The sequence below is a fragment of the Marinobacter sp. SS8-8 genome (assembly GCF_030540945.1).
In the GTDB taxonomy this organism is placed as follows: Bacteria; Pseudomonadota; Gammaproteobacteria; order Pseudomonadales; family Oleiphilaceae; genus Marinobacter.
The window spans coordinates 1-56,931 of the sequence record NZ_JASSVN010000014.1 but is presented as its reverse complement, the minus strand read 5'-3'; the positions used below and the strand labels follow the sequence as shown (position 1 = coordinate 56,931).

Genomic DNA, 56,931 nt, shown 5'->3' with positions numbered 1-56,931 from the left:
AGATCCAATCGAATTCCAAACATTCACCACCTCAATTCCCAGCACCACCATGGGCAGGACCGGCGTATTCAACATCCGGAACAGGCGGCTCTGCTCTGCGCTGTCCAGCTTCGACTGGTGCTGTTCCATGGCCTGTTCCGTGGCCCGAATGGCAGCGGCTACGGTCGTGGCCCGTCCGCCAAGGGAATCCAGTTCGTCGCCAATACCGGCAAACCGCTGCTGCGCCGCTGCCAGCCGTTCCTGCGCCTCGGCGCTGTTGGCAGTGGCCTGTTCGACGGCCTTTTGTGCCAGAATCAGTTCGTTCTGGGCTTCGCTTAGGCGGCTAAGGGCTTGTGTGGTCGGCCGGTCGCGGTCCAGTACCCAGACGCGGGTTTGGCCGGTATTCTCGGTGTCGGGACGGACCCGTTCCCCGTCAGCCGACAAATCTTCCAGCCCCAGGATGTATTTGCCCTGTTGGATGGCGTTGGCCAGGGTCATCAGGCGCAGCCCTGGTAACAGGGTGGGCATGGACTGCCGGATGGCTTCCAGCGGGTGACTCATCGTGGCCAGCCGCTGGGCCATCAGCCGTTCGTTGATGGCGGCCTGGGTTTGAGCCAACTGGGCCTCGGTTCGGGTTTGAACTTTGTCCAGTTGTGCCTGTGCGCGGCGCGCTTCTTTTAGAGCCGCCCGATAAGCGTCATTGCCTGCCTTCAAGGCCTGTTGGGCTTGCTGTTCATGCTGCTGGCGCAGATCGGCGCGTTCTTTTTCCAGTTGGCGATAAGCCGCTTTGAGCTGCTGGCGTTCACTGTCGTTGTTTTCCAGTGCGGTCAGGGCGCTGCGTATGGCGCTGTGGACTTCATTGTGAGCAGCATTCAAAGCACTGGTGCCCTGACTGAAACCGGCGAACATCAGCGTGGTCAGCGCACCAGCACGAATCTGCTCGGCCAGGCGCAGACCTTCGAGGGTCAAAATGCCATCTGAATCGTCGGGCAATTCAGCGGTTTCCAGTTGCGCCAGAGCCTGACCCCGGAAGACGCCATCGCCGGGGTTGGGTGGTGCGTCTTTGGGCACCTGAAACGGTGCCTCTTGCTGGCCCGGTTCGGCCTGCGGCCAGAGCATCCGGGCCAGTGATACGTCGCCCCGGCTTTGGCTGATGGCTTCGTGTTCGATACAGAGTTCCCGCAGCCATTGCTTACCGGGCGTGTCGGTGCCGGGTTGGCCCTGTTCCGGGTGCAAGGGGTCCTGTTTAATCGGGGATTCCAGTACCAGGCTGATGAGCTGCCCGGTGAATTGAAAGGCGGCGGCGTAGTCAAAGCCCTCACTGCTGAACACATCCCCCAGCACCTGTTGGTAAGGCTGGCGGCGCAGGCATTGCAGAAGTTCGTCCTGGGCACGTTCCAGATATTCCCGCCCCAGCGCACGTTCGTCGCTCATCAGGAGGCGGTCAATTCGATGACGGCCCTCGTCCGGTAAGGCACTGGCGTGTTCGTACAAGGGGTTGGGTTCGCCCTGAAGCCTGGAAGGAAGGATAAGTTGGCTAACCAGTTTGGCACTGTCCAGATGCGGACTCTGGCTTGCCCGCTCACCGCACAGGGCCAGCAGGGTTTGCGCGGTGCGTACCCGGTGAGCCTGGTGGCGCAACTCGTACAGCCGGTCGTCAATCTTCAGTCCACACACGCCGCGTTGGCGCAAGGGTTCCAGCACGTCCTTTGCGGAGGGGTGGCGCTGCCAGTCTTCGTTGGCAAAGAAGCGGTTTTTCTGATTGTTGCCCTCTTCATCGCATCGCTGTTGGATGCACAGGACCAGGGCACCAGGTTCGGGCTTTTCAAACTCCTGGAGCGGCCCGGAACGCTCGCCCGCCTCAAACTGTTCGTACAACTCCCCGGCCATCCGATAGGCCTTGTTCGCATGGCTGCCGGGCAGATTTTCCAGATACAGCCAGGGGCGCTCGAATTGCCACTCGGTGGCCGGTTTTCTTGGGCGTTGGGGCTTTGCCTCATCCAGATAGAACACCGGGCGGTCATTCGGTGTAACGCCCATCATGGCACCGTCGAACGCAATCGGATGCGGCAGCAGTCGTTTGATCTGCTGGCAGCGGTAATAGCGGAGGTTGAAGTCACTTTGCAGCCGGTTGATGCGAGCTGCCGGGAGGGGCGATTCGGCAAACGCCACTTCCAGTTCCTGATCTTTACCGTTCAGTCGGAACGGCACCCAGATGTCCGATAGCGCGACACCCACCGGAGGCCGTTGATCGGCGGTGATCTGTCCGTCTTCGTTGCGGTAGTCGCCCAGCCGTACATCGTAAAACTGAAGCTCGCTGCCTTCCCAGACCACGCGAAGTTCGCGCCACAACCGGTCATGGCGAAACAGATACAGGTAACCGGTGCGGGCCAGCACCGGCCAGTAGGGAGACGGCCCTATATTGTAGCCACGCAGATAGTCGAACGGGACAACCGGAAGAATGACGTGATGCTGGCCACTGTCGCCATCCTGCCACTGGGTATCGGTGACGGTCTCGACCAGGGGCAGGTCGATAGGTGGGCCTTCCTGGGTATCCACCCGCATCATCAGACGGCTCTCCGGCTGATCCAGCCAGGGCCAGACCTGAAGGGTCGATGAACGCTTGTTCAGCCCGGTGTGGTCCAGCTCACCGTCTGGCAAACGGGGATTGGCGTTCTCAGTGCCTTCGGCACCGGCCTTTTCCCAGACCACCAGCGATTGGGTGGTGGGGTGGCCCTTGCCATGAACTTCAACCATCAGATCGTGCCAGACGCAGGGTGGCTTACCGCCCAGACAACTGTGTTCGAGTCGTCCTGTTGCGCGGTGCCTGCCTTGAGGGCTTGAAGGGGCTGGCCGGGGGGACGTTGGATGCACCATCCGATGACACTCCTTGTGCCTCTTTGATTCCATCGCCAAGGAGCCTCCTGCTCCTGGCTGTTTTCTGAGTGAATGCTACCGCATTCACGCTTGGGAGTCATTCGGTGTTTCTGTCACACCGCATCTCTCAACGTTCGCCTTCCTGCTTTCGGCGACGAATCTCCGCGTTGATCGCCGCCAACTGGCGTTTCATCAACTGGTCGTATTTCTGGTAACTGAGGAGTAACTATTCAGCTGCCTCCCCCATCGCACGACTTTTTCAGGCCGAATTTTCCCTCCTGGGCAGGTTTGTGCGCGACTTTCCCTGTTGGCTGGCCCACGATGTTCCGGTAGCATCTCAAGTGTGTGCGGAGGCATACAGAACTTTAACTCAGAAGGGTTTTGCCCAAAGGGATTTGCATGGATTCAAGTGATAGAGAATACGTATCTATAGTCATTAATTATTTCTGGGGCGAAGGGACAGCTCAAACCCATTCGGTGAATGAGAATGCAGCGGCAGTGGTCTACGAAGCTCTTGAAGAAGCTCAAGCGTGCTCAGCTTCAATGGACTTGGTTCCGCGCCCTACCTACGGTCTTCCCGGTATTAGTTACATTGTCAAGCAAGTAGCGAAAATTGGCATAAGGATAGCGTCCGGTGATACCAAAATTTATGAAGCATGCCGGAAGCAAGTTGCCAACCGATTCAGAATAAAAATAGATATGGCTCTTCAGGAACTTTAAAATGATGAAAGCACTTGTTTTTCTTATAACCATTATTTTTTCCAGCTATGCAGCTTCAGGGGGCAGTAGCCAATATATAAAAATAATTTACTCGGGATTCACGCTAAATATACCAGCAGCCCCGTTCGTTGTTGGCCATTTAGGAGGCGACGCAGATTCCCTTGTATTCAAATATAGTGAAGAATCAGGTGGTAGATACATCGGGTTCGCTAATGATAGCGATTTATACACTGGTAACTGTACGTCAGAGGTATTTTTTCAGAAAGTTATGGGCGAAACCAACACAAGTGACTGTGATGGTGCTGTTACGGCCTTTCAAAAAGTGTTCTCAAAAAATAGTGAGTCTGGCACATGGTCTAGTTCCAAGCATAAATTTTATTATTTTATAGATAATAAACGCTCCTCGTTTCTGTTTCTGGTTGCAGGCGATGGAGCAGTTGCAAAGATGGAGTCTGACTTTCTCAAAAAATCTGATTTCAGAGAGGCCCTATCCAGCTATTTGTAAGCTTGGAAAAGTTATAACAAGACGCTGTTGTCGGACAATTTTGACACCGCTTTGCGGCGTCAAAATTGCCGCAAAGCTTCGCGTGTGTGCCAGGCATGGCACCAGACTTGTCGGGTGAAAGTCCCGATACCAGGTATTCGCAGAGCCGAAGGTTAGCGAAAGGGCAAGGGCAAACCCGCGAGGGAATGTCTGGAGGAAGCCCAACGCAAAATTGCGGGATGACGAACAGGAACTGGATAAGAGGTGTGACGTCGGTGGGGCCAGTGGGCACGTGACCATCAAGCCCTCCATCTGCATACGGCTGACGTTTTATAAATCCAGCATCTACGTAATGAAAGTCTGGTGTCTTACCCTGGGAGATCTCCTGCTGCTGCGCTGGGACGCTGCGTGCAGCCGAAAACCGCTGGGGGCTGAGTGATTGCCTCGACCGCACAGGAGAAGACAGGTAATTGCTCCTGCATTGCCTGCATACATGCCGTCCCTGGCAATATCAGCAGAGGGCATAGTACCGCGGATTACTCGGCAGGTGAGACCTGAAGTGAATGTCAGCGGGAAGGCCCGAACGGTGCCAGGCAAGCGCAGGGATAGACGGCATGACCGTTGACGACCTGTCCGCCTTTGTTCAACAGCACTGCTGCTGACAGTTAGTCGCCCCTGGGAGCGAGTGTTCCTGGGGTTCACGTTTACCCGTCGAGGTCGTGAGAAGCGGCGTAAGGTGAGTGACGATGCGATCAAGCAGTTCAAGTATCGCGTTCGGTGCATCACCCGGCGAACGCGGGGTGAGTTTAAGGCAGGCCTTGCCGAGGCAGTACTTTGCGTCGCTAGGGCTTCCGGATCTTGTTGAACGTTGAACAACTCAATCAACCGAACCGCTGTGGTACGTGATCCGTATGCCCGGTGGTGTGGGGGGAGGGGTGCTGTGAGGTGCCTCCCTATGTCGATTAACTCTTTCCAAAAATTTTGCAAAACTCCGTCAATGACGTATATTTGTCATCATGTTCACCATCATCGAAACCCCTACATTTGAAGCGGATGCCAGAAAAATTTGGACTGAGGAAGAGCGAAGCGCTTTCTTTGCTTGGCTGGCAGCCAGTCCAGAAATTGGCGATCCCATTCCAGGTAGCGGCGGGTGTAAGAAAGGTTCGTTGGTCGGTAGCGGGTTCGGGGAAGCGTGGTGGGGTGCGAGTTATTTACTTCACCAAGCTGGCAAATGGCGAGACCTGGTTGTTGGTGATCTACCAAAAGGCCGTCAGGGGCAACATACCCGCTCATATCCTGAAGTCGATTCGTGAGGTATTGGAAAATGAGTAACGAGATTCTGAATGCTGAGGAGCTTGGCAACAGGCTACTCCAATCCGTCAAAGAAATGAAAGCAGGCAAAGCCGCACGAACCAGCCGTGTAGAGCCTAATGAGGTGGCAGAAGCACGAGGTAAAACAGGCCTGACCCAGATAGAGTTTGCTGAGGTACTGCATATTTCTGCGCGTACTTTGCAGGAATGGGAGCAAGGTCGACGTAAACCCTCTGGTCCTGCGAAAGCACTCATCGAGATTGCTTTTCGCCACCCCGAAGTCATTCGGGAAGACCTCGAACTCCGGGGTTGACAAGCGGCTGTTGTCGGACGCGCTACACTGTAAGCAATGGGATGGACTCCTCCTCACCGGCATCTACGTGCCAAAATGGTGCGTGATAGTCAACCATCATGAAGATGAGGAGAAGGCCAGATGCGCATTCGATCTGATTGCGCAGCAGGGGCGAAACGATGATGGTTGGCCCCAGTCCTCGATCCCGGAAGATTTTGGTGCTGATAAAGTAGACTGAACTTTTACCCCGGCCTGTACGCTGGGCCACTAGCAGTTTTCGCCGTTGATTGACGATGGCATCGATGGCTTCCCGCTGGCCTTCGCGGAAGGTAGCGTTGGGTCTTCCTAAGATACTGTAAATGATTAGCTTTCTTGAATCTGGTGGTATTTGGATTGCGTGGCTACAGCAGGGGAACTGTCGGCAGGAAACAATATCTTCAGCAACGTGGATATAGGTATGGGTAAATTTGCATGATTTGGAGGGCCATTCAAGAAGAATGGTGCCGAGGAGAGGACTTGAACCTCCACGGGGTTGCCCCCACTAGCACCTGAAGCTAGCGTGTCTACCAATTTCACCACCTCGGCAGGTGATTTGCAGAACTGCCGTTAGCTTATTGAAAACCCGACGTTTCTGCCAGCGTTGAGGCGTGTCCCTCAACCGATGGCGCGTACTTTAATAATTCCCGCCGGGGCTGTCAAACGTTTTTTTGCAAAAAGAATGTCAGGTATTTATGCCTATTCCGGGCAGGTTGATAGGCAGGAGCTACATCCCAACGTTATACTCCATTGCAAACGAATCTAAACTGTGCCGCGTTGGTGCAGCCTCAGGACAAGGATCCGAATGGTTTCCAGGAAGAAAAACGACCGGGATCCTCACGCCAGCCGTGAGGCCCAAAAATACGATAATCCTATTCAAAGCCGGGAATTTATCCTCTCGCACCTCAAGGATCGCGGGGCTCCCGCAACACATGAAACATTGTGTTCCGAGCTTGGTCAGTCTTCGGAGGAGGGTATTGAAGCCCTTCGGCGGCGTTTGATCGCCATGTGCCGGGATGGACAACTGATCTGCAATCGCCGTGGCGCCTACCTGCCCATTGAAGAAGCGGACCTGGTTACCGGTCGGGTGATCGGTCACAAGGACGGTTTCGGCTTTCTGGTGCCGGACGACGGCGGTTCCGACCTGTTTCTCACGGCCCGCCAGATGCGCCAGGTGTTTCACGGTGACCGGGTGGCAGCACGGGTTGATCGTGTTGACGACCGCGGTCGGCGTGAGGGTGTGATTGTAGATGTTCTGGAATACCGGACCAGTCAGACCGTGGGGCGATTTTTCCAGGAGAGTGGCATCAGCTTCGTTGTTCCGGAGAATGCGCGCATCAATCACGAGGTGCTGATTCCCCAGGAGAATTGCGGCAATGCCCGCCACGGCCAGTATGTTGTCGTGGATATTGTCCGTCAGCCTACCGTGCGCACCCAGCCATTGGGCAAGGTCGTTGAGGTCCTTGGAGAACACATGGCGCCAGGAATGGAGATCGACGTTGCCATCCGTTCCTACGATATTCCCCATAGCTGGCCACCCGCTGTCGGTCAGCAGACGGCCGAAATTCCGGAAGAGGTCGCAGAAAAAGACAAGGCCAACCGGAAGGATATCCGAAACCTCCGTCTGGTAACCATCGACGACGAAACGGCCCGTGATTTCGATGACGCCGTGTATTGCGAACCAAGGCCCCGTGGCGGCTATCGTCTGCTGGTGGCAATTGCCGACGTTTCCCACTATGTCCGCCCCGGAACGCCGCTGGACGAAGAGGCGGTCAATCGCAGTACTTCGGTTTATTTTCCGGACCATGTGGTGCCGATGCTGCCGGAAAAGCTGTCCAATGGCCTTTGCTCGCTGAACCCGGGGGTAGACCGCCTCTGCATGGTGGCCGATATGACCATCAGCGCCGCCGGCAACATCAGCAGTTACAGCTTCTATCAGGCGGTGATGTTCAGTCATGCGCGGCTTACCTATAACAAGGTAAGCACTATGCTGGAACACCCGGACACCGAGCAGGGCTACAAGCTGTCTGAGCAATACGCCAATGTCCTCCCGCAGTTACACAATCTTTATGGGCTCTACCAGTTGCTGCGCAAGGCCCGCACCGAGCGTGGTGCGATCGATTTCGAAACCACCGAAACCAAGATCGTGTTTGACGCCGACCGGAAGATAGAAGAGATTGTGCCGGTGCAGCGCAACGATGCCCACAAGATCATCGAGGAATGCATGCTGTGCGCGAATGTCGCAACGGCGCGATTCCTGAAAAAACACAAACTCCCGGCACTCTACCGGGTGCATGATGGCCCCTCGGAAGAGCGGCTCAATGCGGTTCGACTGTTCCTGGGTGAGCTGGGCCTGCAATTGGGTGGGGGCGATAACCCCACGTCTGCGGACTACCAGGAACTGCTGAACAGTATTAAGGACCGCTCGGATGCCAATGTGATCCAGACGGTCATGCTGCGTTCACTGAGTCAGGCCGTTTACAGTCCTGAAGAGAGTGGCCATTTTGGACTTGGCTATACGGGTTATGCTCACTTCACGTCGCCGATCCGGCGTTACCCGGACCTTATCAATCACCGGGCCATCAAATCGGTTATTCACGGTGGGCAGTCGTCCAAGGATGTGGTTCCGCCTCCGAAACCGGACCCCGAGCTTGCCGTGTATCCTTACGATATGGCCCGGATGGAGCAGTTGGGTGAGCACACTTCAATGGCGGAACGGCGTGCCGACGATGCCACCCGCGATGTCATGGCCTGGCTGAAGTGTGAGTACCTGAGTGACCATGTCGGCGAGGAATTCGACGGCGTCATTGCGTCAGTGGTGCCCTTCGGCTTCTTTGTTGAGCTCTCGGGCGTTTATATAGAGGGACTGGTGCATGTTTCGACGCTGAGTGGCGACTTTTTTCACCACGATTCAGCCAAACACCGCCTTATTGGTGAGCGCACGGCCATGAGTTTCCGGCTTGGTGATGAGGTTCGTGTGAAGGTTGTTCGGGTTGGCATGGAAGACCGGAAAATAGACCTGGAGCTGATCAGCGAGCCGGTCCACCGCCAGGCAGACCGCGACGCGCTCAAGGTCCCTGATAGAGGGGAGCGAGGCAAGGGCAAGCGGGGTGCTGGTAAGGGCGGTAAATCAGCCGGCAGGGCGAAATCTGGCCAGAAAGGCGCGTCACCCGCGGAGCCTGGCCCGAAGCGTCCAAGGAAGCGTCCGGCTTCGGCGTCACCGAAAAAGCCGGGCCCTGAGGTCTTTGATGACGATGAAACTCCTTCTGCCAGGGATGAGCTGGTTGCGCGCGCTGCACAACTTGTCCTGAAGAAAGGGAAGAAGGGCGGCGGCGCTGGCAAAGACGACAAGAAAGCCAAGCCGCGAAAATCCGGCAAGTAACGGGAAGTGTAAACGGTGTCCGGAGAATTTGTGTTTGGCTGGCACGCGGTTGAGGCTGTTCTCAAGCGCGAGCCTGAACGTTTGCAGCAGGTCTGGATTCAGACCGGCAGGCAGGATAAGCGGGTCAGGAGCATTACCGATGCGCTGGATGCGCTGGGTGTGCGCTGGAAAGTAGTGCACCGCAAGGAGCTCGACGAGCGGGTGTCCGGGGTGCATCAGGGTATTGTCGCGGCCGTCAGTGAAAACCGGGAGTGGACGGAAGACGATCTGCTGGCGCAGTTGGCGGGCAGTGACACGCCTCCGTTCCTTTTGGTGCTTGATGGTGTCACCGATCCTCACAATCTGGGCGCTTGCATGCGCACCGCCGATGCCGTGGGTATTCAGGCAGTGGTTGTGCCCAAGGACAAGTCTGCTTCGCTGACACCGGTAGCCCGTAAGGTCGCCTGCGGTGCCGCAGAGACGGTGCCCTTTGTGCGGGTCACCAATCTCGCCCGTTTCCTTCGGGGCCTTCAGGACCAGGGCGTCTGGCTGATTGGCACCGCTGGTGAAGCCGGTGCAACGCTTTACCAGGCCGATTTCAGGGGGCCGGTGGCGCTGGTAATGGGTGCCGAAGGGAAGGGGATGCGTCGCTTAACCCGGGAGCACTGTGATCAACTGATCAATATCCCGATGCTGGGGCACGTGGATAGCCTGAACGTGTCCGTGGCTACGGGTGTCTGCCTGTACGAGGCGTTACGCCAGCGGCTTGGTTAACCCTTGCACACGGCGGCTTACCCGCCTAGAATACCTCACCCCTTTACTAAGGGGCGGTTTTGTATTGCCTGAATGTTGGTAATGCAAAGTCTCGCTTTTGATCAAGCCTTTCTCGCAAAGCGTTATTGATAAAGCAAAAAGAAACTGGCAGCCCAGGCTGTCAACTCCTTGCTTTCATGTTTGCCGGTCGCGAATTTTTCAATCTGGCCGGTAAAAAGAAAGCTGTTTAAACCGTAGGGAGAACTCATGCGTCACTACGAAATCGTTTTTATGGTACATCCGGATCAGAGCGAGCAGGTGCCCGCGATGATCGAGCGTTATACCAGCGTCATCACCGAAGATGGCGGTAAGGTACATCGCCTGGAAGATTGGGGCCGTCGTCACCTGGCTTACCCGATCAACAAGATTCACAAGGCTCACTACGTACTGATGAACGTTGAATGTTCACAGGCGGCGATGGACGAGCTGACTCACAACTTCCGTTTCAACGATGCCATCATCCGCGACATGATCCTGCGCCGTGATGGTGCTGACACAGACCTGTCCCCGATGAAAGCTTCCGAGTCCCGTGAAGACCGTCGTGGCGGCGATGATCGCCCGCGTCGTTCAGCCGAAGCTGACGAGCCACGTCAGCGTGCTGAAACCCAGGACGAAGAAGAGTAATTAACCGGAGTTGAGGAGTTAAGTTATGGCTCGTTTTTTCAGGCGTCGCAAGTTTTGCCGCTTCACGGCAGAGGGTGTCAAGGAGATCGATTACAAGGATCTGGACACCCTGAAAGGCTACATCACTGAAACCGGCAAAATCGTGCCCAGCCGCATCACCGGCACCAAGGCACGTTATCAGCGTCAGCTGGCTACCGCTATCAAGCGTGCCCGCTACCTGGCACTGCTGCCGTACTCGGACAGCCACGATAACTAAGTAACAGAAACACAGGACTTGGGGCCATGCGTGCACTTGCACAGTATGTAATGCGCGGTCCCCTGCAGGCGGGCGGGGTAGCAGCAGTAACCACTGCCATACCCCTGCTGTTCTGGATTGGCGCAGCCGTTGTCGGCCTGGTTATTCTCAGGCTCGGCATCAGTCAGGGGCTCGGTATCGGGCTCTGGGCATTGCTACCGGCGCTTGGCTGGAGCATTTTCGGGCAGGACCCGACGGCTCTGGCGGTACTGCTTCAGGTAATGCTGATGGCGGCGCTTATCCGAACCACGCAGTCCTGGGAGAAGGCCCTTCTCGGGGGGAGTTTTCTCGGAATCGTCACAGGCCTGATGTTGCCTGTGATCTATCCCGGCCTGCTGGATGACCTGGTCCAGACCGGGGTGAGCTTTTACCAACAGTACAACGCCGAAATTGCAAAGAGTCTCGGGGATGACCTTGAGGGAGTGATTCGGGACACCATGAACGCGAGCATGGCAGGCACCTATCTGACAACAGGTGTGGGCATGACCATGCTGGCGCGGTCCTGGCAGGCGGGGCTTTATAACCCCGATGGATTCCGCAGGGAATTCCATGGTCTGAGGCTGTCTCCGCCGGTTGCGGTCGTGTGTGCGGTAACTGTGATGGTGGGTCCGTTTCTCGGGCTGAACGCCATGCTGCTGGCCTGGGCCGCGGGAACACCGCTGTTTTTGGCGAGCCTGGCGCTGGTTCACGGCATAGTTGGTTTGAAAAAGCTCAGTGGGCAGTGGCTGGCGCTGTTTTATATAGTGCTGGTCCTGTTGGGTCCAAGCCTGATGATTCTGTTAGTGGTTCTGGCTTTTGTGGATAGCTGGCTGGATATCCGGGGGCGCATGAAGCCTGCCGGACCGGCTGAATAAAGCATGAAGAGGTTAACGAGATGGAAGTTATTCTGCTCGAGAAAGTTGCAAACCTTGGCTCCCTGGGTGACAAGGTAAAGGTCAAGGCCGGTTACGGTCGTAATTTCCTGCTTCCGTATGGCAAGGCTGTACCTGCCTCCGAAGCAAACCTGAAGGCGTTCGAGGAGCGTCGTGCCGAGCTTGAGAAAGCAGCTGCCGAGAAGCTGTCTGCTGCACAGGCCCGTGCCGAGGCTCTGGAAGGCGCTTCCTTCACCATAAGCTCCAAGGCTGGTGAAGAAGGCAAGCTGTTCGGCTCTGTCGGTGTGCGTGACATTGCCGATGCAATCACTGCCGGTGGCACCGACGTTGAGAAGAGTGAAGTTCGTTTGCCGGAAGGCCCACTGCGTGTGACCGGTGAATACGAGATTGAGCTTCAGTTGCATTCAGACGTCGAAGTCACTATCAAGCTGGCGGTTGTTGCCGAGTAACCCGTTTTCCCCGGAAAACGGAGCCGGGGTTTCCCGGCCTTGGTAATAAGCTGGTGGCCGGCGCTGTCGTTTCGAAGGCATCGACCGGCCAGCCCAACAGGCCCGAACCGCATCTTGCGGCTTTCGGGCCTGTTTCTTTCTGGTATGCTGTTACGGTCTGGTAACCCTCTCAAAATTGCAGCGGCAGGTCGCTTAAACTGTCGTGGTTTTGACGTCCAACTGAAGATGTTTTCATGGCCAAGCCCAATCTGAAGCCCGCGAGTACCGATCTCGAAACCAGTCGTATCAAGGTTCCTCCCCACTCTGTTGAGGCAGAGCAGGCGGTATTGGGTGGCCTGATGCTCGACAACCGTCGATTTGACGAGATCTCCGAGGTTATTTCGGCCGCCGATTTCTATCGACAGGACCACCGCCTGATCTTTGGCGCCGTGGAGCGCCTGGCCAGTGAAAGCGAGCCACTGGATGTGGTGACCCTCGCCGAATTTCTGGAACGGGCCGGGGATATTGAAGATGCGGGGGGGCTGTCCTATCTGGCCGAGCTGGCGGAAAAGACGCCGGGAGCGGCCAACATCCAGGCTTACGCCAATATTGTTCGAGAACGCTCTGTCCTGCGCCAGCTGGTGGAGGTGTCCGGCAAAATCTCCGATTCCGCATTCAACCCTCAGGGCCGGAACAGTAGTGAAATTCTGGATGAGGCCGAACGGAACGTGTTCCAGATTGCCGAAGCGCGGGTCAAGGAAGGGTCCGGGCCCCAGGCCATCAACCCGATTCTGGCCAAGACCCTGAGCCGGATCGAGGAGCTGTTTGAGTCCGGTGAGCAAACCACCGGTTTGACCACCGGGTTCAAGGATCTGGATGAGCGGACCTCGGGCATGCAGCCCTCGGATCTGATCATCGTGGCCGGTCGTCCTTCGATGGGTAAGACCACCTTTGCCATGAACATTGTTGAAAATGCCCTGATCAGCACCGGTACGCCGGTGCTGGTGTTCAGTATGGAGATGCCGGCAGATGCGCTGGCCATGCGCATGCTCTCCTCACTCGGGCGTATCGACCAGACCAAGGTCCGGGGCGGCAAACTGGAAGAAGACGACTGGCCCCGCCTGACGTCCGCGGTCAGCCTGCTTAAGGACAAACCGCTTTATATTGATGATACCCCGGGCCTCAGCCCCACTGAGCTGCGCTCCCGGGCCCGGCGTATCGCCCGCGAGAACGGCGGCAAGATTGGCCTGATCATGGTCGACTACCTGCAACTGATGCGGGTGCCTGGTAACACCGAGGGCCGGACCGCGGAAATTTCAGAAATATCCCGGTCCCTGAAGGGGATTGCAAAGGAACTGAGCTGCCCTGTGGTTGCCCTGTCCCAGCTCAACCGGAGTCTTGAGCAGCGGCCCAACAAACGCCCGGTTAACTCGGATCTGCGTGAATCCGGCGCGATTGAGCAGGATGCCGACGTGATCATGTTCGTATACCGGGATGAAGTGTACAACGAGGATACCTCGGACAAGGGTATCGCCGAGATCATCATCGGCAAGCAGCGGAACGGCCCCATAGGCACCATTCGCCTGGCGTTTATCGGCAAGTACACCAAATTCGAGGACCTGGCCCATGGCGATTACAGCGATTACGGCGGAGAGTATTAATGCCAAGGAGCACTGTCGCCCGGATTGACCTTGAGGCGCTTCGCCGGAATTACCAGACCGCCTGCCGGTGTGCCGGTGGCGCGCAGGTGATGGCCGTGGTAAAGGCTGACGGCTATGGTCATGGCATTGGTCCGGTGGTGTCGGCCCTGAATAGCCTGGTACCGAAATTCGCGGTAGCCTGTCTGAAAGAGGCTTTGGCCATTCGAGCGAATGGGCTGGAACAGCCGGTTGTGCTGCTTCAGGGTGTCCACGCCGGTGAGGACTTGGCCGAATGTGCACAGCAGGATTTCGAGCCGGTACTTCACAGTGTCCAGCAACTGGAATGGCTGGAGCTATCAGATCAACTGCCGGCGTTCTGGCTGAAGGTTAACACCGGTATGAACCGGCTAGGGTTTCATCCAGGCGAACTGGCCGGGGTGATGATTCGGCTGGAAGCCATGAAGGCCAGTGAAAGGCTGCTGGGTTTTGTGACCCATTTTGCCTGCGCCGACGATGCCGAAAACACCATGACGGCCGATCAAACGTCGGTCTTTGAGCAGGCAACTGCTTCCTGGCCCGGATTAATGAAAAGCGTTGGTAACTCGGCTGCTCATTTTCTTGCCGACCAGCCCCTGTATGACTGGAGCCGCCCCGGCATCATGCTTTATGGCGGCTCTCCGGTGATTGGCAAGACCGGCCCGGAGCTTGGCCTTGAACCGGCCATGTCGCTGGAAGCGCCGTTAATCAGCACTCGTGTTGTGCGTGCCGGGGAATCCGTCGGCTATGGTGCCGGCTGGGTGGCTGACCGGGACACCCGGATGGGTATGGTGGCCATCGGTTATGGAGATGGCTACCCAAGACATGCCGGGACAAATACCCCCGCTGCCATCAATGGCCGGCGAATCCGGCTCATTGGCCGGGTGTCCATGGACATGCTCGCTGTCGATCTGACCGGAGCACCGGAGGCCAGAGAAGGGGACAGTGTGGAGCTTTGGGGCAGAACGGTGGGAGTTGATGAGGTGGCTGCCTGCGCAGGTACCATATCCTACGAGCTTCTGACCGGTATCACCGCACGAGTTGCGCGACAATACCGGTGATTTTGCCGGGCTGGCCGTCAGGCCTGCTCCGGCTCGTGAATAATTTCCTCGATGAAGTCGAGAATGGCAGCCAGGCTTCGGGCGTCGAGCTTTTTCAGAACCTTGTGAACAACCATCTTGCTTCCCTTGAGCATGCTGCTGATCCCTATTTTTGCCATGCCCATCATCATGCTGCTGGCGTGCAGTCGCCGAAGCGGCTCAAGGAAAAAGAAATCCAGACCTTCTCCGGTCAGCTCCACGATCAGGTTGAAGAGTGTGTCAATCGCTTCCTTGTCGGCCCTGCCGTGTTCGCGAAGTTCGCCGACGGTATACAGGGCACGGGTTCGCAGCTCATCGGGAATGGGCGCCACAATGTGGCTCTGTTGCTTCAGCATGACAGTTCCTGTTGTTGTATGCTCTTGAAAGGGATGGCAATGAATTAAATTCAGACTGCACTAGTGTAGGGACCGGAAAGACTAAGCCATTGGCCAGACCGGTTCGGGACTACCGTCACATCAGTGATATCCGGAGGCATTGAACCCGCGTGCATGTACTTGTTGTTCACGATTACGGCCCCTTGGGGAAGATTTTGCTGGAGCGCCTGCGGGAAACGCACCTGCACGTCAGTCCGTTGCTCGTCAGTGATGCCGCCAATGCAGATCTGGACGCCCTGGAAAACTGGATTCCCGAGGATACCGACCTGATCATAAATGCGCTCTGGATGGCGAACCCTGAAGTCGCCGAAAAGGATCCCGAGGGAGCCCGCACGGCGGCATTTTCATTGCCGGTAGCCATGGCCGGGTTTGCCCATGATCATGGTATGGCGCTGTTCCAGCTGTCCTCATGCTATGTCTTTGATGGCCGCAAGCAAAGCGGCTACATCACCTCCAACCCCGGCCAGCCGGTAAACGAGCTGGGTAACTGGCAGTGGGAGTGTGAGCAGGCGTTGCGTACCCTGCTGCCGAGACACATTATTCTGCGAACTGGCTGGAGCCTGGCGCGGTTCATCCGGAAGGTGCAGGCTAGTATTGCTGCAGGCGAGACTCTGTCACTGCCCGGGCGTTGCCGCGGCCAGCCCGTTGCGGTTCGTGATCTTGCGCGGGTGATAACGGCAATGGTGCTTCAGATCGATTGTGGTGCTGAAGTATGGGGCACCTATCAGTATGCCGGTGCCGAGGAAATCAACCTGTACGAGCTTGGGCTCGCGATCACCGGGCTTCCGGGCATTCCCGAGGGTACCCGGGTGATCGATGAGGTGCCCGGCTGGGGGCATCTTGAGCCAGTAAACACCACACTGATCTGCACCAAGATCCGAAATACGTTCGGTATCAAACAGTTGCCCTGGCGCTCCGGATTAGTGGATGAGCTGTCGATGCTGAAACAGACCAATGGCAGGGAAGTGACCGGCGAGCCCGCCGGATAACTCCCGGGCGGGCTCTGCATTTTCTGAGCTCAGGGGTGAGACTGCCGTGAGAACTCGCGGGTAACCAACTGCAGGGCCTCCACGTCCAATAGTTCCACTTCCCGGCCTCGGGCCTTGATAATTCCCTGGTTCTGGAAGCGTGTGAACACCCGGCTGACGGTCTCTACAGCCAGCCCGAGGAAGTTGGCAATATCGTTCCGCGCCATCGGCAGGCTGAAGTTGGTGGGGGACATGCGCCGGCGCTGGAATCGGCTGGACAGCGACAGCAGCAGGGCGGCAATGCGTTCCTCGGCTGTGTTCTTGCTCAACAGCATCGCGAGCTGATGACTGTTCTGGATTTCCTGGCTCATCAGGTGGTACATGTGGTGCTGTAAATCCGGTAGTTTGCCGGTCAGCTCCTCCAGTTTATCCACCGGAAACTCGCACACGCTGGTTCTCTCCAGAGCCCTGGCCGTGCAGGCGTAGTTCTCGCTGCTCATGCTGTCGAGGCCGACCAGCTCACCGGGCATGAAGAACCCGGTGACCTGCTCCTCGCCACCTTCGGTAATGATCGACGTCTTGATAGACCCGCTTTTAACCGCGAAACAAGAGCGGAAGGGTGTGCTCTGGTCGAAGATATGCTCGCCGCGATTGAAGATCCGCCCTTGCTGGATAATATCTTCCAGCCTGTCCAGATCGTTCTCTTCAATGGCCAGGGGCAGACACAGGTTGCTCAGGCTGCACTGGTGGCAGGACGCCTTCAGGGGGGATGCCTGGCGAAACGGAATTGCTTGAGCCATACGTAATGATCCATCCAATTTGATCCATATCAACAATGTACCTTAATACGGATGACTGTCTTTGCCAATGATCAAGCGGGATGATCCTAGAATTATTTTTTTACAAAAATAAGGGCCCGAGGGCCCTTGACAAGAGGGTTTACAGTTTCTCAAAGACCAGCGAGGCGTTGGTGCCGCCAAAACCAAAGCTGTTGGACATCACGGTGCTCAGGTCTGCCTCGCGGCCTTCAGGGCCCACCAGTGGAATGTCGCGGATTTTCTCGTCCATATTGACCAGGTTGGCGGTGCCGGCCATGAAGCCATTCTGCAGCATCAGCAGCGAGTAAATTGCCTCCTGAACGCCGGCAGCCCCCAGGGAGTGCCCGGACAGTGACTTGGTTGAGGAGATAGCGGGAATGTCGGGTCCGAAGGTGGCACGTACCGCGCCCATTTCAGCCACATCGCCTACCGGGGTACTGGTGCCGTGGGCGTTGATGTAGTCGACCTTGCCACGGATCGTGGCCATGGCCTGTTTCATACAGCGTTGTGCGCCCTCGCCGGAGGGGGCTACCATGTCGTAGCCATCAGAGGTGGCGCCATAGCCTGTCAGCTCGGCAATAATATTGGCGCCCCGTCTCTTGGCGTGTTCCAGTTCTTCCAGAACCACCATGCCGCCACCGCCGGCGATCACGAACCCGTCCCGGCCGCTATCGAAGGGGCGGGACGCCGTTTCCGGGGCTTCGTTGTATTTGGTAGAGAGGGCGCCCATGGCGTCGAACATCATGGTCAGGCTCCAGTCTTCTTCCTCGCCACCACCGGCGAACACGATGTCCTGCTTACCGGCCTGGATCTGCTCCATAGCGTGGCCAATGCAGTGGGCACTGGTGGCACAGGCAGAGGACATGGAATAGTTTACGCCCCGGATCCTGTACGCGGTGGCCAGGCAGGCTGACACCGTGCTGGTCATGATGCGCGGCACCATGTAAGGCCCGATGCGCTTGACGCCTTTCTCACGCATGATATCCGTGGCTTCCACCTGGCTGGAACAGGACGCGCCACCGGAACCGGCAATCAGCCCGGTGCGGTCGTTGGAGATCAGATCTTCAGTAAGGCCCGCCTGGGCAATGGCCTGTTCCATGGCGAGGTAGCTGTACATGGCGGAAGGGCCCATGAAGCGGCGGATCTTGCGGTCGATAACGGATGTGTCCACATCCACAGAGCCGGCAATCTGGCTGCGGAAGCCCATTTCCTTGTAGGTTTCGTTGAAGCGGATGCCAGACTTTCCGTTTTTCAGGCTGTCCGTGACCTCATCCAGTGAATTGCCGAGGCAGGAAACGATGCCCATGCCGGTGACGACGACGCGTCTCATAAGTTCCTCCTAACCGGCCGGCCGAAATGGCCGACCCTGCGATCAATTACGTTATTTAACAGTCTAGGCGCTTTGGGCCGAATGCGATATTTGACCTTGGTAAGGGGGCGGTTAGTCGGTTGCCTCCCGGGCTTCACGCTCAACCATCTCTGGTGTTTCCAGGGAGATGCGCCCCAGCGTTCCGGCCCTGAATTCGTTGAGCAAAACCTCTGACACCTTGTGCAGATCCGGAACGCCACCGCGACCGAAAAACCGACGTTTTGCGGCAATACCATCCATCAGTCCCAGGCCGTCTTTCGGCAGCTCCTCAAAACCGTAGCGGGCCTTGACCAGCTCTGGGTAGGCCTCGAGCAGGTAGTCCGCCTCGAACATGGCAACGTCCTCGAAATCCAGCACCGAGCTTCGAATGGCGCCGGTGACCGCCAGGCGGTATCCGCAGGCTTCCGGAGACAGCTTGGGCCAGAGAAAGCCGGGGGTGTCGTACAGAAGGATGTTATCGGGCAGCTTGATGGCCTGCTGCGCCCTTGTGACCGCCGGCTCGTTCCCGGTTTTGGCCGCGGGCCGTCCCGCCAGGGTATTGATCAGGGTGGACTTGCCGACATTGGGAATGCCCAGGATCATTACCCGCAATGCGCTTTTCTGGCGGTCGTGATCCGGTGTCATTTCCTCGGCAAGCTTGAGGATGGACAACGCCTCGGTGCGTTGATTGTGAGTGAGGGTCATGGCACGCACCCCACGCTCTTTCTCGAGCCAGACCAGCCACTGCTCGGTGATCTCCGGGTCTGCCAGGTCGCGCTTGTTCAATACCTTGATCAGCGGCGTTTCGCCACGCAGGGCCGGCACCAGCGGGTTTTCGCTGCTGAAAGGAATCCGCGCATCCACCACCTCAATGATGAGATCCATCTGCGGCATCACTTGTTTGATTTCCTTGCGGGCCTTGTGCATGTGCCCTGGAAACCAGTTAATTGCCATCTTTTCTGCTCCGGCTGCCTGTAAACGGCGCCATTATGAAGGGGAATGACTAAACTTTCACATTTGTTTGAATGCCCGTGTGTGGCGGTTTGTGGCGGGGGATAGTGAGAAGTATGTATAAAAACAGGGCTGATCGGGGTGAAAAACCGAGTGTGGATGTTTTAGGGTGTAGGGCCTGAATGACGAAATCAATGTAGGTCGGTGGTATTCAGGTTGTAGCCACCCTGTCAACGGAGAATTTTATGAAGCTTGTAAAACTGTTTGGTACTGCTCTGGTCGCCCTAAGCCTTTCGGTTCCCGCCATGGCGCAACAAGCCGCTGGCGGGCAGCCAGACCAGGTTGATCAGCTGGCGCAAATGGTGGGCCTGTCGGAGGATCAGCAAACGGAGATCCGCGCCATCATCGACGAGATGCAGGGCGAAATCGGCGAGCTCCGCCAGGAAGCCCGTGCCCTGCAGCAGCAGATGCAGGGTGAGATCAAATCCGATTTTGATGAGGCTGCCATTCGCGAGCACGCCGAAAAACTGGGCGATGTCACCGGCGAAATTGCGGCCTTGTCCACGCTGATGCAGGCCAAGGTAGATAATGTGTTTACCCAGGAGCAGCGTGACGAGCTGGATAAGCGCATGCAGCAGATGCAGCAGCAAATGCAGCAGCGTCAGATGATGCAACAGCAGGGCCAGGGTATGCAGTGATTTAGCTTCCGGCTGGCTGTCCGGGAGAAGGGTCGCATCTTCGGGTGTGGCCTTTTTTGTTTGGTGCCTGTCCAGCCAGCTACGGAGCCAAAAAGGTCAGGAGCCGAAACCAGACTTAACACCCGAACCATTTTCTGGCAGCCATGCCAGTTGTTCATGAGCAACTGCTCTGCCGGTTCAAACGAGTGCGGAGTGTGCTGTAAACCTCAGTGAACCGTGACCTTTGAGGATGCTTCTTCCAGGGAATCGATCAGCCGCTTCAGGCGCTTGCCCATTTCGGCGCTCTCGGCAAGCTGGGTCACCATGTTCTGGGTGGTTTCGCGGATACCCTGAACATTGGCCAGGACATCGTCGGTGCCGGCGGTCTGTTCAGCGGACACATTGGCGATCTCCTGATTGCTCTGATCAATCCGGCCGACCACCGCGTTGATGGCCTCAAGGGCGCGGAGGCCTTCCTCGGATTCCTCGACGCAGCGGCTGGCATCCTCGGAGCTGCCGGTCATCCGGTTCACGGCGGTACTCATGGCATTGAGCAACCGGTCGATGGTGCCCTGAATCTGATCGGTGGAGTCCTGAACCCGCTGTGCCAGGTTGCGCACTTCGTCGGCAACTACCGCGAACCCGCGGCCCTGTTCACCGGCCCGGGCCGCCTCGATGGCGGCATTCAGAGCCAGCAGGTTGGTCTGCTCGGCAATGCCCCGGATCTCGGTAATGGCGTGGCTGATTTCGTGACTGTTCTCGGCCAGGGCATCGACACTGCTGGCGGAATTGCGTACCACATCGGCCAGCTTGCGGATGCTGTCTGCGCTCTGTCCGACACGCTTGCTGCCGTCACGGGCGGCGTCCCGGGCCTCGTGGGAAAGGGTTTTGGCGATCCCCGCCTGTTTGGCAATGCCCGTGAAGCTCTGCAGCATGGTTCCGATGATCTCTGCGGAGCGGTCGGCGTCTGCCTGCTGGCGGCTCAGATCGTCCCGGCGGGCGCCGGCAGTTGCGGTCAGTTCCCGGGCTTCGCTGTGCAGGCGATCAATGGCTTCCTTCATGCTCCTTACAACGCCCAGGGTACGGTCCTGCATGGCATTGAAGGCGCTGGCCATTTCACCGATTTCGTCAGTGGAATCCACATCGGCCCGTTGGCTCAGGTTGCCAGAGGCCTGTACCTCCACCATGGTGTTTTTCAGGCGATTCACATGGCGCTCTATAAAGGAGATCAGTAGCTGGGAGGCGGCCATTTCGAGCACCATGAGAACCGCGACCATCAGCGCGAACCCCGGCGCCGTTTCGGCAAATACGTCATTCAGGGCTTTGCCGGTTTGTCCTGCAATGGTGTGCATGGCATAGAGTGCCAGCAGGCAAAGCACTGCAAAAACGACAATGTTCAGCAACCAGAATTTGTACTTCAACCGGGCATTTCGCAGCAGTTTGAGCATGGGCGTTCTCAGTCGATGGCCTTCACCGGAATCAGCATGGCGTTGGCGGTCTGGGGGACTTCCTGTACGGCGAGACCAAGATTGTTTTTATCGAAGACTCTATCGGCACGGTAACTGGAGCGGACCATGGGGCCGGACGGCACTTCCATGAAGCCTTTCTCCAGACCAATCTCGCGGTAGCGGTTGAACTCTTCGGGCGTGACATAGCGTTCCACCGGCAGGTGGTTCGGGGTGGGACGAAGGTACTGGCCGAGAGTCAGGATATCCACGCCAATGGCCCGCAGGTCGTCCATGGTTTCCAGGATTTCTTCCTCGGTTTCGCCCAGGCCCAGCATCAGGCTGGTCTTGGTAAGCACATCCGGACGGTGCTTCTTGGCGTGTTCCAGTACGCTCAGGGTTTTCTCATATCCGGCGCGCGGGTCCCGCACGTGGCTGGTCAGGCGTTTCACGGTTTCCACATTCTGGGCGAAGACATCCAGCCCGGAATCCACCACTTTCTCAACATCCGACATCACCGCGTCAAAATCCGGAGTCAGGGCTTCCACCGCCACTTCCGGGGTGCGCTGCTTGATGGCGGATACGCAGGCGGCATAGTGCGCGGCACCACCGTCGTCCAGATCGTCTCGGTCCACTGAGGTGAGCACGATGTAGCGAAGGCCCATCAGTTCCACCGACCTGGCGGTATTTTCCGGTTCTTCCGCATCCAGCCAACCTTTCGGGTTGCCAGTGTCCACCGCGCAGAATTTGCAGGCCCGGGTACATACCGATCCCATCACCATGATGGTGGCAGTGCCGGCGGTCCAGCACTCGCCGATGTTGGGGCAATGGGATTCCTGGCAAACGGTGCTCAGGCGGTGCTCGCTCACGTTCTTGCGAACCGCCTCATAGCGCTCGCCTCCGGGCATGCGTGCCCTCAGCCATTTCGGCTTGCGCTCCACCGGTGTGGCTTCCTGCTTTGATGACCGCTTGACGCCATCCTTGATGGCCGAAAAACCATGCTCGTTGCGGAATTTGGAACCACTGGTAATGCGGGGCTTTGCGCTGTCGCTCATTGCAACCGGACTCTTGTGAAGACTTGGGGGACACTAAAGGGTAATGGGCTGGCGGGGGAGTTACAAGGCAGGTACGGGCAATCACGGGGATACCGGGCACGACATTGGTCGTACCCGGTTGATTGTCATCAAGCCTGGGCTTTGTCCAGGGCCTGGGTGATGTCGGCAATGATGTCATCGACATGCTCGATGCCGATAGACAGTCGCACCAGATCCTCGCTCACGCCGGCACTTTTCAGTTCCTCCGGGTTCAACTGGCGGTGCGTTGTGGTGGCCGGGTGGCAGGCCAGGGATTTGGCGTCTCCGATGTTTACCAGGCGCAGGATCAGATCCAGCGCATCAATGAATCTGGCGCCGGCTTCCCGGCCACCCTTGATGCCGAAGCTCAGGATACCAGAGGCCTTGCCGCCACAGATCTTGTCGCAGGTGGCCTTGTACGGGCTATTGGCCAGGGTCGCGTAGTTCACCCATTCCACCGACGGATGATCCTGCAGGAAGTTAGCGACTTTCTCCGCGTTCTCGCAGTGGCGTTCCATGCGCAGCGCCAGGGTTTCCAGCCCCTGCATGATCAGGAAGGCGTTGAACGGCGCCAGGGCGGCACCGGTATTGCGCAGGGGAACCACGCGGCAGCGGCCAATAAAGGCAGCAGGGCCGAGGGCGTCGGTGTAGACCACGCCGTGGTAAGAGGGGTCCGGCTCGTTCAGCATCGGGAACTTGTCGGCACTGGCTTTCCAGTCGAACTTGCCGGAGTCGACCACGACCCCCGCCACGGTAGTGCCGTGACCGCCGATGTACTTGGTGAGCGAATGAATCACTATGTCCGCACCGTGCTCAAAGGGACGACACAGGAACGGCGTGGCGACAGTGTTGTCCACCAGTAGCGGAATGCCGTGCTTGTGGGCTATCTCGGCCCAGCGCTGGATATCCACCACATTGCCAGCCGGGTTACCGATGGACTCGCAGAACAGGGCGCGGGTTTTGTCATCAATCGCCTTTTCCACAGCATCGAAATCATCATGAGGTACCATCCGGCACTCAATGCCCTGATTGGGCAGGGAATGGGCGAACAAGTTATAGGTGCCGCCATACAGTTGGCTGGTGCTGACAATGTTATTGCCCACCTTGCAGATGGTTTGCAGGGCGTAGGTAATGGCAGCCATGCCAGAGGCCACCGCCAGGGCGCCAACGCCGCCTTCCAGTTCGGCCATCCGTTCTTCCAGAACCGCATTGGTGGGGTTCATGATGCGGGTATAGATATTGCCCTGAACCTTCAGGTCAAACAGATCGGCACCGTGCTGGGTGTCGTCGAAGGTGTAGGAGGTAGTCTGGTAGATCGGCGTGGTGGCGGCCCGGGTAGTGGGGTCGCTCTTGAAGCCTGCGTGAAGGGCGAGCGTCTCGGATTTCATAGTAACTTCCTTGCGAACGGGAAATTGGTGTTATTGGGTCCGGATTTCAGTATGCCACAGAGAGTGTGCCGGGAGGACAGTTGCCGGAGCCGAAAACAGCGCCAAAGACGGCTTTTAGCCGCGCCAGAAGTGAGGAGAAAGCAGCACCAGAACGCTCAGCAATTCCAGCCGCCCAAGCAGCATGACCACCATCAGAACCCACTTGGCGGCATCCGGCAACGACTGGAAATTTCCGGCCGGGCCAATGGTGTCGCCGAGCCCGGGGCCAACGTTGGCCAGAGCCGTGGCGGCGCCGGTGAGGCTGGTGACCAGATCCAGGCCCAATGCTGCGAGCACGGCAGAGGCGAGGGCGAGAGTCGCGAGAAAAATGAAAGAGAAGGCGACGGAGGAGGCAATAATCTCGTCACCGATGATCCGGCCATTATAACGCCGTCCCATGGCAGCCCTGGGATGGAGCAACCGGATCATTTGCTCCCGGAGCAGAAGCATTGAAAGCTGGAAACGGAACATCTTCATGCCGCCACTGGTGGAGCCGGAGCATCCGCCGACAAAGGTCAGGAAGAAAAAGACCACCATCACCAGCGGCCCCCAGAGCATATAGTCCTCACTGGCGTAGCCGGTGGTGGTGACTACGGAGGTTACGTTGAACAGGGCATGAACAAAGGCCTCCGCCACTGGTGTGTCTGTGGTCACTGCCCGGTAAAGCGTGATAATGAGCGAAGCAATGAGAAGGAACTGCAGGAAAAAATGAACCTGTTTGTCCCTCAGCAGTGGCATGTAGTGACCATTCAGCAGCCTGACAAAAAGGAAGAACGGAATGCCGCCAAGGGCCATAAAGAACGAGGAGGCGAGGAAGATCAGGGGGTTGTCAAACTGGCCCATGGAGCTGTCAGAAGTGGAATAGCCTCCGGTTGAGACAGTTGTAAGTGCGTGATTGACGGCATTGAAAAGATCCATGCCCAGAAACCAGTAAACGCCGATGCAGCTCAGGGTGATCGCGAGGTAACTGAAGACAAGCCCCCGGGCAAGCCGGTTGGTGCGGGGCACGGCTTTTTCGGTCCATTCGGAGGATTCGGTGGCAAACAGGCGCATACCCCCGATTCGCAGGAAAGGCAGAATCGCCACGGCCATCCCGATGATACCGATCCCTCCCATCCACTGCATGAGTGAGCGCCAGAGAAGAATGTCTGCAGGCATGTCGTCGAGCCCGGTCAGTATCGTCGAGCCAGTGGTTGTAATGCCGGAAATGCTCTCAAAAAAAGCGTCAGTGACCGATAGGCCCAGATCGCTGAAAAGAAGCGGCAGGCTGGAAAAGAAAGGGATAATCACCCAGGTGGAAACGGTCAGGAGAAACATCTCCCGCTGTTTCAGCCCGTGGCGTTCTCTGCCAGTTACCATGAAGCAAAGGAAACCCACGCCAAAACAGATCAGTGCCGAGGTGACAAAAGCTTGCTGATCCGGCGTTTCTCCAAGAACAAGCAGGTTAACGGGTAAGGTGATCAGAAAACTGAGCAAAATCAGCAAAAAGCCGACGATCTGAACAATCGGAAGAACTCTCACCGGGGGTAGGATCCTTGCGCGCCACAACAACAGGCGAAGCATACCACGAGAACCCTGAACGGTTTGAAGGTTCAGGCGCCAAATTCAGGTGTCGGTCTGGTGGCAGACTGGGCGAAGTCAAAATAATGCAAAATATTTTATCTTCTAACGAGGGTATTTTCTATTCGCATATACTATTAACCCCGAACCTTAAAAAACGGATTTTTCTCTGCTTGGAGCCCAGCCTACCAATTGCTCCAGGGTTTTTCCGGCTCCGCTGAAGGCAGGCTGGATGCTATCGATGGTCCGCTCTATGAGGTGATTGATCCGGTAACCGATAAAATCGGTGAATTGGTGAGCCTTCAGTTAGCCGTTGCCTCACAAGAGCGGGAAGCGGTTGGAGAGCTCTGCAGTCGCAGTCAGGTCATCTATCCGACTATCGCGCTGGTCGTCGCGTTGTTCGGGTTGATCGCCAGTTTTCTGATTATCAGGTCCATTAGCAAACCACTCCAGGCCATGCGTAAAATGATGAAACGAGTGGTGGAGAAATCAGACCTTTCAAGCCGCCTCACCATTGAAGGCAGCGATGAAATCGCTGAGCTCGGTACCGCCCTCAATCACATGATGGGGAATTTCGACAAGGTTATCTCCCGGCTATCCAGTGTGGCAGACGAAGTGGCTGCTTGGCGCCACACAGTCCTCGACGGCCAGTGAAGCGCTGGCACGCCTGGCCACTGAAATGCAGGATCGCGTATCGGCGTTTCGGACCTCCTGATCCCCGCCTCGCGCGGCAGCCACTCTGGCCGAGTGAGCAGGGTGGCGCTTTGTGAGCCTTGTGGTGCAACCGCCGGTCAAACCAAAAAAAGGGCTACGACGTAAATCGTAGCCCTTTGAATCCTGGTAGCAAGGGGCGGAGTCGAACCGCCGACCCCAGCATTATGAGTGCTGTGCTCTAACCAACTGAGCTACCTTGCCATTTCGCTTTGGGCATCGCCCCAAACGAGGCGCGTATTTTCAGTATTTGGGCCCTTTGTGTCAAGGCTTGGCGCCCAGTTTTTCCTGAAAAGTTACACGTTGAAGCGGAAGTGGATGACGTCGCCGTCCTTCACGATGTATTCCTTGCCTTCCAGGCGCCATTTGCCGGCATCCCTGGCACCGGCTTCGCCGTTGTGCTTCACGAAGTCGTCGTAGCTCACCACCTCGGCGCGGATGAAACCCCGCTCGAAGTCGGTATGGATGACGCCGGCGGCCTGGGGTGCCGTTGCGCCGATTTTGACGGTCCAGGCGCGGACTTCCTTTACGCCGGCGGTAAAGTAGGTCTGCAGGCCCAGGAGGCTGTAGCCGGCGCGAATTACCCGGTCGAGGCCCGGTTCTTCCATGCCCATCTCTTCCAGGAACATGGTTTTTTCGTCGTCTTCCAGTTCGGAAATCTCGGCTTCCAGCTTGTTGCAGATGGGCACTACCACCGCGTTCTCGGATTCGGCGATCTTGCGCACGGTGTCGAGGTGCGGGTTGTTCTCAAAGCCGTCTTCGTTCACGTTAGCGATGTACATGGTGGGCTTGACGGTGAGCAGGCACAGCTCGCGAACCAGCGCCATCCGGTCTTTGTCGAGGTTCATGCCGCGTACCGGTTTGCCTTCGTTCAGAACCGGCAGGAGTTTCTCGAACATCTCGAGTTGGGCCTTGGCTTCCTTGTCGCCGCTCTTGGCCACACGCTGTACCCGCTTGATGGCCTTTTCCACGGTTTCCAGGTCGGCCAGGGCCAGTTCGGTGTTGATCACCTCAATATCCGATGCGGGATCGACTTTGTTGGCCACATGAATAACGTTGCCGTCTTCGAAGCAGCGGACTACGTGGGCAATGGCGTCTGTCTGGCGGATATTGGCCAGGAACTGGTTGCCCAGGCCTTCACCTTTTGACGCGCCTGCTACCAGACCGGCGATATCGACGAATTCCATGGTGGTTGGCACTACGCGCTCGGGCTGAACAATCTCGGCCAGCTTGTTCAGACGCGGGTCCGGCATGGCGACTACACCGGCGTTGGGCTCAATGGTGCAGAAGGGGAAGTTTTCCGCACCGATGCCGGACTTGGTGAGCGCGTTGAACAGGGTGGATTTGCCGACGTTGGGAAGGCCGACGATGCCGCAGTTAAATCCCATGGAATGCCTCTGCTGGTACTGGAAAATTTGGCCGGATTATACCGGTGTATGGGGGTGTAAGCGAGTAAGGGGATGTGTCAGGGAGCCGGTTTGAAGCTGTGCAGGCGGTTCATGGCGGCGGCAAGTTTGCCGTTGGCTGCATCGGGCAGTACCCGCATGATTTCATCAGCCACGGCGTTCAGTTCCTCGGTTTCCTGCTTACCCAGGCGGCCGAGAACATAGCCGGTTACCTTGCGGCTGTCGCCGGGATGTCCGATACCGATGCGCAGTCTCTGGAACTCATTGGTGCCCAGGTGGGCAATGGTGTCCCGCAGGCCGTTATGCCCGCCGTGGCCGCCGCCTTTCTTGAGTTTGGCGGTGCCTGGTGGCAAATCAAGCTCGTCGTGGGCAACCAGAATCTGTTGGGGCTGAATCTTGAAGAAGTCTGCCAGCGCCTTGATGGCCAGGCCGCTGCGATTCATAAAGGTGGTGGGATTCAGGAGGTGCAGGTCGAGGCCCTGCCACTGAATGCGGGCGTAAAGCCCGTGGTACTTCTTTTCTGGGCGGAGGCCCTGGCCCGCGGAACGGGCCAGGGCCTCGACAAACAGGGCGCCGGCGTTATGGCGGGTATTCTCGTAGTCGGCCCCGGGATTTCCCAGGCCAACCACCATGACAATATCCTGCGCCATTCGCCGTTGCCCTCGTCAATACAGGAGTCCTTACTCCTTGCCTTCGCCTTCTTCACCTTCGTCGCCGTCTTCGGCGTCATCAACCTTGGCGCCGCGCGGCTTGTGGATAGCCACTACAGGCAGGTCGTGATCCTCACCCTGAAGCAGAGCGGCAATCTTGACGTCTTTCGGCAGTTTCAGGTCGCTCAGGTGAATTACCTGATCCATTGCCACGGTAGCCATGTCCACTTCAATGAACTCAGGCAGGTTCTGTGGCAGACAGATCACTTCCACTTCGGTGATCTGGTGGTTCGCTACGCCGCCCTGAAGCTTGATGGCCGGTGCGCTTTCTTCATTGATAAAGTGCAGCGGAACGTTTACGTGGATCTCGTGATCCTTGTCGACGCGCAGGAAGTCAGCGTGGGTCAGCAGCGGCTTGTACGGGTGGCGCTGCAGATCCTTCAGGATCACGCTTTCTTTCTTGCCATTCAGTTCGACGGTCAGAACGTGAGAGAAGAATGCTTCGTTTTCCAGAGCTTTTTTCAGCTCGTTGTGCCAGATGGAAACCGCCGTTGCGTCTTTTCCGCCACCATAGATAATGGCCGGGATTTTACGCTCCTCACGACGCAGGCGGCGGCTCGCACCTCTCCCCTGATCGTCGCGAGGAAATGCTTCGATAACAAATTCCTGAGACATGGTATTAACCTCAATCGTCACCTGAACTGCCCGCGACCAGGCGTTGGATCAGGTGATGTTTCTGAAAAACCGGGTTTTCCGGCTGACTAAAAGAGTCGGGAGCCTGTGTAGGCTCCCGACCCGGTAACTGCCTGTTATGCCTGAATATTAAGGCTTGTAAGCTGTTCAGGCATTCTCGAACATGGCACTGATGGACTCTTCGTTGCTTACGCGGCGAATCGACTCCGCAAGCAGTCCGGCCATTCCGAGGACGCGGATTCTATCACAATTCTTCGCTTTGTCACCCAGCGGGATGGTATCGCAGACCACCAGTTCGTCCAGTTGGGACGCATTGATGTTATCAACGGCCGGACCGGAGAGCACAGGGTGGGTGCTGTAGGCAACCACTTTGGAGGCTCCATGTTCTTTCAGGGCGTTGGCGGCCTTGCACAGGGTGCCGGCGGTATCAATGATATCGTCCACCAGGATGCAGGTCTTGTCCTTTACATCCCCGATGATGTGCATGACCTGCGAGACGTTGGCTTTCGGGCGACGTTTGTCGATGATGGCCAGATCGGCGTCGTCCAGTTTCTTGGCGACGGCGCGGGCGCGAACCACGCCGCCGACGTCCGGAGAAACCACGATAAAGTTTTCAAAGCGCTGTTTCTCGATGTCTTCGAGCATGACCGGTGTGGCGTAGATATTGTCTACCGGGATATCGAAGAAGCCCTGAATCTGGTCGGCGTGCAGATCGACAGTCAGAACCCGGTCAACACCGATGCTGGAGATCATGTCGGCTACCACCTTGGCGCTGATGGCAACGCGGGTAGAGCGAACCCGGCGATCCTGGCGGGCGTATCCGTAGTAGGGGATAACGGCGGTGACACGTGTTGCGGAAGCACGGCGAAGCGCGTCGGCCATCACGATCAGTTCCATCAGGTTATCGTTGGTGGGGTAGCAGGTCGGCTGGATGATGAACACATCATGGCCGCGGACATTCTCATTGATCTCGACGGTGGTTTCGCCGTCGCTGAAGCGGCCTACAGTGGCCTGGCCCATGGGAATGTGGAGTTTCTTGGCGATGGCTCTGGCAAGCTCGGGGTTGGCATTGCCAGTAAAGATCATCAGTTTGGACACGACGGCATCCTTCTCAGTATCGGCGTTTGATTCAGAAGAAGCGGGAGAAAGGTGGCTGGGGTGGCAGGATTCGAACCTGCGCATGACGGGATCAAAACCCGTTGCCTTACCACTTGGCGACACCCCAGTATCGTGCTTTTTTGGCATCATTTCAGCTCTGTTAGCTTTTGGTGTAGCGGTGAACTATTCACCCCTTTAGCTACGAACCCCGTGACGCCGGAGGGTTTGCTTTCCCAGATAATCCGGGCTGCGGATTCTGTCGGGAAACGTCCAAATATGCAAGCCCCGGTTCCGGTTAATCTTGCAGGTCCGAATTGTGAAAGCCACTCCAGGCTCTGGTTGACCTCAGGATACAGTTTGCGAACCACATCCTCACAGTCGTTTCGGTACCTCGAGGCGTCTCCCTCAAAAGCGGGCGCTATTCTGATTCTCGGGGTGTTCCTTGTCAACCCTTGTTCGGAAAAAATCTTACCCGTGTTTATGTTACACGCCGGCTTGATAATGACGAACCAATCTTCCGGTGGATTGGCGTTGGTCAGCTTTTCACCAACGCCTTCGCCAAAGGCGGCGTGGCCCCGGACAAACACTGGCACATCGGCGCCCAGGGTAAGGCCGATGCCGGCCAGTTGATCGATGCCGAGGCGCAGGTTCCAGAGGTGGTTGAGCCCGAGCAGTGTGGTCGCAGCGTTGGAGCTGCCGCCGCCGAGGCCTCCGCCCATGGGCAGCCGTTTGGTAATGCGGATGTTAACGCCGGGCAGTTGTTCGCGGTTGCGTTCCAAGAGGGCTTTGGCGGCGCGAATGATCAGGTTGTCGTCATCAGACACGCCCGGGACGGGCTCCTCAAGCCTTGCACCGGGCTGTTCGGGGGTAGGGGTGAAGGTGAGGTCGTCGCCGTAATCGAGAAACTGGAACAGGGTCTGCAGCTCGTGATAGCCGTCTGGCCGGCGCCCGGTAATGTGCAGAAACAGGTTCAGTTTAGCGGGCGAGGGCAAGGTGATGCTGCGGCTCACGGCGCCTGCTCCTGCCAGTCGGAGACAATCAGTCTTACTCGCTTGTCCTCCTTCAGGGCGGTGATGCGGGCGGGCAGTGCCGGGTAACTGGCAAGAAAGTCCTGCCAGCGGTCGTAGCGGATCTCCCAGCCGTCTTGCCGGATGATCGCCAGGCTGCCCTGTTCATCAAACAGCAGGCGGTAATCGCTGCCGGGTGAGGGTAAGCCGCGGATCCACCAGGTCAGGCTCTCCAGGGGTAACTGCCAGCCGGTGGCTGCTTCCACCAGGGACTCAGGTTCGCCAGAGTGGTAGGTGTCGCCATTGGGGAGTGTAAGCTCAATGAAGCCGGGAACGCCTTTGAGTCTGGTGCTGCCCATGCCCAGAAACGCTGAGGACAGGGCCAGGTCGTAGGCCTCGCCGTCCTGAATCCAGTGGTTGATGATGGCGGTGCCGCTGTCCGATGGCTGGCGGACCGCCAGTTTGCCGGAGAGCTTCCAGTGATCCAGTTGCCCGAGACTGGCCGAGCGGGCTGTCCAGTTCGCCGGTGGCTGGTCGGTCATCCCCTCGGGCAGGGGGGCGACCTGAATGGTGGTGCAGGCGCCGAGGGTGGCGAGCATGAGGAGTGCCGCCAGGGTTCGGACAGGTTTCATTACTGCCCACCACCATTTGTCAGCCGGTCTATGGTTTCAGTGAGCACATCATGATTGGGGGCCTGATCAAGGCCTTTCTGCCAGATGATTCTGGCCTGGTCCTCGGCACCACTCATCCACAGGGCTTCGCCGTAATGGGCGGCGACTTCCGGGTCCGGATAGGCCGCCCAGGCGCGGGACAGGTATTCGAGCGCGGGCTTGATCTGTCCCTCAAGAAACAGGACCCAGCCCATGCTGTCGAGAATGGCCGGGTTCTCCGGGGCCAGCGCCAGAGCCTTCTCAATGTAACTGCGGGCTTCCCGGAGCCGGTCGGTTCGGGTGGTCAGAATATAGCCGAGCGCATTCAGGGCGACGGCGTTTTCCGGGTCCTGTTCGATGATCTGCTTGAGGTCCGCTTCGGCCTTGGCGGGCTGATCAAGTGTATCGAAGAGCATGGCCCGGGCGTAGCGGATCTGGATGTTGTCCGGGTGTTCCTCCAGGGCTTCGGTTGCGGTGCTCAGGGCCTCCTGCTGATGCCCCCGGTCCAGTAGCAGGTTTACCTCCAGCAACCAGAAGTTTTCTGCCTGGCGTGGGTTGGCGTCCCGGAGCCTGCGGATTCTGTCGACAGCGTCATCCAGCTGCCCATTTTCAGCCAGCAGTGAGCTGGCACGGGCCAGTGCGGGGAAGTAGTAATTGCCCTCTTCCACGCTCTGGTAATAGCCAATGGCCTGTTCGGTGTTGCCGGCCTGGTCTGCAATGCGACCGAGATAGTAGTTCGCTTCGTTGACTTGTTGGCCCTGTTCTGCCAGCCGTGTCAGCTCTTCCCTGGCCAGGTCTGTCTGCCCGTTTTCCAGGGCGACCAGTGCATGGGAAAGCCGGAGGCCCGGAATGTCCGGGTACTGCTGCACCAGGCGGCTGAATTCGTCCTGGGCGGCCTGCAGTTCGCCTTCATTAATCAGCATCCGGCCATAGAGCGTACCCATCTGTCGGTTGCCGGGAAAGCGCCGGGTATTTGCCAGGAGGTAGTCGAGGGCGCTGCTTTTCTCGCCGGTCTGGTAAAGCAGATCACCTCTAAGGATGATCGCTGGCTGGAAGTTGGGATTTTTTGCCAGCAGCGGCTTCAGCCGGTCCAGTGCCTGGTCCGGTTGCCCCGTGATCTTGAGCAGCAGCGCGATGCTGTAATCAAGTTCAGGGGTGTTGGGGTGGCGCAGGGACATCCCCTTGTATAGAGAGAGCAGTTCCCGCTGTTGTTCCGGTGGCAGGTTGGAGGCCATGGCCGCGAGGCTGTCGAAATCGGCATCGCCACCTTGTTCCATGATCCGCTCCATGTGGTACAAGGCTGTTTGGAGGTCATTGCTCTTCACCGCCTGGATAGCGGAAATGCGGTGAGCCTGCAGGCTGTCCGGGTCAACCTCCAGCCACAGGTCCGCCAGCTGTTTCTGGGCGTTGTCGCCGTTCAGGGACTGGGCAATTCTCATGGCCCGTTGAATCACGCCTGGGTCCCGGGACTGTTTGGCGGCCCTGACGTAATTCACCAGGGTGATGTCATAACGGCCGCGCTGGGCAGCAATTTCGGCGGACAGAAGCAGGTAAAGCGTCTCCGGCTCGAAGTCTGTGTATTCCACCGGCGGCGGTGCATCCGTTGTTTTGTCGGCAGCAGCTGTTGCTTTCGGGGCGGGCATTTCCTCGGTGCCGGTAAGGCTGGCACAGCCTGCCAGTGTCAGGCCAAGCAGGCAGGTAACCAGGTACGGTACGGATTTGTGCATGCAACTTCCCATGATCTGTCGAAAACGCATCAGAAATATCCACTCGCCAGCCCCTTTTTTGAGGTAGGTCGGGTCCCGGCCTCGGCCGAGTCCCTATAATGGCATAAGCGCCTGATCTTGCCCAACCTGTCCGCACTTGCCGAAGCTGCAGCGGTTTTGGGTGGCAGCTCCGGCCTCAGGCCGTTAAAATGGCTGGTAATTGCGCGTATTTCACCGCTCATCGGCAACAAAGGTTGTACAACCACGAAATGGCACTGGTAACGCTGGGAATCAATCATCGCACGGCCCCTGTTGAATTGCGGGAGCGGGTGGCGTTTACGCCCGAGCGCATGGCGGAGGCGTTTGCGGAACTCCGGGCGACCTCCGGTGCCAGCGAGGCGGCCATCCTTTCCACCTGCAACCGCACCGAACTTTATCTGGCTGGCGATGACGATTGCGCCCCCATGGTGCTTCGCTGGCTGGCCGGTTTTCATGATCTGGACGCCGCCGAGCTTGAAGAAGTGCTGTATGTACATCGCGACGGCGATGCGGTGCGGCATATGATGCGTGTGGCGGCCGGCCTTGACTCCATGGTGCTGGGCGAGCCGCAGATTCTCGGGCAGCTCAAGGATGCCTACTCTCTGGCCCGGCAGAACGGTGCCAGTGGTTCCTTCCTCTCCCGATTGTTTGAGCACACCTTTTCCGTGGCAAAGCGCGTGCGTACCCAGACTGCCATTGGTGAGAATCCCGTTTCCGTAGCCTATGCGGCCGTGAGCATGGCTCACCATATCTTTGCGGATATGTCCCACAACAAGGCGTTGCTGATTGGCGCCGGCAAGACCATTGAACTGGTGGCCCGCCACCTCGCGGATGCCGGAGTGAAGAATTTCCTGGTGGCCAACCGTACCCTGGAGCGGGCGCAGGCGCTGGCGGAATCCCGTGGCGGCAAGGGGATTGTCCTCTCCGAAATTCCGGACCACCTGGCCGATGTTGACATTATTATCTCCTCCACTGCGAGCCCGCTGCCGATCCTTGGCAAGGGCGCTGTTGAGCGTGCCCTGAAGAAGCGCAAGCACCGTCCCTATTTCATGGTGGATATTGCGGTGCCCCGGGATATCGAACCGGAAGTGGCCTCGCTGGCAGACGTCTATCTGTATACCGTCGATGACCTGCGCCAGGTCATTGAGGAAAACATCCGTTCCCGTGAGGGCGCGGCCCGGGAAGCGGAGAATCTGGTGGCTGCAGGGGTTCAGGATTTTCTGAACCAGTTGAGGGCACTGGATGCGGTGTCTACCCTCAAGCAGTTCCGCCAGCGCGCTGAAATACTGCGCGATGCCGAGACCGAAAAAGCCCTGCGTGCCCTGCGCAACGGAACAGACCCCGAGACCGTGCTGCGCAGCATGGCACGGGGGCTTACCAACAAACTCCTGCATGAACCTTCTGTTCAGGTTCGCAAGGCCACGACAGAAGGTCGGACCGAGGTGACAGAATGGCTGCGTGAGTTGCACCAGCTGGAGACACTGGACGCGGACGCGACGACTACCCCGGAAAAACTATGAAGCCATCGATCCAGTCCCGCCTCGAGCAGCTTACAGAACGTTTCGAGGAAGTCAGCGCGTTGCTCAGCGATTCTTCCACCATCTCGCAGCAGGACAAATTCCGGGAGCTTTCCCGGGAGTTTGCCGAGATTGAGCCTGTTGTTCATTGCTTCCAGGCCTGGCAAGAGTCGCTCGACGATATCGAGGCTGCCAGAGAGCTGGCGAAAGATGGCGACGCAGACATGCGGGAGATGGCCGAGGAAGAGCTGAAACTCGCGCAGCAGAAAAACCAGGAGCTGGACGAGGAACTCCAGCGCCTGATGTTGCCGAAAGACCCCAATGACGGAAAGAACGTGTTCCTTGAGATCCGCGCTGGCACCGGAGGAGATGAGGCGGCCATTTTTGCCGGGGATCTGTTTAAAATGTATCTGCGCTATGCCGAGCGTCGCCGCTGGCAGGTTGAAGTGCTGAACGAGAGTGAGGGTGAGCACGGCGGGTACAAGGAACTGATTGCCCGGGTCGCCGGCGACGGAGTCTACGGTGCCCTCAAGTTTGAGTCCGGTGCTCACCGGGTGCAGCGGGTGCCGGAAACCGAATCACAGGGCCGTATCCATACCTCGGCCTGCACGGTGGCGGTAATGCCAGAGGCCGATGAGGCCGAGGCCATCCAGATCAACAAGGCGGATCTGCGGGTGGACACCTTCCGCTCGTCAGGGGCGGGTGGTCAGCACGTGAACAAGACCGACTCTGCCATCCGGATAACCCACCTGCCCACCGGCATTGTGGTGGAGTGCCAGGAAGAGCGTTCGCAGCACAAAAACCGGGCCAAGGCCATGAGTCTGCTGGCATCCCGGCTGCAGAATGCGGAGACTGAGCGACAGCAAAAGACCATGGCTGAAACCCGCAAAAGCCTTGTTGGCAGCGGGGACCGCTCAGAGCGTATCCGTACCTACAATTTCCCTCAGGGCCGGGTAACGGACCACCGGATTAATCTGACGCTCTACAAACTCGATGAAGTGATTGCCGGTGATCTGGATGCGGTGATTGTGCCGTTGCAGCAGGAGCACCAGGCGGAACTGCTCGCCTCCCTCGCCGATGACCAGTAAACCCTCACTGACCTGTGAAGCACTTATAAACCAGGCTGCTGATCGCATCGACAGTGATTCTCCAAGACTGGATTCCGAGCTGCTATTAAGTCACGTCACCGGGCTTGGGCGGACCAGCTTCCGGGCCTGGCCGGAGCGCGAAGTTACTGAATCACAAGCCGAGACATTCGAAGCGCTGGTGGCAGAGCGCGTTGCCGGCACGCCGGTGGCCTACCTGCTGGGGCACCAGGAGTTCTGGTCGCTACCGCTGAAAGTAAGTACTTCCACCCTGATTCCCCGGCCGGATACCGAATGCCTGGTGGAGGTCGCCCTCGGTTTACCGTTGCCGGAACAGGCCCGGGTTCTGGATCTTGGTACCGGTACCGGCGCCATTGCACTGGCTCTGGCCAGCGAGCATCCGGGCTGGCGGATAATGGCGTGCGATGAGGTGGACGAGGCGGTGGAGCTGGCACGGGAAAATAGCAGATTGCTGGCTTTGCCGGTTTCAGTGGCTAAAAGTTCCTGGTTCTCGCAGCTGGAACCCGCCCGTTTTAACCTGATTGTCTCCAATCCACCCTATATAGCGGGCAACGACCCTCATCTGGGTGAAGGTGATGTGCGTTTCGAGCCGGCCTCGGCTCTGGTTTCTGGCGCTGATGGCCTGGATGATCTCCGGTTGATTGTGACACAGTCGCCGGACTGGCTGGTTGAAGGTGGCTGGTTGTTGGTGGAGCATGGCTTTGATCAGGCCGGGCCGGTAGTTGCGCTGTTCCGCGACCGGGGGTTTGCCGAGGTGCAGAGCCTGCAAGACTATGGCCGTCGGGACCGGATGACTCTCGGACAATGGGCGGACACTAGGCGGGCAATGGTGCCCCTCAACCGCGGTGAACAGTCGGGATTACAGCAGGGGGGATCTCCGGATGCTCAGTGATGAGGAGTTATTGCGCTACAGCCGGCAAATCCTGATGTCGCGGTTCGATATTGCCGGCCAGGAAAAGCTGAAATCCGCCCGGGTGCTGGTGATCGGCGCAGGCGGCCTGGGGTGCCCGGTGGCCCTTTACCTTGGCGCAGCCGGTGTTGGCCAGCTGCGCCTGGTGGATGACGACAACATCGAACTGGCCAATCTCCAGCGCCAGATCGGTTTCGAGCAGAACCAGTTGGGTGAATCCAAGGCGGAAAGCCTGGCTGGCCGTATTCGCCGGATCAATCCGTTGGTGTCGGTTACTGCCCTGGATCAGCGCCTGGAGGGCGAGGAACTGGCCAGGCAGGTTGAGGAGGCGAGCCTGGTGGTGGACTGCAGCGATAACTTCAACACCCGTTTTGCTCTCAATCGGGCCTGTGTGGCGGCGAAGGTGCCTCTGGTTTCGGGTGCGGCCATTCGCGGCGAAGGGCAGCTTTCGGTGTATGACAGCCGGCAGCAGAGCAGTCCCTGTTATCACTGTCTGTATCCGGAGCAGGGTAATGAGGATCTGACCTGTTCGCAGGCGGGGGTGATTGCGCCGTTGGTCGGGATGATCGGTTCGGCCCAGGCCATGGAAGCCATCAAGGTAATATCTGGTGCGGGTACGCCGTTGGTTGGCCGGCTGCTGATTCTGGATGCCTGGGAGATGCAGTGGCGGGAAATGAAGCTGGTTCGGGATCCTTCCTGCCCTGTTTGCTCGGAGTAGCTCTGTGAGTTGAGCTGGCAGTCCAACTCTCGGGATGCAGGGTCGGGGACGGCCTTCCCAAAACACGCTCCTTGCGGCACGTCCCTGTGACGCTTGGGCTCCGCCATCCATGGCTCCGCACAGTTTTGGGAAGGCCGTCCCCGACCCTGCGTCATAGCTCTGCACTCTGCGGCGGTCCGCCTCGTTGTTTTTTTAGTTCTTCAGTGCCTGAAACCTGGCGATTGCCTCTTTCCTGCTTTCTTTAAGATCAACGATCTGTCTCGGGTACCCTTTCGGAATCATGCCGCTTTTCGCGCCGGGATCGTGAATCCGTTTGTTGTCCAGCATGGCCAGTTCCGGGACCCATTGGCGGATGAAGTCGCCGTTGGGGTCGAAGCGTTCACTTTGGGTGACCGGGTTGAAGACTCGGAAGTAGGGCGCGGCGTCAGTGCCGGTGGAGGCGCTCCATTGCCAGCCGCCGTTGTTGGAGGCGAGGAAGCCGTCGACCAGCCGGGACATGAAGTAAGCCTCGCCCAGGCGCCAGTCGATGAACAGGTTTTTGGTGAGGTACATGGCGGTGATCATGCGCAGGCGGTTGTGCATCCAGCCGGTTTCGTTGAGCTGGCGCATGGCGGCGTCGACGATGGGCACGCCGGTGTTGCCGGTTTTCCAGGCGTTGAAGTTGTCGCCGGGGTGGTTCCAGGCCAGGGCTTCGGTTTCCGGCTTGAAGGCGCGATGCATGCTGGTCCGGGGGTAGTGGTACAGGATGTTGATGTAGAAATCCCGCCAGGCGATTTCGTTGATCCAGGTAGCCAGGCCTTCCTGGTTGCCGCCCATGCCCTGGGCCTGTTTTGCGGCCAGCAGGCATTGGCGGCCCGAAAGCACGCCGTTTGCCAGGTAAGGGGAGAGCTGGCTGGTTCCTTTGGCGGCGGGGAAGTCCCGTTCGGCTTTGTAGCTGCCTCCGCGTTCCTGCAGAAACTGTTCCAGCTGGTCGTGGGCGGCATCTTCGCCGGTTGGCACCAGTGGCCTGGACGCGCTCTGGAAAGCTTCCGGGAGGGTGTCGATTTTTTCAGGGGCCATCGGATTGCCCCGGGCTTTCGGAGCCGGGAACAAACCGGAGCGGGTTTCCTCGATCCAGCTGCGCCAGCGCCTTGAGAAGGGGGTAAACACCGAATAGGGCTCGTTTTGCTGGGTGAGAATCTCACCTACCGGTGCAACGGTCTGGTCACGGTATTTGCACACGCGGATGCTCAGGTCATCAAAGCGGTGCTTGATGGCCTTGTCCCGTTTACGCTCGTTAACACCGTACTCTTCGTTAAAGTGCAGCGTTTTAATGCCGTGTTCAGCGCAGTGGCTTTGCAGTTTACGGATGCTGTCTTCAAAGCGTTCGGCATGAATGAAGGCGAGCGGTATGCCCAGTCTGGCCAGTTCCTCAGACAGGGTATTGGCGTGGGCGGTCACAAACTGCACGCGAGCCGGTGACCAGTCGTGTTCCTGCCACTGCCCCGGGGTGAGAATAAAGCAGGCTCGCACGCGTTCGGCGCCCTTGCAGGCAGCCGTGAGAGCCGGGTTGTCGGCAACCCGGAGATCGTTTCTGAACCAGACCAGTTGCGTCATCCTTAGTCCATTGTCGCCTGAGGAATTGATATAGGGGTAATTACAATCCGGTGTTTCAATAAAATCACTGACTTGGATATTCGCCCGGGGTGGCCGATTGGATTATAGTTGAGTCACCTTAGTCTATAATTTCGCGTGCACCTCAGGCTGCAGCGTTTCAGGGAGTGTTGTGCCGGGAATGGAGAATAGCACCGAAGGCCGTAGGGACGGCGTCTGGGCCCAGCCATACTCTCTGGCCTCCGGGCAGACCCAGTATCACCAGTTGGGCCACGTTCGTTTGTGGGTTACCTTGCTGGACCTGGAATGGCAGATCCGTTCTGATGCGCTGGAGCCGGGTGCCGATCTGGCCGGTTGGATGGAAACCATTGGTCACACCCTGCCGGCAGCCACGATCCCCGTGCAACGGTTTATCCGGAAGGATCAGTCGTCGACGGTCACGTTTGTTCCGGCCGTCGCCAACCGGCCTACCGTGATACGCCCCTACCAGCCCCTTACGATTCCTGCGGGCGGGCGCTGCACGATTTATGTGGGAACGCCTGTCTGGATGAAGGTTTGCGTGGGTGAAAATCAATCCCTGTTAACGGAAATCCCTCTTGCCCTTCCTTCCCTGACCTGGGTGGGGAAGAACACCATGGAGGGAGAGCTCTGTTATTCCTCAACGAGTTTCGCGCGGCTGGTGCTTGAAGCTGTGCCCAAACGACCCTGGCGGACGGTGACTCCGGTTACCCTGATCAACCGGCGCCCCGAACCTTTACTGCTCGAACGGTTCAGTCTGCCCACCCCGTTGCTTTCGCTGTATCGGAACGAGCGTGGGCAGCTCTGGACGCCCGGGGTAACGGTGGAGGTGGAGACTGATATGAATTCCGCCAGTCTGCATGTTGATGAGTCAGTGTTGGCCGCCGCGGGAACCTGCCTGCCCGTGGCGGAGGCCAGGGAAAAACTGGCCCGTGGCCGACTGGTGCGGGCTTTTGATCGAGTGTTTGGTTAAAACGGATCTGACGGAGTTGATACTTTGCTAGAGGCAATTGAAACAGGCATTTTGAAAGTGTTCACCGACATCGCCTGGGGCCAGTGGCTCAGTTCCGCCTTTTTATTGGTGCTCGGGCTCTTTCTCGCCTCGCTGGCCGCCCGAAGCGTTTCCAGGTTCATGGCGCAGCGGTCCTCCCGCCACCATACCGTGATAGTGCGACGGCTGGTGTTTTACGTCATCGTTGTTGTGTTCAGTATCGCGGCGCTGAGGGAAGCCGGTTTCTCCCTGGATGTGGTGCTAGGTGCCGCCGGTATACTCACCGTGGCTATCGGCTTTGCGTCACAGACCTCTGCGTCCAACATGATCAGCGGTCTGTTTCTGCTGGTTGAGAAGCCCTTTGAAATTGGTGACTTTATTGAAGTGGATGCCACCCTGGGCGAAGTGATTGGTATCGATATGCTCAGCGTGAAGTTGCGCACCCGGGACAACCTGTACGTGCGTATTCCCAACGAAACCCTGATCAAGACCCGGGTGGTTAACCGTTCCCGGTTCCCGATCCGGCGGCTCGACCTGACCGTGGGAATTGCCTACGCTGAAGATGTTGAGAGGGTGGAATCGTTGCTGCTGGATCTGGCGGAGAAAAACCCCGTGTGTCTGGAAGAGCCCAAGCCTTTCACGCTCGTGACCGGGTTTGGTACGTCTTCCGTGGATCTGCAGTTTTCCTTCTGGGTTCCAAAGGAAAAGGTGCTCGAAGGCCGGAGTGACATGATGGTGGCGATCAAGAAAGCGCTGGACCGTGAAGGTATTGAAATTCCGTTCCCCCATACCAGCGTTTACGCGGGTAGCCATTCGGAGCCCTTCCGTGTTCAGCTGTTGGGGCCGGAACAAAATACTGAAAAGGATCTCCCGGATGCCGACAAAGACAGCTGAAGTCATTAAAACCGTGGCCCCGACACCCGCGGGGAACAAGATCAGCCTGGGCTGGCGTGAATGGGTGGCGTTGCCGGATCTGGACATCGGCCGGATCAAGGCGAAGATTGATACCGGTGCCCGAACGTCCTGCCTTCATACATTCCGCACCGAGCCCTACACCGAAAACGGTGAGCGGCGGGTGCGCTTCTGGGTGCACCCGATACAGAACGATCTGCACCATGTTGTGGAGTGTGATGCCAGAGTTCTGGATGAACGAAACGTCTCCGATTCGGGGGGGCACAAGGAGATGCGCCTGGTTATCGAAACCACGCTGGTCGTCGGCGACCAGAGCTGGCCCATTGAAATGACATTGACCAACCGTGATTCCATGCGGTTCCGGATGCTGCTGGGCCGGACCGCCATGGCCGGGCGCTCAGAGATTTATCCCGAAGCCTCCTATCTTGCCGGTGAGCCGGCCCCAAGGACTGAACAATGAAAATTGCAGTATTGTCGCGAAACCGCCACCTCTACTCGACCCGTCGTCTGGTTGAGGAAGGCATTAACCGTGGCCATGAAGTGAAGGTCATCGACTGCCTTCACTGTTCCATGAATATCACCTCAGCCAACCCACAGATCCACTACCACGAAGAAGTGCTCGAGAATTTCGATGTGGTGGTCCCCCGGATCGGTGCATCGGTTACCTTCTACGGGACTGCGGTATTGCGCCAGTTCGAGATGATGGGGGTATTTCCGGTTAACGAATCTGTTGCCATCACCCGTTCCCGGGATAAGTTGCGCTCGCTGCAGTTACTGGCCCGCAAGGGCGTCGGGATGCCGGTGACCGGTTTTGCCAACAAACCCGACAACGTACCGGAGCTCCTGAAAATGGTGGGGGGCGCGCCGGTGGTCATCAAGCTGCTGCAGGGCACCCAGGGCATTGGCGTGGTTCTGGCAGAAACCCGGAAGGCGGCGGAAAGCGTTATCGAAGCCTTTATGGGGCTGAAGGCTGACATTCTGGTGCAGGAGTTCATCAAGGAAGCCGGTGGTGCCGATATCCGGTGTTTTGTGATTGGCGACAAGGTAATAGCCGCCATGAAGCGACAGGGCGCCGAGGGGGAGTTCCGGTCCAACCTGCATCGGGGAGGCAGTGCCTCTCTGGTGCGGATAACGCCGGAAGAGCGCCGGACAGCCATTACCGCGGCGAAGTCCATGGGCCTGAATGTAGCCGGTGTCGATTTGCTGCGTTCCAGCCGTGGTCCATTGGTGATGGAAGTGAATTCATCCCCCGGCCTTGAAGGCATTGAGAATGCCACAGGCAAAAATGTCGCGGGTATGATCATCAACTGGACCGAGAAGAACCAGCAACCCTGGAAAACCCGGACCAAGGGGAGAGGCTAGAACATGGCCCGCGCGCCTTTTGATATTGCCGGTACCCAGATCAAGGCCGGCACCCGGCAGACCATTGAAGTGCCGGTGGCCAAACTCTACACCCACACGCCGCTGCATATTCCGGTGGAAGTGGTGCATGGTCGCCGGGGTGGGCCCGTTCTGATGGTGTGTGGCGCCATTCACGGGGACGAAATCAACGGAGTGGAGATTGTTCGCCGCGTGCTGACCAATTCCGCCCTGCGACATCTGCGGGGCACCCTGGTGGCGGTGCCCATCGTCAATATTTTCGGGTTCGTGCAACGCACCCGCTACCTGCCGGACCGGCGAGACCTGAACCGGTGTTTCCCCGGCAGTGAAACCGGTTCCCTGGGCGGTCGCATTGCGTATTTGCTGCGCACGCAGATCATGGAAAAGGTTACTCACATCATTGATCTCCATACCGGTGCCATCCATCGGTTCAACCTGCCGCAGATCCGGGCGGAACTGAAAAACCCGGAGACCACCCGCATGGCGGAGGCCTTTGGCGCGCCGATCATAATCAACGCCGGCTTGCGGGACGGTAGCCTCCGTGCCTACGCCGATTCCCAGGATATTCCGGTGGTCACCTTCGAAGGTGGTGAAGCCCTACGGTTCGACGATGTGGTGATTTCAAGCGGCGTAAAGGGCGTGATCCGGGTGATGCGGGAACTGGAAATGATTCCCGCCAAGAAGGGCCCGAAGGCGCCGAGAAAGCGCTCGGAAACCGCGGCCAACTCCCAATGGGTGCGAACGGACACAGACGGTATCATGCGCCCGGTGGCAAGCCTGGGCCAGAAGGTACGCAAAGGCCAGAAACTGGCCATGGTGGCGGACCCGTTCGGAGAGTCCGAAACCGCCGTGCTCTCGCCCTGCTCTGGCATCGTTATCTGTGTCAATAACCTGCCTCTGGTGAATGAAGGCGAGGCCATCTACCACATCGCCCGGTTCGATGAACTCAGTGAGGCGGAAAAGGCCATGGATTATTTTCGCAGTAGCTACGAGGGAGATCTGGGCGACGATGTGGTTCCCGTCCATCCCTGGGACGAACGGCAGAGATAATCACGAGGTTCGCTATGATCTGGGATCAGACCTTTATTGAACTGGCACCGCTACCTCGCGGGTTTCACCTGGTAACCAATGAAATCATTGCCCAGGCGCCGGAGCTCACCAACTGTGAAGTTGGGCTGTTGCACCTGTTTATCCAGCACACCTCCGCGTCCCTGGCGGTTAATGAGAATGCTGATCCGGATGTTCGGGGTGACCTGGAGCGCCACTTCAACGTGATGGTGCCAGAGAATGCACCACACTATGAACACGTTATGGAAGGCCCGGATGACATGCCGGCCCACATCAAAAGTATCCTCATAGGTCCTTCACTGACCCTGCCGGTCAACCACGGTCGGCTGGCCCTGGGTACTTGGCAGGGAATATACCTCTGTGAACACCGTAACCGTGCTGATAGCCGCAGAATTGTGGCGACACTGCAGGGGCGATGGTGATTCGCAACCCGAAAGCTGGCATTTTGCGCGACAGACTCTAAGCTTGGGAGGTGGGTAGTAAGCGAATAAAATCTGGCATGGAGCCGTTGTGAGCCGCTTTGACCGCATCTACAGGATTCATGATTTACTGCGGAATGCCCGCCATCCCGTCCCGATGCGTGTATTTATGGATGCGCTTGAAGCCAGCCGGAACACCATCACCCGGGATTTCGAATTTCTGAGAGACTCACTGGGCGCGCCAATTGAATACTGCCGGCAACATAACGGCCATCAATACGCGCCCGACTCATCCGAGTTCGAACTGCCCGGGTTCTGGATGACCCCGACGGAATTGTATGCGCTGCTGGCATGTGAGCAGTTACTGGAGAACGTGCAACCCGGGATGATTACCAGCCGGCTGGCGCCACTGAAAGACAAGATTCGTCACCTGCTGGGCGAATCGGGGCACGACGCCGAACGCATCAGCGAGCGCATCCACATCCAGCCCATCCAGGCCCGCACGGCCGCGCATCAAATCTTCGACCCGGTTGCCGAGGCAACACTGGCGGGTAAACGGCTGACCTTCTCCTACAGCGCTCGCAGCGGTACTGGTAGCACACACCGCCAGACCGATCCCCAGAGGTTACTGCACTATCGCTCAAACTGGTATCTGCTGGCAGTGTGTCGTACCGCCGGTGCCCTTCGCCTGTTTTCCCTGGACCGGATTTCCGAACCCCGGGTGCAAGGCACACCATCTGCACAAAGAACCATTGCAGAACTAGACGGGTTTGCCTACGCCAGCTTCGGCATTTTCGGTGGCGGCCCAAAGGGCACCGCGCACCTCAGGTTCTCCAGCCATGCGGCGGAGTGGGTGGCGGATGAAATCTGGCATCCGGACCAGATAGGAGAACACAGAGACGGCGGCTATCACCTGAAAGTGCCCTACTCCGATGAGCGGGAGCTGGTCATGGAGGTGTTGCGGTACGGGGCGGATGTGGAAGTGCTCGGACCGCCGGAACTCAGGGCGGAAGTGGTTTTGAGGATACGGAAAATGGCGGGGATGTACTGATAATTTATTCAGTGGTGCAGTTTGTGGGGCATCCGCGGTGATAGTGTTTTAGTCGACCAATCTTGATGATGTCTGGATAAAGGATAAGAAATGCAGGACTACCTTCGTTATTGGGGTAAAGCCAAGCCAGCCCAAGGAAAAGCCGGTGCCCCATGCCATTTGCTGGCATACCACTCACTGGACGTGGCAGCTGTAGGATTCTACTTGACTGATACGGCGTCATCAAAGGGAAAGGCGATCTCACGGGCACTGGGCCTATCAGGGCCTGAGCTACAGAGTATTTTCACGTTCCTGCTTGCGATTCATGATCTTGGGAAGTTTTCTCAATCCTTCCAGGCATTGGCTCTTCCTGAACTGGAGTTTTTGAAAAAGCCGGACCCTGGTTTTAGCTACGATGTTCCTGGCGGGCATGCTGCCCTGGGCATGTTGCTATGGAAGCGTAGCCCGGTGTTCCGGGAGAATACCGTAGAGGCCTGCGGCTGGCTAGAACCGAACGCCCCGCGACGCTTCGCCCGCAGGTCAATGGAAACCATGCTGGAAACGACCTTTGGCCATCATGGGCAGCCGGTGAATACGGGAAGGGACCTTGCCGAGAACTATTTCCTGCCGGAAGACGAGCAAGCCGCCTGCAACTTTGCGATGGAGGCAGCGAAGCTCATAAAGCCAGAATGGCCCCTGTCCGATATGGATAATGAGTTTTGGCATCAGACGCTCAAAAAAGCAACGTGGCAATTTGCTGGGTTAGCCGTTCTGGCTGACTGGCTTGGGTCCGATCAGTCGGTCTTCTCTTATGTCACCGAGCCCATGCCGTTGGAAGATTATTGGCATGACTTTGCCTTACCCCGTGCGCGTCATCAGGTTGAACGCCTGGGTTTCAACAGGCCCAGGCAGGCAACAACGTTTCCCGGCGTTAAGCCGTTCTTTGGGTTCAGCCCGACACCCCTGCAACACTGGGCTGAAACGGTTGATGTTTCGGCGACGCCACAGCTATTCATTCTGGAGGATGTTACCGGGGCAGGTAAGACCGAAGCAGCCGTTACGCTTGCACATCGGCTGTTAGCCAAAGGCTACGCGGAGGGGCTGTATTTCGGGCTACCCACCATGGCAACGTCAAACGCCATGTATGCCCGTATTGCCGACTATTATCAGCGATGGTATCGAGAGGGTGAAACGCCCGGCCTTGTATTGGCCCATGGTGCGCAGCGACTACACAAGGTGTTTCAGGACTCCATTATTCCCGGCCAGCCAAAAGACCTGGACTACCGCCCCGAGGAGCGCAGTGCCTCAGCCGTGTGCAACCAGTGGTTCGCGGATTCCCGCAAGAGAGCGCTGTTGGCGGATGTTGGTGTGGGAACGATTGACCAGGTGCTTATGGGCGTACTGCCGTTCCGGCATCAATCGCTGCGCATTGTCGGCATGGCGAACAAGGTCTTGATCGTCGATGAGATACACGCATGCGATGACTATATGCTAACGCTGCTTTGCGCGGTATTGGAGCTTCATGCGCAGCAAGGAGGGTTTGCCGTCCTTTTGACCGCGACGCTGCCAATGGACATGCGGGAGAAACTTGTCAGAGCCTGGCGGCGAGGTCTTGGCCAGCAAGGCAGCGACCTCACTTTTGATGCAGCCTTTCCACTTGCGTCCGTCGTCAATGGCCACACTCTTCACGAAGAAAGGCTGGCTACCCGGCCAAGTGTGGCCAGGGAACTCGCGATTGAACACATATCCGGCCAGTCACAGGCTGCTGAGATATTGCTGGCTGCGGCAAGCGGTGGCCAGTGCAGTTGCTGGATTCGCAACACAGTGGATGATGCCATTCAAGCCTATGAATGGATCAGGGGGCAGGTGGACGACCCGGAGAGCGTATTGCTGTTCCACAGTCGATTTACGATGGCTGACCGCCAACGCATTGAGAGCCAGGCTCTCGAATGGTTTGGCAAAGAGTCCAACGCTTCGGACAGGGCCGGGAGAATACTCATCGGCACCCAGGTGTTGGAACAATCACTGGATATCTGCCTGGATGTCATGGTGACTGACCTGGCGCCGATGGACCTTCTGATCCAGCGCGCGGGACGCCTGCATCGGCACCGGCGAGATCCCAGCGGCAATCCGATGACGGATGGTGATGGCTCGGACCGTCGGCCACCTCCGGTGCTTCGAGTACTTGCGCCCACTTTTACAGCAACTCCCGATAAAGATTGGATTCAAAGTTTCTTGCCCGGAACGGCGTCGGTCTATGTCAATCACGGCCAGCTCTGGTTGACTTTGCGGGCTTTGCTGGAGGAGCAGTCGATTCGGATGCCCGACCGGGCGCGATGGCTGATTGAGTCGGTTTACGGACCGGACGCTGACATCACAATTCCCGAAGCTCTGAAGGACAGTTATTTCGAACATGAAGGCGAGCGGCAGAGCCAGGCCGCCATGGGGCAGTTTAACCGGCTGGACCTGGACAAAGGCTATGTGACCGCGAGCGCAAAAAGCGGCTGGCAGGGGGAAGTGGATATAGGCACCCGTCTCACAGACGAGCCAAGCGTTAAAGTCACTTTAGTGCAACTTGATGAAGCGGGGGAACGGTTGGTACCACTGGAAAACGGTTCCCACCCATGGGAAATGAGCCAGATCAGTATCCGCCAGTCCCTCGCCGACAAGCTGCCAGAATTCCCGGAGGCCCTGGCAGCGCTCCAGGATGAGCTCTTCGAGAGCCAGCCTGGCCTTCGCTTTTCAAGGTTGTGGCTCGGTCCATTTGATGAGGGCGATTACCACTACAGTTCACAGATGGGGTTATGCCGTGCCAACCACCGCAGAGAATCCAGGAGAGAGTAAACGTATGAATCTGCTAACAGCTCCTTGGTTACCGTTTGAGAAAGTGGGCGGTAAAGTTGAGTACCTGCCCGTCACGAGCGTGGTCTCACCAGATGTGATTGATCTTGCGCTGCCCCGGGCTGACTTTCAAGGTGCGGCATACCAGTTTTTGATTGGCTTATTTCAGACCGCCTTTGCGCCATCCAATATTGATCAGTGGATGGAGCACTACGAGAACCCACCAACAGAGCAACAGGTTTCGGATGCTTTAGCCCCTTTTTCACCATGCTTTGAGTTGGACGGTCCGGGCGCGAGTTTCATGCAGGATTTCGATAGCTTGGAGAGTGGGTCACGAACACCCATTGCGGGACTTCTGATTGATTCACCGGGGGCATCGGCCATCAAGAACAACACCGACCACTTTGTGAAAGAGGGGCGAATAGTCGCCGCTTGCCCAAACTGTGCCGCAATGGCGCTGTTCACCATGCAGATTAACGCGCCCTCCGGCGGCAAGGGTTATAGAACCGGCCTTCGTGGAGGTGGCCCACTGACCACATTGTTATTGCCTTCCGGCGAGTCCAGTTCGCTCTGGCAGAAACTGTGGATCAACGTTTTGGAAAGCGACTCGGTTGGTGGCTCAGGGGTGACAGGGCCTGACCCCGACGTTTTCCCGTGGATGGCGCCCACCCGCACCAGCGAAAAAGGCCAGGCCACATTGCCGAGCCAGGTCCATCCCTTACACGTGTTTTGGGCAATGCCAAGACGGTTCCGGTTGGAATTTGAACACAGAGAGGCCTGCTGCGATCTGTGCGGGCAAGTAAGCTCACTAAGCGTTCGCCACATTCGAACCCGAAATTATGGCAATAACTACGATGGCCCATGGCGACACCCATTAACACCGTACCGGCGTGACTCGAAGCAGCCCCAGCAGACTCCATTGTCAATCAAGGGGCAGCCCGGAGGTATTGGGTACCGGCACTGGGAAAGTCTGGTGCTGGAGGATGCGCAAGGTGAGGGAAGCCTGCCTGCCTTGAATGTGCTGGACTATCCCAGAAAAGCGGATGAATGTGAGGCGGAGGGTGTTGAACTACCCAGGGTAGCCCGGTTGTGGTCTTTCGGTTACGACATGGACAAAATGAAGCCCCGTGGTTGGGTCGGCACCCAACTGCCGTTTCTCGCCTTGCCCAACCGTCATCAAGAGCGTTTGCAGAACTGGCTCAGAACCATGGTGACTTATGCAAAGGAGGTTTGCTGGCAGCTTCGCCGCAGCACTAAAGAGGCATGGTTCAAGCGCCCATCCGAAGCTAAAGGCGACCTGGAGTACATCGATTCCCGGTTCTGGGAGCAAACCGAGCAGCCGTTCTACGACTTGCTCGCACAACTGGGCAGCCGTTTATTGGCAGAGGATATCCGACGCCTTCCCGCCGACATTGCGAAACAGTGGTACCTGGACGTACGTCATCAGGCCAGTGCTATCTTCGATGAGCTCACCCTGAGTGGCCCCCCTGAAGCTCTCAATATGAAGCGCATTACCAAGGCCCGGAATGGCTTTCATGGGTGGTTCAGTAAAAACAAAACCGCCAGGAACTTCCGTAGGCAGACCGGGATGGATGATCAATCATCCGCAGGCAACGAGCCTGATCAAGTGCAGCCAGCCATTGATTAACAAGGAGCGGCCATGACCTCAAAAAAAATCCATTACCAGATATTACGTGATGAGGCGCAAAGGCGCCGCGTATTAATGTGGTGGGGCAGGCTGCACGGCCAGCCCTCACTGCTGAAGCAGCTTGGCGGGGAATGGGCTCCGCCTTCGCTTCCTCCGGCCCAAAGAGCGGAGCTACGCCGGTGCCACACGGTTGACGATGTACTGCTGACCGAAGGTTTCCGAAATCTCTGGTTCTCGCTGGATGAGCAAGCACAGGGGAACCAGGCCAGCATGTTGGCCTGGGGCATGGTGGCCGGGGCACTGGCCGATGTGCGACAGCACAATGCCTCCATGTCTTTTGCCGCCGCACTGGGAAGCCAGAAAGAAAAGACCGGCAAGCCCCACGCCAGTGAATTGCGATTCGCCCAATTGCAGAAAAGCGATGGCGTGGATTCCTTCCTTCGCCGTTGCCGGAGATCCATCGCCTTACTGGGTGGCGCCGCACACGTTACCTCGCTGGCCGATGGCATTCTCCATTGGGCCAAAGAACATCAAGGCGAGGCCAGTAGCGCCGCCAATCAAAGGCTGGCGGTGCGTTGGGCTACCGACTATTTCACGGCACTCGCTGAGTACCAGAAATAACCAAGAATGACGTCAGGAGAAATGACGATGACCACCTTTATTCAATTGCACATGCTGACCTCCTATCCACCGGCCAACCTGAATCGTGATGATCTCGGCAGGCCAAAGACCGCGAGAATGGGGGGCGCTGAACGCCTGCGTGTTTCCTCCCAGAGCCTGAAGCGTCACTGGCGCACCTCTGACCTGTTCCAGGAAGCGGCGGCAGGCCATGTGGGCATCCGAACCAAACGCCTGGGTGTAACCATTCGTGAGAGGCTGGAGGCAGCCGGAATCAAGGAAAAGGATGCCCGACAATGGGCGCGTGACATCGCTGACGTCTTTGGCGCATTGAAGAAAGACAGTGAAGAGATCGAGCAACTGGCTCACATTGGCCCGGAAGAAAAATCGGCCGTGGATGATCTGGTTGCCTCACTGATTGAACAAAGCCGCGCCCCGCAAGAGGACGAGCTGGCGCTGCTGAGAAAAAATCCGACTGCTGTGGATGTGGCACTGTTTGGCCGAATGCTGGCCGCTGACCCTGCCTTCAATGTTGAAGCGGCCTGCCAGGTTGCCCACGCCATTACGGTTCACCCGGTAGTAATCGAGGATGACTATTTCACCGCCGTTGATGACCTCAATAACGGTGATGAGGACCGAGGTGCAGCCCACATCGGTGAAACCGGCTTTGCTGCCGGGTTGTTCTACAGCTACATCTGCATCAATCGGGATCAGTTGGTTGCGAACCTTTCGGGTAACGGCAAATTGGCGGATAGGGCCATTGCCGCACTGGCGGAAGCGGCCGTAAAGGTTGCACCGACTGGCAAGCAAAACAGTTTCGGTTCCCGGGCGTACGCCAGCTATGTGCTTGCGGAAAAAGGTACACAGCAACCACGGTCACTGTCCGTCGCTTTTCTGAAACCGGTAGAGGGTAGCGATCAGGAGCGGGAGGCCATCAGCGCCATCGACAGCCAGGTTGAACGCTTCGACAGTGCTTACGGAGCCTGTGCCGACACCCGCTACACCCTGAATGTGCTAGCCGGAGAAGGTTCATTTGGCGAACTGCTGCAATTCCTGAGAAGCGAATAAGAAGGGGTCAGGTATGGAGATTCTGACATTCCAGCTCTATGGGCCATTGGCCAGTTGGGGCACACCCGCTGTCGGTGAATCCCGTCCTAGTTCAGACCATCCAGGGCGTTCCGCGCTGTTGGGTTTGCTGGCGGCTGCGTTGGGCATAGAGCGGGACAACGCAGCAGGCCAGCAGGCACTGGCAAGTTCGGTTCAGTTCGCCGTAAAACAGCTTTCCGCGGGTCGCGTGATTCGGGACTTTCACACAGTCCAAGTCCCGAAGCGCGACCGCAAGGCGCGGTACGCCACCCGAAAGGATGAAATGGCATTCTCCAGTGACCGGTTGAATACCATCATTTCCCGGCGTGAATATCGTTGCGATGGCCTATGGCGCGTGGGCGTGACCACTACGAAAAACAGCGACTGGACGCTCCAGGAACTTGAGGCCGCGTTGCGACAACCGACGTTCACGTTGTACCTCGGACGGAAATCCTGCCCTTTAGCGGCACCGCTCTCGCCAAAGATCGTTCAAAGTAGCGGCATTCAGCAGGCACTCAGTGGTGATGTGCCACTGTTGCACGAACAGCAACAGCGATGGCTCGCCCTGGGCGAGACCGTGGACTATTACTGGGAAGGCAGTGCCGGGGATTTGCAACCTCAGGATACCCAATACCCCGAAGATGATGTGGTAAGCCGCCAGCGTTGGCAATTCAAGGGACGGCAAGAGCATCACGCTCGCGTAAAGGAGACTGCATGATGTATCTTTCGCGCGTGCGGGTCACGACCGAAGGCCTGGATCGAAAATGCCTGGTGTCGCTGCTTAGCGGTGACGCTTACGCCAACCATCAACTCCTGTGGCGTTTGTTTGGTGATGCCACCGAGCGCTCTTTTTTATTCCGCCAGGAAACCGAACAGGATCAGCTCAGCCCCGATCATAACCCCAGAGGGTTGCCTCTGTTCTATGTCCTCTCCGAGCAAGTGCCAACAGCAGTTCCCGGGCTGTTGGAACTGGAAACCAAACCATTTTCGCCGGCACTGGCAACCGGTGACCAGCTTACGTTTCGCTTGAGAGCAAATCCAACCATTTCGAGAAAAACCGAATCTGGCAGGTCGGCTCGTCATGATGTGTTGATGGATGCCAAGTCCTGGTGTAAGCACCATGGTGTTAACGACCGGAGTGAGGTTCAGAGCCACATGGTCGACGCGGCGATCACGTGGCTGAACAATCAGTCTGAAAAGTCGGGCTTCAACATGGTGAGCGCTCCCCAACTGACTGGCTATAGGCAGCATGCGATCAGGCGAAAGGGCACGGAAATCCGCTTTTCCTCAATTGATTATGAAGGAGTTTTAACGGTTACCCACCCTGAACGGTTCAAAGACATGTTGTGTCGTGGCTTGGGAAGAAGCAAGGCATTTGGCTGTGGTTTGATGATGGTTCGACGGGCATAGGGGGTTGCATGACGTTTGTTCCCTTAAAGCCCATCCCGATGAAGGATCGCGTGTCGATGATCTTCGTTGGGCGCGGGCAGATAGATGTCCGAGACGGTGCCTTTGTTGTCGTGGACGAAGTCAACGGAGAACGTATGCATATCCCGGTGGGATCTGTCGCGTGTCTATTACTGGAACCTGGCACACGGGTCTCTCATGCAGCCGTAAAACTTGCATCAACGGTGGGCACCCTGATGATCTGGGTTGGAGAGGCAGGCGTGCGCCTATACTCCGCCGGGCAGCCCGGCGGAGCTCGTTCTGACCGGCTGCTCTACCAGGCCCAACTTGCACTGGATGATTCATTGCGACTGAAAGTGGTTCGTCGCATGTTTGAAATCCGTTTTGGAGAAGAAGCGCCGCTGAGGCGCTCTGTCAACCAGTTGAGGGGGATTGAAGGCGCCAGAGTGAGGAAGCTGTATCAAGCTCTTGCAAAACAGTATGGGGTCAAGTGGGATGGGCGCCGGTATGATCCCAGTAACTGGAACAGCTCAGATCCGGTTAACAAATGCTTGTCAGCTGCGACCGCTTGCCTGTATGGAGTTACGGAAGCAGCGATACTCGCTGCCGGCTACGCACCAGCGATTGGCTTTCTTCATTCTGGAAAGCCGAAGAGTTTTGTTTACGACATCGCCGACCTGGTTAAGTTTGAAACGGTGGTGCCGGCTGCATTCAAAGTAGCATCCACATCTCCCGCCAAGCCTGACCAGCAGGTTCGCATAGCCTGCCGGGATGCATTTCGCCAAACACGCTTATTAAAGCGCTTGATTCCATTGATCGAAGATGTTCTTCAGGCTGGTGGTATTGAACCACCGGAACCCCCACCTGATAGTCAGCCACCGGCAATTCCGGAACCCGAGTCCATCGGTGATTCCGGCCACCGGAGCCAATAGTATGGCCATGTTGGTTGTAGTTACTGAAAATGTTCCGCCGAGACTCAGGGGGCGTCTTGCCGTTTGGCTTCTGGAAGTTCGAGCTGGAGTTTACGTTGGTGATGTCAGCAGGCGCATTCGAGAAATGATTTGGGAGCAAGTAGGGCAGTTGGCTGAGGAGGGTAACGTAGCAATGGCCTGGGCCAGCAACCACGAATCTGGATTTGAGTTCCAGACCTTCGGGGGAAACCGCCGTGTACCGATCAACCATGATGGTCTTCGATTGGTGCGTTTTTTACCTGCATCCGATAACTAGTTGAATTTCTTTGGATCTTTAAAAATTCAATATACGTTTAAGGGCTAAATAGTGCCGGTGGAATGCGCCGGTATTATTTTTGTCTTCATAAACAATGGTGTACGATTAGACCGTTCCCCGCGCTCGCGGGGATGAACCGATCGAAAACGAACCGGAGCCGGAAGCGCTGCCCCGTTCCCCGCGCTCGCGGGGATGAACCGCCACAATAACAACGTTTGAGCCTACCAGAATCCCGTTCCCCGCGCTCGCGGGGATGAACCGTGCTGGTGGGTTACCTGCTTTACGCCATACTGCCGTTCCCCGCGCTCGCGGGGATGAACCGGTTTAAGACGGCCCTGGAACAGCTGACGGACGCCGTTCCCCGCGCTCGCGGGGATGAACCGTAGACGCACAGCGCGACTCCCAACATGAAGAACCGTTCCCCGCGCTCGCGGGGATGAACCGGCGCGCGTCGCGCTGCCGATGATCTCCGGTCACCGTTCCCCGCGCTCGCGGGGATGAACCGCAGCGGGACGCCCTGATCGCCGCCCTGGATGCCCGTTCCCCGCGCTCGCGGGGATGAACCGAACCCCAACGCCCAGACCCAAGACGTGCCCTCCCGTTCCCCGCGCTCGCGGGGATGAACCGGTGAAGACCACCGGCCGCGCCTTCCTGGAGGACCGTTCCCCGCGCTCGCGGGGATGAACCGAGGTGGTCGTTCAAGTCAGACAGTTTGTTTTTCCGTTCCCCGCGCTCGCGGGGATGAACCGCCCGGGTGCTCGAGGACATGAATCCGCGGGACCCGTTCCCCGCGCTCGCGGGGATGAACCGGGCGCCATCCTGACCCCGGAGGAGATCGAGAACCGTTCCCCGCGCTCGCGGGGATGAACCGCAGCTGCTGGCGTTCAGCCCGGCCGGGCTGCTCCGTTCCCCGCGCTCGCGGGGATGAACCGGCCGCTGGCAGCATCACCGTGGCCACGGGTCCCCGTTCCCCGCGCTCGCGGGGATGAACCGGTGGGCGACGAGCTGGTGGTGACCGGCTACCTCCGTTCCCCGCGCTCGCGGGGATGAACCGGTCACGTCGCCGGTGGATGCGGACGCCTGGCGCCGTTCCCCGCGCTCGCGGGGATGAACCGCGTACCCGGCCACCACCGTGGACACCCAGCGGCCGTTCCCCGCGCTCGCGGGGATGAACCGGACCTGGCCGAGGGCGAGGTGGCCCTATACGACCGTTCCCCGCGCTCGCGGGGATGAACCGAGTTTTTTGGACACCGCTGGCTAGCTAAAGAGCCGTTCCCCGCGCTCGCGGGGATGAACCGGGCTGCCCATGGTGGAGTACCGGCAGACGGTGCCGTTCCCCGCGCTCGCGGGGATGAACCGTGAGGCTCTGCACTGGTGGCGGGCTTTACTTGCCGTTCCCCGCGCTCGCGGGGATGAACCGTTCTTGACCTTGTGAACGAAGCGCAGCGCAACCCGTTCCCCGCGCTCGCGGGGATGAACCGACGACAAGCGGCAAATGACCAACCGCCTGATTCCGTTCCCCGCGCTCGCGGGGATGAACCGGAACCATCGGTCTTAGACACATAATATTGAATCCGTTCCCCGCGCTCGCGGGGATGAACCGGCGCCGAAAGCGTAACCTGAGTATCGCTGTCCCCGTTCCCCGCGCTCGCGGGGATGAACCGTTGTCACGTTGCAACAACTATGGCTACAAAACCCGTTCCCCGCGCTCGCGGGGATGAACCGAGTCCAGGTTGAACATCCCTCGGCGTTTGGAACCGTTCCCCGCGCTCGCGGGGATGAACCGAGATCTACAAGCGCAAGAAGGCGGAGGCCAGTCCGTTCCCCGCGCTCGCGGGGATGAACCGCCCTGAATATCGATGCCGGAATCGTTCAGCAGCCGTTCCCCGCGCTCGCGGGGATGAACCGAGCATAGAGGTCAGCCTGTTGCATCACAGCGCCCGTTCCCCGCGCTCGCGGGGATGAACCGAAGTGCCAGCGCACGAGCCCGGAACAGACCGTCCGTTCCCCGCGCTCGCGGGGATGAACCGTTAACCGTGGGGATGTCACGCCACCAGTCTGGCCGTTCCCCGCGCTCGCGGGGATGAACCGAAGGCGTTTTTTATCGTGGATTCGTTGGAGCTCCGTTCCCCGCGCTCGCGGGGATGAACCGTGCGCCATTTCGGCGGTTCGCTCGGTGACGTACCGTTCCCCGCGCTCGCGGGGATGAACCGCTGGACCAGGGCAGCAATTATTCCACGATTGCCCGTTCCCCGCGCTCGCGGGGATGAACCGACGCAGTGGGACGCGGAAGCCCTCGACTTCCTCCGTTCCCCGCGCTCGCGGGGATGAACCGACGCAGTGGGACGCGGAAGCCCTCGACTTCCTCCGTTCCCCGCGCTCGCGGGGATGAACCGAAAACCCGGGCAAGCTGGTTGACGAGTCCATGCCGTTCCCCGCGCTCGCGGGGATGAACCGGATTAAACCACGTGGCAAACATGCAAAGAAACCCGTTCCCCGCGCTCGCGGGGATGAACCGAAAACCTGGACGGCTTTATCAGCCACGTTCGACCGTTCCCCGCGCTCGCGGGGATGAACCGTCATAGCCGCGCGCTTCAACCTGTACGTATCGCCGTTCCCCGCGCTCGCGGGGATGAACCGGCATCGGCCCGGCCCCGGCTACGCTGGTCGTACCGTTCCCCGCGCTCGCGGGGATGAACCGTAGTGTTAAAGGCGGTCCGGCTGGCACAAAAACCGTTCCCCGCGCTCGCGGGGATGAACCGGCTCAGGCAGCGGGGCTGGTGGGCAAGGGGGCCCGTTCCCCGCGCTCGCGGGGATGAACCGCTCAAGGCGCTGATGCAGGCCGTGCTAGTTAGTTTCCGTCCATAAACGGCGTGTTTTCAAGGTGACCCACCCAGCCAGGTGAGTCAATTTGTCTATTTTCGCCGACTTTATGCCGACTGCATCGCAGTTTGCAGGCCTGCGTCACCCTTT

At 58.1% G+C, this 56,931-nt stretch carries 51 protein-coding genes, 3 tRNA genes and 1 CRISPR repeat array (1 of these 55 only partly in view); of the genes, 34 read left to right on the top strand and 20 right to left on the bottom strand.

The genetic code is table 11. From position 1 onward, the window contains the following. Positions 1 to 2,736, bottom strand: the 5' portion of a protein-coding gene (locus QPL96_RS14145) for an ABC transporter permease (RefSeq protein ID WP_303287961.1). The gene continues 1,131 nt to the left of window position 1, outside the view; only the first 2,736 of its 3,867 coding nucleotides appear in the window; its start codon is at positions 2,734 to 2,736; its stop codon lies beyond the left edge, outside the window. Positions 2,737 to 3,255: 519 nt separating this feature from the next. Between QPL96_RS14145 and QPL96_RS14140 the strand changes: the two genes are divergently transcribed. The 4 genes from QPL96_RS14140 (at position 3,256) to QPL96_RS14125 (ending at position 5,684) form a co-directional block, all read left to right on the top strand. Continuing rightward, positions 3,256 to 3,576 carry a hypothetical protein gene (locus QPL96_RS14140; RefSeq protein ID WP_303287960.1) on the top strand — a complete coding sequence of 107 codons (321 nt, stop codon included), beginning with the start codon at positions 3,256 to 3,258 and terminating at the stop codon, positions 3,574 to 3,576. A gap of 1 nt (position 3,577) precedes the next feature. After that, positions 3,578 to 4,081 carry a hypothetical protein gene (locus tag QPL96_RS14135; protein ID WP_303287959.1) on the top strand — a complete coding sequence of 168 codons (504 nt, stop codon included), beginning with the start codon at positions 3,578 to 3,580 and terminating at the stop codon, positions 4,079 to 4,081. A 995-nt stretch (positions 4,082 to 5,076) separates the two neighbouring features. Continuing rightward, entirely contained in the window at positions 5,077 to 5,373 is a 297-nt protein-coding gene (locus tag QPL96_RS14130; protein WP_339752904.1) for a hypothetical protein, read from the top strand. An 11-nt stretch (positions 5,374 to 5,384) separates the two neighbouring features. After that, positions 5,385 to 5,684: a DNA-binding transcriptional regulator gene (locus tag QPL96_RS14125; RefSeq protein ID WP_303287958.1), complete on the top strand. Its 300-nt coding sequence runs from the start codon at positions 5,385 to 5,387 to the stop codon at positions 5,682 to 5,684. 477 nt (positions 5,685 to 6,161) lie between these two features. Here QPL96_RS14125 and QPL96_RS14120 read toward each other — a convergent pair. After that, positions 6,162 to 6,248: transfer RNA gene (locus QPL96_RS14120), tRNA-Leu, on the bottom strand. Positions 6,249 to 6,504: 256 nt separating this feature from the next. Between QPL96_RS14120 and rnr the strand changes: the two genes are divergently transcribed. From rnr to alr, 8 genes are all read left to right on the top strand, one after another. After that, positions 6,505 to 9,081: a ribonuclease R gene (gene rnr / locus QPL96_RS14115; RefSeq protein WP_303287957.1), complete on the top strand. Its 2,577-nt coding sequence runs from the start codon at positions 6,505 to 6,507 to the stop codon at positions 9,079 to 9,081. A gap of 15 nt (positions 9,082 to 9,096) precedes the next feature. Then, on the top strand, positions 9,097 to 9,834 hold the full coding sequence (gene rlmB / locus QPL96_RS14110) for a 23S rRNA (guanosine(2251)-2'-O)-methyltransferase RlmB (protein ID WP_303287956.1): 738 nt from the start codon (positions 9,097 to 9,099) through the stop codon (positions 9,832 to 9,834). Positions 9,835 to 10,080: 246 nt separating this feature from the next. Further along, positions 10,081 to 10,497 (top strand): 30S ribosomal protein S6, encoded by a 417-nt coding sequence (gene rpsF / locus QPL96_RS14105; RefSeq protein WP_303287955.1) that lies wholly within the window; start codon positions 10,081 to 10,083, stop codon positions 10,495 to 10,497. 25 nt (positions 10,498 to 10,522) lie between these two features. Beyond that, positions 10,523 to 10,753, top strand: coding sequence for a 30S ribosomal protein S18 (rpsR, locus tag QPL96_RS14100; protein ID WP_007154918.1), 231 nt, complete (start codon positions 10,523 to 10,525; stop codon positions 10,751 to 10,753). A gap of 26 nt (positions 10,754 to 10,779) precedes the next feature. Beyond that, positions 10,780 to 11,646 (top strand): hypothetical protein, encoded by an 867-nt coding sequence (locus tag QPL96_RS14095; protein ID WP_303287954.1) that lies wholly within the window; start codon positions 10,780 to 10,782, stop codon positions 11,644 to 11,646. 20 nt (positions 11,647 to 11,666) lie between these two features. Further along, positions 11,667 to 12,113, top strand: coding sequence for a 50S ribosomal protein L9 (gene rplI, locus QPL96_RS14090; protein WP_303287953.1), 447 nt, complete (start codon positions 11,667 to 11,669; stop codon positions 12,111 to 12,113). Positions 12,114 to 12,346: 233 nt separating this feature from the next. Continuing rightward, complete coding sequence (dnaB, locus tag QPL96_RS14085; protein WP_303287952.1) at positions 12,347 to 13,753, top strand: replicative DNA helicase; 1,407 nt, start codon at positions 12,347 to 12,349, stop codon at positions 13,751 to 13,753. After that, a complete protein-coding gene (gene alr, locus QPL96_RS14080; protein WP_303287951.1) occupies positions 13,753 to 14,829 on the top strand; it encodes an alanine racemase in 1,077 nt (358 codons plus the stop codon). The genes dnaB and alr overlap by 1 nt, the downstream gene beginning before the upstream one ends. Positions 14,830 to 14,846: 17 nt before the next feature. Here alr and QPL96_RS14075 read toward each other — a convergent pair whose 3' ends face one another. Next, complete coding sequence (locus QPL96_RS14075) at positions 14,847 to 15,203, bottom strand: hypothetical protein (protein ID WP_303287950.1); 357 nt, start codon at positions 15,201 to 15,203, stop codon at positions 14,847 to 14,849. Between the two features lie 149 nt (positions 15,204 to 15,352). Between QPL96_RS14075 and QPL96_RS14070 the strand changes: the two genes are divergently transcribed. After that, positions 15,353 to 16,231: a sugar nucleotide-binding protein gene (locus QPL96_RS14070; protein ID WP_303287949.1), complete on the top strand. Its 879-nt coding sequence runs from the start codon at positions 15,353 to 15,355 to the stop codon at positions 16,229 to 16,231. Positions 16,232 to 16,260: 29 nt separating this feature from the next. Here QPL96_RS14070 and fnr read toward each other — a convergent pair whose 3' ends face one another. From fnr to ylqF, 3 genes are all read right to left on the bottom strand, one after another. Next, positions 16,261 to 17,010, bottom strand: coding sequence for a fumarate/nitrate reduction transcriptional regulator Fnr (gene fnr, locus QPL96_RS14065; RefSeq protein WP_303287948.1), 750 nt, complete (start codon positions 17,008 to 17,010; stop codon positions 16,261 to 16,263). Positions 17,011 to 17,149: 139 nt separating this feature from the next. Next, positions 17,150 to 18,358 (bottom strand): beta-ketoacyl-ACP synthase I, encoded by a 1,209-nt coding sequence (fabB, locus tag QPL96_RS14060; protein ID WP_303287947.1) that lies wholly within the window; start codon positions 18,356 to 18,358, stop codon positions 17,150 to 17,152. A gap of 111 nt (positions 18,359 to 18,469) precedes the next feature. After that, positions 18,470 to 19,330 (bottom strand): ribosome biogenesis GTPase YlqF, encoded by an 861-nt coding sequence (ylqF, locus tag QPL96_RS14055; protein ID WP_303287946.1) that lies wholly within the window; start codon positions 19,328 to 19,330, stop codon positions 18,470 to 18,472. Positions 19,331 to 19,572: 242 nt separating this feature from the next. Between ylqF and QPL96_RS14050 the strand changes: the two genes are divergently transcribed. Further along, positions 19,573 to 20,025, top strand: a complete 453-nt coding sequence (locus tag QPL96_RS14050) for a Spy/CpxP family protein refolding chaperone (protein WP_303287945.1) — start codon at positions 19,573 to 19,575, stop codon at positions 20,023 to 20,025. A 206-nt stretch (positions 20,026 to 20,231) separates the two neighbouring features. Here QPL96_RS14050 and QPL96_RS14045 read toward each other — a convergent pair whose 3' ends face one another. The 4 genes from QPL96_RS14045 to QPL96_RS14030 all read right to left on the bottom strand — a co-directional run bounded on the left by QPL96_RS14045 (position 20,232) and on the right by QPL96_RS14030 (position 25,470). Continuing rightward, positions 20,232 to 21,452 (bottom strand): methyl-accepting chemotaxis protein, encoded by a 1,221-nt coding sequence (locus QPL96_RS14045; RefSeq protein ID WP_303287944.1) that lies wholly within the window; start codon positions 21,450 to 21,452, stop codon positions 20,232 to 20,234. 8 nt (positions 21,453 to 21,460) lie between these two features. Further along, a complete protein-coding gene (gene lipA / locus QPL96_RS14040; RefSeq protein WP_303287943.1) occupies positions 21,461 to 22,504 on the bottom strand; it encodes a lipoyl synthase in 1,044 nt (347 codons plus the stop codon). Positions 22,505 to 22,632: 128 nt separating this feature from the next. Beyond that, the gene (locus tag QPL96_RS14035) at positions 22,633 to 23,910 is read right to left on the bottom strand and encodes an O-acetylhomoserine aminocarboxypropyltransferase/cysteine synthase family protein (protein WP_303287942.1); all 1,278 of its coding nucleotides are present in this window, start codon (positions 23,908 to 23,910) and stop codon (positions 22,633 to 22,635) included. Positions 23,911 to 24,024: 114 nt separating this feature from the next. Beyond that, complete coding sequence (locus tag QPL96_RS14030; protein ID WP_303287941.1) at positions 24,025 to 25,470, bottom strand: TrkH family potassium uptake protein; 1,446 nt, start codon at positions 25,468 to 25,470, stop codon at positions 24,025 to 24,027. A gap of 231 nt (positions 25,471 to 25,701) precedes the next feature. Here QPL96_RS14030 and QPL96_RS14025 point away from each other — a divergent pair, with 231 nt between their 5' ends. Further along, entirely contained in the window at positions 25,702 to 26,163 is a 462-nt protein-coding gene (locus tag QPL96_RS14025) for a methyl-accepting chemotaxis protein (RefSeq protein ID WP_303287940.1), read from the top strand. A gap of 184 nt (positions 26,164 to 26,347) precedes the next feature. Here QPL96_RS14025 and QPL96_RS14020 read toward each other — a convergent pair. The 9 genes from QPL96_RS14020 to QPL96_RS13980 all read right to left on the bottom strand — a co-directional run bounded on the left by QPL96_RS14020 (position 26,348) and on the right by QPL96_RS13980 (position 33,451). After that, a tRNA-Met gene (locus QPL96_RS14020) sits at positions 26,348 to 26,424 on the bottom strand. A gap of 92 nt (positions 26,425 to 26,516) precedes the next feature. Beyond that, entirely contained in the window at positions 26,517 to 27,608 is a 1,092-nt protein-coding gene (gene ychF / locus QPL96_RS14015; RefSeq protein ID WP_303287939.1) for a redox-regulated ATPase YchF, read from the bottom strand. Between the two features lie 77 nt (positions 27,609 to 27,685). Continuing rightward, entirely contained in the window at positions 27,686 to 28,276 is a 591-nt protein-coding gene (gene pth, locus QPL96_RS14010; protein WP_303287938.1) for an aminoacyl-tRNA hydrolase, read from the bottom strand. Positions 28,277 to 28,306: 30 nt separating this feature from the next. Further along, on the bottom strand, positions 28,307 to 28,951 hold the full coding sequence (locus QPL96_RS14005; RefSeq protein WP_303287937.1) for a 50S ribosomal protein L25/general stress protein Ctc: 645 nt from the start codon (positions 28,949 to 28,951) through the stop codon (positions 28,307 to 28,309). Between the two features lie 165 nt (positions 28,952 to 29,116). Further along, positions 29,117 to 30,067, bottom strand: a complete 951-nt coding sequence (locus QPL96_RS14000; RefSeq protein WP_303287936.1) for a ribose-phosphate diphosphokinase — start codon at positions 30,065 to 30,067, stop codon at positions 29,117 to 29,119. Positions 30,068 to 30,119: 52 nt separating this feature from the next. Next, positions 30,120 to 30,194 (bottom strand) — tRNA-Gln (locus QPL96_RS13995). A gap of 19 nt (positions 30,195 to 30,213) precedes the next feature. Beyond that, positions 30,214 to 31,077, bottom strand: a complete 864-nt coding sequence (ispE, locus tag QPL96_RS13990) for a 4-(cytidine 5'-diphospho)-2-C-methyl-D-erythritol kinase (protein WP_303287935.1) — start codon at positions 31,075 to 31,077, stop codon at positions 30,214 to 30,216. Further along, positions 31,074 to 31,706 (bottom strand): lipoprotein insertase outer membrane protein LolB, encoded by a 633-nt coding sequence (gene lolB, locus QPL96_RS13985; protein WP_303287934.1) that lies wholly within the window; start codon positions 31,704 to 31,706, stop codon positions 31,074 to 31,076. Before lolB ends, ispE begins: the two co-directional genes overlap by 4 nt. After that, a complete protein-coding gene (locus QPL96_RS13980) occupies positions 31,706 to 33,451 on the bottom strand; it encodes a tetratricopeptide repeat protein (RefSeq protein WP_303287933.1) in 1,746 nt (581 codons plus the stop codon). The genes lolB and QPL96_RS13980 overlap by 1 nt, the downstream gene beginning before the upstream one ends. A gap of 248 nt (positions 33,452 to 33,699) precedes the next feature. Here QPL96_RS13980 and hemA point away from each other — a divergent pair, with 248 nt between their 5' ends. Genes hemA through QPL96_RS13960 form a run of 4 tightly spaced genes read left to right on the top strand, consistent with a single transcriptional unit; the run spans position 33,700 to position 37,720 of the window. After that, entirely contained in the window at positions 33,700 to 34,989 is a 1,290-nt protein-coding gene (gene hemA / locus QPL96_RS13975) for a glutamyl-tRNA reductase (RefSeq protein ID WP_303288003.1), read from the top strand. Then, positions 34,986 to 36,074: a peptide chain release factor 1 gene (gene prfA / locus QPL96_RS13970; protein ID WP_303287932.1), complete on the top strand. Its 1,089-nt coding sequence runs from the start codon at positions 34,986 to 34,988 to the stop codon at positions 36,072 to 36,074. The genes hemA and prfA overlap by 4 nt, the downstream gene beginning before the upstream one ends. After that, the gene (prmC, locus tag QPL96_RS13965; RefSeq protein ID WP_303287931.1) at positions 36,064 to 36,984 is read left to right on the top strand and encodes a peptide chain release factor N(5)-glutamine methyltransferase; all 921 of its coding nucleotides are present in this window, start codon (positions 36,064 to 36,066) and stop codon (positions 36,982 to 36,984) included. Before prfA ends, prmC begins: the two co-directional genes overlap by 11 nt. Further along, positions 36,974 to 37,720 (top strand): molybdopterin-synthase adenylyltransferase MoeB, encoded by a 747-nt coding sequence (locus QPL96_RS13960; protein WP_303287930.1) that lies wholly within the window; start codon positions 36,974 to 36,976, stop codon positions 37,718 to 37,720. Before prmC ends, QPL96_RS13960 begins: the two co-directional genes overlap by 11 nt. A gap of 192 nt (positions 37,721 to 37,912) precedes the next feature. Here the strand turns inward: QPL96_RS13960 and phrB are convergent, their stop codons facing one another. Next, positions 37,913 to 39,316: a deoxyribodipyrimidine photo-lyase gene (phrB, locus tag QPL96_RS13955; RefSeq protein WP_303287929.1), complete on the bottom strand. Its 1,404-nt coding sequence runs from the start codon at positions 39,314 to 39,316 to the stop codon at positions 37,913 to 37,915. A gap of 178 nt (positions 39,317 to 39,494) precedes the next feature. Between phrB and QPL96_RS13950 the strand changes: the two genes are divergently transcribed. The 15 genes from QPL96_RS13950 (at position 39,495) to cas2e (ending at position 53,958) form a co-directional block, all read left to right on the top strand. Further along, complete coding sequence (locus QPL96_RS13950; protein WP_303287928.1) at positions 39,495 to 40,304, top strand: hypothetical protein; 810 nt, start codon at positions 39,495 to 39,497, stop codon at positions 40,302 to 40,304. A gap of 24 nt (positions 40,305 to 40,328) precedes the next feature. Then, positions 40,329 to 41,216, top strand: a complete 888-nt coding sequence (locus QPL96_RS13945) for a mechanosensitive ion channel family protein (protein ID WP_303287927.1) — start codon at positions 40,329 to 40,331, stop codon at positions 41,214 to 41,216. Then, positions 41,197 to 41,694 (top strand): ATP-dependent zinc protease, encoded by a 498-nt coding sequence (locus QPL96_RS13940; RefSeq protein ID WP_303287926.1) that lies wholly within the window; start codon positions 41,197 to 41,199, stop codon positions 41,692 to 41,694. Before QPL96_RS13945 ends, QPL96_RS13940 begins: the two co-directional genes overlap by 20 nt. After that, positions 41,691 to 42,596, top strand: a complete 906-nt coding sequence (gene rimK, locus QPL96_RS13935; RefSeq protein ID WP_303287925.1) for a 30S ribosomal protein S6--L-glutamate ligase — start codon at positions 41,691 to 41,693, stop codon at positions 42,594 to 42,596. Before QPL96_RS13940 ends, rimK begins: the two co-directional genes overlap by 4 nt. A 3-nt stretch (positions 42,597 to 42,599) precedes the next feature. Further along, positions 42,600 to 43,664: a succinylglutamate desuccinylase/aspartoacylase family protein gene (locus tag QPL96_RS13930; RefSeq protein WP_303287924.1), complete on the top strand. Its 1,065-nt coding sequence runs from the start codon at positions 42,600 to 42,602 to the stop codon at positions 43,662 to 43,664. 14 nt (positions 43,665 to 43,678) lie between these two features. Further along, positions 43,679 to 44,104 carry a secondary thiamine-phosphate synthase enzyme YjbQ gene (locus tag QPL96_RS13925; RefSeq protein ID WP_303287923.1) on the top strand — a complete coding sequence of 142 codons (426 nt, stop codon included), beginning with the start codon at positions 43,679 to 43,681 and terminating at the stop codon, positions 44,102 to 44,104. Between the two features lie 88 nt (positions 44,105 to 44,192). Continuing rightward, the gene (locus QPL96_RS13920; RefSeq protein ID WP_303287922.1) at positions 44,193 to 45,152 is read left to right on the top strand and encodes a YafY family protein; all 960 of its coding nucleotides are present in this window, start codon (positions 44,193 to 44,195) and stop codon (positions 45,150 to 45,152) included. Between the two features lie 90 nt (positions 45,153 to 45,242). Beyond that, positions 45,243 to 47,975, top strand: a complete 2,733-nt coding sequence (gene cas3, locus QPL96_RS13915) for a CRISPR-associated helicase Cas3' (RefSeq protein ID WP_303287921.1) — start codon at positions 45,243 to 45,245, stop codon at positions 47,973 to 47,975. After that, positions 47,899 to 49,620: a type I-E CRISPR-associated protein Cse1/CasA gene (gene casA, locus QPL96_RS13910; protein ID WP_368388919.1), complete on the top strand. Its 1,722-nt coding sequence runs from the start codon at positions 47,899 to 47,901 to the stop codon at positions 49,618 to 49,620. Before cas3 ends, casA begins: the two co-directional genes overlap by 77 nt. 12 nt (positions 49,621 to 49,632) lie before the next feature. Beyond that, entirely contained in the window at positions 49,633 to 50,241 is a 609-nt protein-coding gene (casB, locus tag QPL96_RS13905; protein WP_303287919.1) for a type I-E CRISPR-associated protein Cse2/CasB, read from the top strand. A gap of 27 nt (positions 50,242 to 50,268) precedes the next feature. Beyond that, on the top strand, positions 50,269 to 51,306 hold the full coding sequence (cas7e, locus tag QPL96_RS13900) for a type I-E CRISPR-associated protein Cas7/Cse4/CasC (RefSeq protein WP_303287918.1): 1,038 nt from the start codon (positions 50,269 to 50,271) through the stop codon (positions 51,304 to 51,306). A 13-nt stretch (positions 51,307 to 51,319) separates the two neighbouring features. Continuing rightward, on the top strand, positions 51,320 to 52,042 hold the full coding sequence (gene cas5e / locus QPL96_RS13895; RefSeq protein ID WP_303287917.1) for a type I-E CRISPR-associated protein Cas5/CasD: 723 nt from the start codon (positions 51,320 to 51,322) through the stop codon (positions 52,040 to 52,042). After that, entirely contained in the window at positions 52,039 to 52,734 is a 696-nt protein-coding gene (gene cas6e, locus QPL96_RS13890; RefSeq protein ID WP_303287916.1) for a type I-E CRISPR-associated protein Cas6/Cse3/CasE, read from the top strand. Before cas5e ends, cas6e begins: the two co-directional genes overlap by 4 nt. Before the next feature lie 8 nt (positions 52,735 to 52,742). Then, entirely contained in the window at positions 52,743 to 53,663 is a 921-nt protein-coding gene (gene cas1e, locus QPL96_RS13885) for a type I-E CRISPR-associated endonuclease Cas1e (RefSeq protein WP_303287915.1), read from the top strand. A 1-nt stretch (position 53,664) separates the two neighbouring features. After that, complete coding sequence (cas2e, locus tag QPL96_RS13880; RefSeq protein WP_303287914.1) at positions 53,665 to 53,958, top strand: type I-E CRISPR-associated endoribonuclease Cas2e; 294 nt, start codon at positions 53,665 to 53,667, stop codon at positions 53,956 to 53,958. Positions 53,959 to 54,068: 110 nt separating this feature from the next. After that, positions 54,069 to 56,781: direct repeats of the CRISPR family, unit length 29 nt; unit sequence CCGTTCCCCGCGCTCGCGGGGATGAACCG. Between the last annotated feature and the right edge of the window lie 150 nt (positions 56,782 to 56,931).

What these genes read in the sequence shown, in the direction of transcription:
- dnaB (WP_303287952.1), top strand. Translation starts at nt 12,347, where the DNA reads ATGGCCAAGCCCAATCTGAAGCCCGCGAGTACCGATCTCGAAACCAGT.
- fabB (WP_303287947.1), bottom strand. Translation starts at nt 18,358, where the DNA reads ATGAGACGCGTCGTCGTCACCGGCATGGGCATCGTTTCCTGCCTCGGC.
- QPL96_RS14035 (WP_303287942.1), bottom strand. Translation starts at nt 23,910, where the DNA reads ATGAAATCCGAGACGCTCGCCCTTCACGCAGGCTTCAAGAGCGACCCC.
- pth (WP_303287938.1), bottom strand. Translation starts at nt 28,276, where the DNA reads ATGGCGCAGGATATTGTCATGGTGGTTGGCCTGGGAAATCCCGGGGCC.
- rimK (WP_303287925.1), top strand. Translation starts at nt 41,691, where the DNA reads ATGAAAATTGCAGTATTGTCGCGAAACCGCCACCTCTACTCGACCCGT.
- rpsR (WP_007154918.1), top strand. Translation starts at nt 10,523, where the DNA reads ATGGCTCGTTTTTTCAGGCGTCGCAAGTTTTGCCGCTTCACGGCAGAG.
- QPL96_RS14050 (WP_303287945.1), top strand. Translation starts at nt 19,573, where the DNA reads ATGAAGCTTGTAAAACTGTTTGGTACTGCTCTGGTCGCCCTAAGCCTT.
- QPL96_RS14045 (WP_303287944.1), bottom strand. Translation starts at nt 21,452, where the DNA reads ATGCTCAAACTGCTGCGAAATGCCCGGTTGAAGTACAAATTCTGGTTG.
- fnr (WP_303287948.1), bottom strand. Translation starts at nt 17,010, where the DNA reads ATGGCTCAAGCAATTCCGTTTCGCCAGGCATCCCCCCTGAAGGCGTCC.
- QPL96_RS14075 (WP_303287950.1), bottom strand. Translation starts at nt 15,203, where the DNA reads ATGCTGAAGCAACAGAGCCACATTGTGGCGCCCATTCCCGATGAGCTG.
- QPL96_RS14130 (WP_339752904.1), top strand. Translation starts at nt 5,077, where the DNA reads ATGTTCACCATCATCGAAACCCCTACATTTGAAGCGGATGCCAGAAAA.
- QPL96_RS13930 (WP_303287924.1), top strand. Translation starts at nt 42,600, where the DNA reads ATGGCCCGCGCGCCTTTTGATATTGCCGGTACCCAGATCAAGGCCGGC.
- QPL96_RS14135 (WP_303287959.1), top strand. Translation starts at nt 3,578, where the DNA reads ATGATGAAAGCACTTGTTTTTCTTATAACCATTATTTTTTCCAGCTAT.
- cas2e (WP_303287914.1), top strand. Translation starts at nt 53,665, where the DNA reads ATGGCCATGTTGGTTGTAGTTACTGAAAATGTTCCGCCGAGACTCAGG.
- cas7e (WP_303287918.1), top strand. Translation starts at nt 50,269, where the DNA reads ATGACCACCTTTATTCAATTGCACATGCTGACCTCCTATCCACCGGCC.
- prfA (WP_303287932.1), top strand. Translation starts at nt 34,986, where the DNA reads ATGAAGCCATCGATCCAGTCCCGCCTCGAGCAGCTTACAGAACGTTTC.
- QPL96_RS13960 (WP_303287930.1), top strand. Translation starts at nt 36,974, where the DNA reads ATGCTCAGTGATGAGGAGTTATTGCGCTACAGCCGGCAAATCCTGATG.
- QPL96_RS14095 (WP_303287954.1), top strand. Translation starts at nt 10,780, where the DNA reads ATGCGTGCACTTGCACAGTATGTAATGCGCGGTCCCCTGCAGGCGGGC.
- alr (WP_303287951.1), top strand. Translation starts at nt 13,753, where the DNA reads ATGCCAAGGAGCACTGTCGCCCGGATTGACCTTGAGGCGCTTCGCCGG.
- QPL96_RS13980 (WP_303287933.1), bottom strand. Translation starts at nt 33,451, where the DNA reads ATGCACAAATCCGTACCGTACCTGGTTACCTGCCTGCTTGGCCTGACA.
- rplI (WP_303287953.1), top strand. Translation starts at nt 11,667, where the DNA reads ATGGAAGTTATTCTGCTCGAGAAAGTTGCAAACCTTGGCTCCCTGGGT.
- QPL96_RS14140 (WP_303287960.1), top strand. Translation starts at nt 3,256, where the DNA reads ATGGATTCAAGTGATAGAGAATACGTATCTATAGTCATTAATTATTTC.
- lolB (WP_303287934.1), bottom strand. Translation starts at nt 31,706, where the DNA reads ATGAAACCTGTCCGAACCCTGGCGGCACTCCTCATGCTCGCCACCCTC.
- QPL96_RS13950 (WP_303287928.1), top strand. Translation starts at nt 39,495, where the DNA reads ATGGAGAATAGCACCGAAGGCCGTAGGGACGGCGTCTGGGCCCAGCCA.
- lipA (WP_303287943.1), bottom strand. Translation starts at nt 22,504, where the DNA reads ATGAGCGACAGCGCAAAGCCCCGCATTACCAGTGGTTCCAAATTCCGC.
- QPL96_RS14125 (WP_303287958.1), top strand. Translation starts at nt 5,385, where the DNA reads ATGAGTAACGAGATTCTGAATGCTGAGGAGCTTGGCAACAGGCTACTC.
- QPL96_RS13940 (WP_303287926.1), top strand. Translation starts at nt 41,197, where the DNA reads ATGCCGACAAAGACAGCTGAAGTCATTAAAACCGTGGCCCCGACACCC.
- cas3 (WP_303287921.1), top strand. Translation starts at nt 45,243, where the DNA reads ATGCAGGACTACCTTCGTTATTGGGGTAAAGCCAAGCCAGCCCAAGGA.
- casB (WP_303287919.1), top strand. Translation starts at nt 49,633, where the DNA reads ATGACCTCAAAAAAAATCCATTACCAGATATTACGTGATGAGGCGCAA.
- phrB (WP_303287929.1), bottom strand. Translation starts at nt 39,316, where the DNA reads ATGACGCAACTGGTCTGGTTCAGAAACGATCTCCGGGTTGCCGACAAC.
- cas5e (WP_303287917.1), top strand. Translation starts at nt 51,320, where the DNA reads ATGGAGATTCTGACATTCCAGCTCTATGGGCCATTGGCCAGTTGGGGC.
- ychF (WP_303287939.1), bottom strand. Translation starts at nt 27,608, where the DNA reads ATGGGATTTAACTGCGGCATCGTCGGCCTTCCCAACGTCGGCAAATCC.
- cas6e (WP_303287916.1), top strand. Translation starts at nt 52,039, where the DNA reads ATGATGTATCTTTCGCGCGTGCGGGTCACGACCGAAGGCCTGGATCGA.
- rnr (WP_303287957.1), top strand. Translation starts at nt 6,505, where the DNA reads ATGGTTTCCAGGAAGAAAAACGACCGGGATCCTCACGCCAGCCGTGAG.
- casA (WP_368388919.1), top strand. Translation starts at nt 47,899, where the DNA reads ATGAGGGCGATTACCACTACAGTTCACAGATGGGGTTATGCCGTGCCA.
- cas1e (WP_303287915.1), top strand. Translation starts at nt 52,743, where the DNA reads ATGACGTTTGTTCCCTTAAAGCCCATCCCGATGAAGGATCGCGTGTCG.
- hemA (WP_303288003.1), top strand. Translation starts at nt 33,700, where the DNA reads ATGGCACTGGTAACGCTGGGAATCAATCATCGCACGGCCCCTGTTGAA.
- ylqF (WP_303287946.1), bottom strand. Translation starts at nt 19,330, where the DNA reads ATGGCAATTAACTGGTTTCCAGGGCACATGCACAAGGCCCGCAAGGAA.
- prmC (WP_303287931.1), top strand. Translation starts at nt 36,064, where the DNA reads ATGACCAGTAAACCCTCACTGACCTGTGAAGCACTTATAAACCAGGCT.
- QPL96_RS14005 (WP_303287937.1), bottom strand. Translation starts at nt 28,951, where the DNA reads ATGTCTCAGGAATTTGTTATCGAAGCATTTCCTCGCGACGATCAGGGG.
- rpsF (WP_303287955.1), top strand. Translation starts at nt 10,081, where the DNA reads ATGCGTCACTACGAAATCGTTTTTATGGTACATCCGGATCAGAGCGAG.
- QPL96_RS13925 (WP_303287923.1), top strand. Translation starts at nt 43,679, where the DNA reads ATGATCTGGGATCAGACCTTTATTGAACTGGCACCGCTACCTCGCGGG.